This is a genomic window from Thermococcus sp., from assembly GCF_015521605.1.
Lineage (GTDB): Archaea > Methanobacteriota_B > Thermococci > Thermococcales > Thermococcaceae > Thermococcus.
In genome coordinates this window covers 1-53024 of the sequence record NZ_WANV01000020.1, presented here as the reverse complement: position 1 = coordinate 53024, position 53024 = coordinate 1, and the positions used below count along the sequence as shown (strand labels likewise).

At 54.8% G+C, this 53024-nt stretch carries 61 protein-coding genes; 28 read left to right on the top strand and 33 right to left on the bottom strand.

Going from position 1 to position 53024, the window contains the following annotated elements:
- The coding region (locus F7C11_RS04270; RefSeq protein ID WP_297091291.1) for a DUF2226 domain-containing protein at positions 1–521 on the bottom strand (521 nt) is incomplete at its 3' end.
- Between the two features lie 108 nt (positions 522–629).
- On the opposite strand from F7C11_RS04270, the gene F7C11_RS04265 reads away from it, so the two are divergent.
- Complete coding sequence (locus tag F7C11_RS04265) at positions 630–2093, top strand: DHH family phosphoesterase (RefSeq protein WP_297091290.1); 1464 nt, start codon at positions 630–632, stop codon at positions 2091–2093.
- Here F7C11_RS04265 and F7C11_RS04260 read toward each other — a convergent pair whose 3' ends face one another.
- The 5 genes from F7C11_RS04260 to F7C11_RS04240 are packed head-to-tail and all read right to left on the bottom strand — an operon-like array spanning position 2094 to position 4719.
- On the bottom strand, positions 2094–2303 hold the full coding sequence (locus F7C11_RS04260; RefSeq protein ID WP_297091302.1) for a PRC-barrel domain-containing protein: 210 nt from the start codon (positions 2301–2303) through the stop codon (positions 2094–2096).
- A gap of 41 nt (positions 2304–2344) precedes the next feature.
- Entirely contained in the window at positions 2345–2863 is a 519-nt protein-coding gene (locus tag F7C11_RS04255) for a hypothetical protein (protein WP_297091288.1), read from the bottom strand.
- Entirely contained in the window at positions 2860–3498 is a 639-nt protein-coding gene (locus F7C11_RS04250; protein WP_297091287.1) for a CTP-dependent riboflavin kinase, read from the bottom strand. Before F7C11_RS04250 ends, F7C11_RS04255 begins: the two co-directional genes overlap by 4 nt.
- Positions 3495–4067, bottom strand: coding sequence for an endonuclease V (locus F7C11_RS04245; RefSeq protein ID WP_297091285.1), 573 nt, complete (start codon positions 4065–4067; stop codon positions 3495–3497). Before F7C11_RS04245 ends, F7C11_RS04250 begins: the two co-directional genes overlap by 4 nt.
- A gap of 28 nt (positions 4068–4095) precedes the next feature.
- The gene (locus tag F7C11_RS04240) at positions 4096–4719 is read right to left on the bottom strand and encodes a haloacid dehalogenase (protein ID WP_297091283.1); all 624 of its coding nucleotides are present in this window, start codon (positions 4717–4719) and stop codon (positions 4096–4098) included.
- 335 nt (positions 4720–5054) lie between these two features.
- Between F7C11_RS04240 and F7C11_RS04235 the strand changes: the two genes are divergently transcribed.
- Positions 5055–6272, top strand: a complete 1218-nt coding sequence (locus F7C11_RS04235) for a methionine adenosyltransferase (protein WP_297091281.1) — start codon at positions 5055–5057, stop codon at positions 6270–6272.
- Between the two features lie 33 nt (positions 6273–6305).
- Here the strand turns inward: F7C11_RS04235 and F7C11_RS04230 are convergent, their stop codons facing one another.
- Positions 6306–6521 carry a hypothetical protein gene (locus tag F7C11_RS04230; RefSeq protein ID WP_088180276.1) on the bottom strand — a complete coding sequence of 72 codons (216 nt, stop codon included), beginning with the start codon at positions 6519–6521 and terminating at the stop codon, positions 6306–6308.
- A 140-nt stretch (positions 6522–6661) separates the two neighbouring features.
- On the opposite strand from F7C11_RS04230, the gene F7C11_RS04225 reads away from it, so the two are divergent.
- Genes F7C11_RS04225 through F7C11_RS04215 form a run of 3 tightly spaced genes read left to right on the top strand, consistent with a single transcriptional unit; the run spans position 6662 to position 8723 of the window.
- Positions 6662–7204, top strand: coding sequence for an adenylate kinase family protein (locus F7C11_RS04225; protein WP_297091273.1), 543 nt, complete (start codon positions 6662–6664; stop codon positions 7202–7204).
- Positions 7205–7206: 2 nt separating this feature from the next.
- Positions 7207–8067: a M48 family metalloprotease gene (locus F7C11_RS04220; protein ID WP_297091272.1), complete on the top strand. Its 861-nt coding sequence runs from the start codon at positions 7207–7209 to the stop codon at positions 8065–8067.
- 11 nt (positions 8068–8078) lie between these two features.
- On the top strand, positions 8079–8723 hold the full coding sequence (locus F7C11_RS04215) for a metallophosphoesterase (protein ID WP_297091270.1): 645 nt from the start codon (positions 8079–8081) through the stop codon (positions 8721–8723).
- On the opposite strand, the gene F7C11_RS04210 is transcribed toward F7C11_RS04215, so the two are convergent.
- Together F7C11_RS04210 and F7C11_RS04205 are read right to left on the bottom strand one after the other, a co-directional pair.
- Positions 8720–9889 (bottom strand): pyridoxal phosphate-dependent aminotransferase, encoded by a 1170-nt coding sequence (locus F7C11_RS04210; protein WP_297091300.1) that lies wholly within the window; start codon positions 9887–9889, stop codon positions 8720–8722. The genes F7C11_RS04215 and F7C11_RS04210 overlap by 4 nt on opposite strands.
- A 79-nt stretch (positions 9890–9968) precedes the next feature.
- Positions 9969–11573 (bottom strand): carbamoyltransferase, encoded by a 1605-nt coding sequence (locus tag F7C11_RS04205; protein ID WP_297091268.1) that lies wholly within the window; start codon positions 11571–11573, stop codon positions 9969–9971.
- Positions 11574–11662: 89 nt separating this feature from the next.
- Between F7C11_RS04205 and F7C11_RS04200 the strand changes: the two genes are divergently transcribed.
- Positions 11663–12049, top strand: a complete 387-nt coding sequence (locus F7C11_RS04200) for a pyrolysin (RefSeq protein ID WP_297091266.1) — start codon at positions 11663–11665, stop codon at positions 12047–12049.
- Positions 12050–12099: 50 nt separating this feature from the next.
- On the opposite strand, the gene proS is transcribed toward F7C11_RS04200, so the two are convergent.
- Positions 12100–13545 carry a proline--tRNA ligase gene (gene proS, locus F7C11_RS04195; protein ID WP_297091264.1) on the bottom strand — a complete coding sequence of 482 codons (1446 nt, stop codon included), beginning with the start codon at positions 13543–13545 and terminating at the stop codon, positions 12100–12102.
- Between the two features lie 125 nt (positions 13546–13670).
- On the opposite strand from proS, the gene F7C11_RS04190 reads away from it, so the two are divergent.
- The 5 genes from F7C11_RS04190 to F7C11_RS04170 are packed head-to-tail and all read left to right on the top strand — an operon-like array spanning position 13671 to position 17147.
- Positions 13671–14672, top strand: coding sequence for a 2-hydroxyacid dehydrogenase (locus tag F7C11_RS04190; protein WP_297091263.1), 1002 nt, complete (start codon positions 13671–13673; stop codon positions 14670–14672).
- 10 nt (positions 14673–14682) lie between these two features.
- Positions 14683–15678 carry a M42 family metallopeptidase gene (locus tag F7C11_RS04185; protein ID WP_297091261.1) on the top strand — a complete coding sequence of 332 codons (996 nt, stop codon included), beginning with the start codon at positions 14683–14685 and terminating at the stop codon, positions 15676–15678.
- Positions 15679–15711: 33 nt separating this feature from the next.
- The gene (locus F7C11_RS04180; RefSeq protein WP_297091259.1) at positions 15712–15975 is read left to right on the top strand and encodes an AbrB/MazE/SpoVT family DNA-binding domain-containing protein; all 264 of its coding nucleotides are present in this window, start codon (positions 15712–15714) and stop codon (positions 15973–15975) included.
- Positions 15950–16378: a PIN domain-containing protein gene (locus tag F7C11_RS04175; protein WP_297091257.1), complete on the top strand. Its 429-nt coding sequence runs from the start codon at positions 15950–15952 to the stop codon at positions 16376–16378. Before F7C11_RS04180 ends, F7C11_RS04175 begins: the two co-directional genes overlap by 26 nt.
- A gap of 4 nt (positions 16379–16382) precedes the next feature.
- Complete coding sequence (locus F7C11_RS04170) at positions 16383–17147, top strand: sulfite exporter TauE/SafE family protein (RefSeq protein ID WP_297091255.1); 765 nt, start codon at positions 16383–16385, stop codon at positions 17145–17147.
- On the opposite strand, the gene F7C11_RS04165 is transcribed toward F7C11_RS04170, so the two are convergent.
- Positions 17089–17649: a hypothetical protein gene (locus tag F7C11_RS04165; RefSeq protein WP_297091254.1), complete on the bottom strand. Its 561-nt coding sequence runs from the start codon at positions 17647–17649 to the stop codon at positions 17089–17091. The two genes, F7C11_RS04170 and F7C11_RS04165, sit on opposite strands and share 59 nt — an antisense overlap.
- A gap of 45 nt (positions 17650–17694) precedes the next feature.
- Here F7C11_RS04165 and F7C11_RS04160 point away from each other — a divergent pair, with 45 nt between their 5' ends.
- The 6 genes from F7C11_RS04160 (at position 17695) to F7C11_RS04135 (ending at position 23182) form a co-directional block, all read left to right on the top strand.
- Positions 17695–18426 carry a sulfite exporter TauE/SafE family protein gene (locus F7C11_RS04160; RefSeq protein ID WP_297091252.1) on the top strand — a complete coding sequence of 244 codons (732 nt, stop codon included), beginning with the start codon at positions 17695–17697 and terminating at the stop codon, positions 18424–18426.
- Between the two features lie 260 nt (positions 18427–18686).
- The gene (locus F7C11_RS04155; RefSeq protein ID WP_297091250.1) at positions 18687–19892 is read left to right on the top strand and encodes a hypothetical protein; all 1206 of its coding nucleotides are present in this window, start codon (positions 18687–18689) and stop codon (positions 19890–19892) included.
- A 32-nt stretch (positions 19893–19924) separates the two neighbouring features.
- A complete protein-coding gene (locus F7C11_RS04150) occupies positions 19925–20764 on the top strand; it encodes a helix-turn-helix domain-containing protein (protein WP_297091248.1) in 840 nt (279 codons plus the stop codon).
- A gap of 5 nt (positions 20765–20769) precedes the next feature.
- Positions 20770–20913 (top strand): hypothetical protein, encoded by a 144-nt coding sequence (locus F7C11_RS04145; RefSeq protein WP_297091246.1) that lies wholly within the window; start codon positions 20770–20772, stop codon positions 20911–20913.
- Positions 20914–20918: 5 nt separating this feature from the next.
- The gene (locus F7C11_RS04140) at positions 20919–22190 is read left to right on the top strand and encodes a hypothetical protein (RefSeq protein ID WP_297091244.1); all 1272 of its coding nucleotides are present in this window, start codon (positions 20919–20921) and stop codon (positions 22188–22190) included.
- 56 nt (positions 22191–22246) lie between these two features.
- Positions 22247–23182: a helix-turn-helix domain-containing protein gene (locus tag F7C11_RS04135; RefSeq protein WP_297091242.1), complete on the top strand. Its 936-nt coding sequence runs from the start codon at positions 22247–22249 to the stop codon at positions 23180–23182.
- Positions 23183–23213: 31 nt separating this feature from the next.
- On the opposite strand, the gene F7C11_RS04130 is transcribed toward F7C11_RS04135, so the two are convergent.
- The 4 genes from F7C11_RS04130 to F7C11_RS04115 form a co-directional block, all read right to left on the bottom strand.
- Entirely contained in the window at positions 23214–24593 is a 1380-nt protein-coding gene (locus tag F7C11_RS04130) for an ATP-binding protein (protein ID WP_297091240.1), read from the bottom strand.
- Positions 24594–24755: 162 nt separating this feature from the next.
- The gene (gene metG / locus F7C11_RS04125) at positions 24756–26990 is read right to left on the bottom strand and encodes a methionine--tRNA ligase (RefSeq protein WP_297091299.1); all 2235 of its coding nucleotides are present in this window, start codon (positions 26988–26990) and stop codon (positions 24756–24758) included.
- 105 nt (positions 26991–27095) lie between these two features.
- Positions 27096–27515 carry a type II toxin-antitoxin system VapC family toxin gene (locus tag F7C11_RS04120; protein ID WP_297091238.1) on the bottom strand — a complete coding sequence of 140 codons (420 nt, stop codon included), beginning with the start codon at positions 27513–27515 and terminating at the stop codon, positions 27096–27098.
- Positions 27496–27741: a hypothetical protein gene (locus F7C11_RS04115; protein ID WP_297091236.1), complete on the bottom strand. Its 246-nt coding sequence runs from the start codon at positions 27739–27741 to the stop codon at positions 27496–27498. Before F7C11_RS04115 ends, F7C11_RS04120 begins: the two co-directional genes overlap by 20 nt.
- Before the next feature lie 150 nt (positions 27742–27891).
- Here F7C11_RS04115 and F7C11_RS04110 point away from each other — a divergent pair, with 150 nt between their 5' ends.
- Both F7C11_RS04110 and F7C11_RS04105 read left to right on the top strand, forming a co-directional pair.
- The gene (locus F7C11_RS04110) at positions 27892–28107 is read left to right on the top strand and encodes a hypothetical protein (RefSeq protein ID WP_297091234.1); all 216 of its coding nucleotides are present in this window, start codon (positions 27892–27894) and stop codon (positions 28105–28107) included.
- Positions 28094–28555 (top strand): PIN domain-containing protein, encoded by a 462-nt coding sequence (locus F7C11_RS04105; RefSeq protein WP_297091233.1) that lies wholly within the window; start codon positions 28094–28096, stop codon positions 28553–28555. Before F7C11_RS04110 ends, F7C11_RS04105 begins: the two co-directional genes overlap by 14 nt.
- A 29-nt stretch (positions 28556–28584) precedes the next feature.
- Here F7C11_RS04105 and F7C11_RS04100 read toward each other — a convergent pair whose 3' ends face one another.
- The 3 genes from F7C11_RS04100 to F7C11_RS04090 all read right to left on the bottom strand — a co-directional run bounded on the left by F7C11_RS04100 (position 28585) and on the right by F7C11_RS04090 (position 32085).
- Positions 28585–29958 (bottom strand): hypothetical protein, encoded by a 1374-nt coding sequence (locus F7C11_RS04100; protein WP_297091232.1) that lies wholly within the window; start codon positions 29956–29958, stop codon positions 28585–28587.
- Positions 29959–30002: 44 nt separating this feature from the next.
- Entirely contained in the window at positions 30003–31754 is a 1752-nt protein-coding gene (locus tag F7C11_RS04095) for a hypothetical protein (protein WP_297091231.1), read from the bottom strand.
- 67 nt (positions 31755–31821) lie between these two features.
- On the bottom strand, positions 31822–32085 hold the full coding sequence (locus F7C11_RS04090; protein WP_297091230.1) for a hypothetical protein: 264 nt from the start codon (positions 32083–32085) through the stop codon (positions 31822–31824).
- A gap of 50 nt (positions 32086–32135) precedes the next feature.
- On the opposite strand from F7C11_RS04090, the gene F7C11_RS04085 reads away from it, so the two are divergent.
- The 3 genes from F7C11_RS04085 (at position 32136) to F7C11_RS04075 (ending at position 33216) form a co-directional block, all read left to right on the top strand.
- On the top strand, positions 32136–32483 hold the full coding sequence (locus F7C11_RS04085; protein WP_297091229.1) for a 6-carboxytetrahydropterin synthase: 348 nt from the start codon (positions 32136–32138) through the stop codon (positions 32481–32483).
- Between the two features lie 110 nt (positions 32484–32593).
- Positions 32594–32893: a type VII toxin-antitoxin system antitoxin protein adenylyltransferase MntA gene (gene mntA / locus F7C11_RS04080; protein WP_297091228.1), complete on the top strand. Its 300-nt coding sequence runs from the start codon at positions 32594–32596 to the stop codon at positions 32891–32893.
- Entirely contained in the window at positions 32890–33216 is a 327-nt protein-coding gene (locus F7C11_RS04075) for a DUF86 domain-containing protein (RefSeq protein WP_297091227.1), read from the top strand. The genes mntA and F7C11_RS04075 overlap by 4 nt, the downstream gene beginning before the upstream one ends.
- Here the strand turns inward: F7C11_RS04075 and F7C11_RS04070 are convergent.
- The 9 genes from F7C11_RS04070 to F7C11_RS04030 form a co-directional block, all read right to left on the bottom strand.
- The gene (locus F7C11_RS04070) at positions 33213–33701 is read right to left on the bottom strand and encodes a DUF192 domain-containing protein (RefSeq protein ID WP_297091226.1); all 489 of its coding nucleotides are present in this window, start codon (positions 33699–33701) and stop codon (positions 33213–33215) included. The two genes, F7C11_RS04075 and F7C11_RS04070, sit on opposite strands and share 4 nt — an antisense overlap.
- 60 nt (positions 33702–33761) lie before the next feature.
- The gene (locus tag F7C11_RS04065; protein WP_297091225.1) at positions 33762–34322 is read right to left on the bottom strand and encodes a 2-oxoacid:ferredoxin oxidoreductase subunit gamma; all 561 of its coding nucleotides are present in this window, start codon (positions 34320–34322) and stop codon (positions 33762–33764) included.
- Positions 34319–35164 (bottom strand): 2-oxoacid:ferredoxin oxidoreductase subunit beta, encoded by an 846-nt coding sequence (locus F7C11_RS04060; RefSeq protein ID WP_297091223.1) that lies wholly within the window; start codon positions 35162–35164, stop codon positions 34319–34321. Before F7C11_RS04060 ends, F7C11_RS04065 begins: the two co-directional genes overlap by 4 nt.
- Positions 35165–36313 carry a 2-oxoacid:acceptor oxidoreductase subunit alpha gene (locus F7C11_RS04055; protein WP_297091297.1) on the bottom strand — a complete coding sequence of 383 codons (1149 nt, stop codon included), beginning with the start codon at positions 36311–36313 and terminating at the stop codon, positions 35165–35167.
- Positions 36310–36822 (bottom strand): 2-oxoacid:ferredoxin oxidoreductase subunit gamma, encoded by a 513-nt coding sequence (locus F7C11_RS04050; protein WP_297091221.1) that lies wholly within the window; start codon positions 36820–36822, stop codon positions 36310–36312. The genes F7C11_RS04055 and F7C11_RS04050 overlap by 4 nt, the downstream gene beginning before the upstream one ends.
- A 5-nt stretch (positions 36823–36827) precedes the next feature.
- Entirely contained in the window at positions 36828–37682 is an 855-nt protein-coding gene (locus F7C11_RS04045; RefSeq protein ID WP_297091219.1) for a 2-oxoacid:ferredoxin oxidoreductase subunit beta, read from the bottom strand.
- The gene (locus F7C11_RS04040; protein ID WP_297091217.1) at positions 37682–38872 is read right to left on the bottom strand and encodes a 2-oxoacid:acceptor oxidoreductase subunit alpha; all 1191 of its coding nucleotides are present in this window, start codon (positions 38870–38872) and stop codon (positions 37682–37684) included. The genes F7C11_RS04045 and F7C11_RS04040 overlap by 1 nt, the downstream gene beginning before the upstream one ends.
- Before the next feature lie 3 nt (positions 38873–38875).
- On the bottom strand, positions 38876–39148 hold the full coding sequence (locus F7C11_RS04035) for a 2-oxoglutarate ferredoxin oxidoreductase subunit delta (RefSeq protein WP_167891252.1): 273 nt from the start codon (positions 39146–39148) through the stop codon (positions 38876–38878).
- Between the two features lie 150 nt (positions 39149–39298).
- The gene (locus F7C11_RS04030; protein ID WP_297091216.1) at positions 39299–40273 is read right to left on the bottom strand and encodes an archaeosine biosynthesis radical SAM protein RaSEA; all 975 of its coding nucleotides are present in this window, start codon (positions 40271–40273) and stop codon (positions 39299–39301) included.
- 60 nt (positions 40274–40333) lie between these two features.
- On the opposite strand from F7C11_RS04030, the gene surE reads away from it, so the two are divergent.
- Positions 40334–41104 carry a 5'/3'-nucleotidase SurE gene (gene surE, locus F7C11_RS04025; RefSeq protein ID WP_297091214.1) on the top strand — a complete coding sequence of 257 codons (771 nt, stop codon included), beginning with the start codon at positions 40334–40336 and terminating at the stop codon, positions 41102–41104.
- Here the strand turns inward: surE and ftsY are convergent.
- The gene (gene ftsY / locus F7C11_RS04020; RefSeq protein ID WP_297091211.1) at positions 41101–42006 is read right to left on the bottom strand and encodes a signal recognition particle-docking protein FtsY; all 906 of its coding nucleotides are present in this window, start codon (positions 42004–42006) and stop codon (positions 41101–41103) included. The genes surE and ftsY overlap by 4 nt on opposite strands.
- A gap of 139 nt (positions 42007–42145) precedes the next feature.
- Positions 42146–42595: a hypothetical protein gene (locus F7C11_RS04015; protein WP_297091293.1), complete on the bottom strand. Its 450-nt coding sequence runs from the start codon at positions 42593–42595 to the stop codon at positions 42146–42148.
- A gap of 124 nt (positions 42596–42719) precedes the next feature.
- On the opposite strand from F7C11_RS04015, the gene F7C11_RS04010 reads away from it, so the two are divergent.
- From F7C11_RS04010 to F7C11_RS03995, 4 genes are all read left to right on the top strand, one after another.
- A complete protein-coding gene (locus F7C11_RS04010) occupies positions 42720–43961 on the top strand; it encodes a BMP family protein (protein ID WP_297091209.1) in 1242 nt (413 codons plus the stop codon).
- A 72-nt stretch (positions 43962–44033) separates the two neighbouring features.
- Positions 44034–45572, top strand: a complete 1539-nt coding sequence (locus F7C11_RS04005) for an ABC transporter ATP-binding protein (protein ID WP_297091207.1) — start codon at positions 44034–44036, stop codon at positions 45570–45572.
- Entirely contained in the window at positions 45553–46605 is a 1053-nt protein-coding gene (locus tag F7C11_RS04000) for an ABC transporter permease (protein WP_297091205.1), read from the top strand. The genes F7C11_RS04005 and F7C11_RS04000 overlap by 20 nt, the downstream gene beginning before the upstream one ends.
- The gene (locus F7C11_RS03995; RefSeq protein WP_297091203.1) at positions 46605–47492 is read left to right on the top strand and encodes an ABC transporter permease; all 888 of its coding nucleotides are present in this window, start codon (positions 46605–46607) and stop codon (positions 47490–47492) included. Before F7C11_RS04000 ends, F7C11_RS03995 begins: the two co-directional genes overlap by 1 nt.
- A gap of 45 nt (positions 47493–47537) precedes the next feature.
- Here the strand turns inward: F7C11_RS03995 and F7C11_RS03990 are convergent, their stop codons facing one another.
- Entirely contained in the window at positions 47538–48530 is a 993-nt protein-coding gene (locus F7C11_RS03990) for a metal ABC transporter solute-binding protein, Zn/Mn family (RefSeq protein ID WP_297091201.1), read from the bottom strand.
- 97 nt (positions 48531–48627) lie between these two features.
- On the opposite strand from F7C11_RS03990, the gene F7C11_RS03985 reads away from it, so the two are divergent.
- Positions 48628–50427: a DUF4932 domain-containing protein gene (locus F7C11_RS03985; protein ID WP_297091200.1), complete on the top strand. Its 1800-nt coding sequence runs from the start codon at positions 48628–48630 to the stop codon at positions 50425–50427.
- Here F7C11_RS03985 and F7C11_RS03980 read toward each other — a convergent pair.
- From F7C11_RS03980 to cysS, 3 genes are all read right to left on the bottom strand, one after another.
- On the bottom strand, positions 50406–50723 hold the full coding sequence (locus tag F7C11_RS03980; RefSeq protein WP_297091197.1) for a hypothetical protein: 318 nt from the start codon (positions 50721–50723) through the stop codon (positions 50406–50408). The genes F7C11_RS03985 and F7C11_RS03980 overlap by 22 nt on opposite strands.
- 18 nt (positions 50724–50741) lie before the next feature.
- Positions 50742–51392 (bottom strand): phosphoribosyltransferase, encoded by a 651-nt coding sequence (locus F7C11_RS03975; protein ID WP_297091195.1) that lies wholly within the window; start codon positions 51390–51392, stop codon positions 50742–50744.
- A gap of 90 nt (positions 51393–51482) precedes the next feature.
- Complete coding sequence (gene cysS / locus F7C11_RS03970) at positions 51483–52913, bottom strand: cysteine--tRNA ligase (protein ID WP_297091193.1); 1431 nt, start codon at positions 52911–52913, stop codon at positions 51483–51485.
- Positions 52914–53024 lie beyond the last annotated feature (111 nt).

Here is a 53024-nt window from a genome sequence, read left to right as displayed (position 1 = left end):
GTGGGGACCTCGGCCTTTTCCTCTGCCTTCGCTTCTTCCACAACCGGAACCGCCTTGGGGACCTCCTGCGTAACGGTCACGTGGGTCGTTGATTCTTTCTGTTCCTCCCCCCTTTTCGGTGGGCCTTCCTCGGCCTTTTTGAACAGCTCGTTCAGGGGTATTTTCGGTGTCTGGACGTACACATCAACGTTATCCGCTATTGAAAGCTTGATTTCCAGCTCATCAAGGGCATAAACGTCAACGACCATGGGTTTACCGATGAATGACTTCAACACGCTGATTGCCTCTTCTCCGTTGAGGCTCTGCTTCTTGTCCACGAGAAGGCATTCGGCAGCGAGTACCTTAGAGCGGTCGAGGAGTATTGTCATGTAGTACTTTCCGGCGGAGTCCTTGGCGAATATCTTTAGAAAAGCACCGCTACCCTTTGAGAGGCCCTCTTGAATAAGCTCCCCTAGTTCCCCCGCCGAGGTTACTACCACGTTTTCAATGAGTGGCTGCTTGTCCGGCAACTGCATACTCATCACCATTAGCTATATATATCCCTCCATCAAAGAAATCCCGAAAGGAATTCACCGTCTTAGTATATCGGCGCTTGTATTTAAACATTATTGTGCAAAAAGGTGAGAAACATGCGGGTGCTGATACTTGGAGGCGGGGCAATCGGCCGCTCAATAGCAGACTCTCTCAAAGGGGAGTTTGAGATTATAATCATTGAGAAGGATCAGCTCCGGGCAAAGGCTCTTGAAGAGAGCGGATTCCAGGTCATTCAGGGGGACTTTTCATACACAGCAACGCTGCTAAAGGCCGGCATAGATAGGGCTGAGCTGGTTATAATCACCGTGATGGACGTGGACACAATAAAGAAAACGGTCTATGTGATAAGAACAAATAACAAGGACGTCCCTATCCTTACGGTTATTCCGGACGAGGTGAGTCTCGACGACCTTATTTCTCAGATAAACGAAGAATTCGAGGCGGAAGTCAGAGTGGAGTACGCGATTTCACCCCGGAGCGCCCTTAAGGATGCCGTGGTGAAGACTGTCGAGATGCTCGGCGAAAAGAAGAACGCCAACCTTCTCGTGAAGAAGCTCAAGGAGCTCAAGGCAAAGAGCGACTCCCTCCTGATAGTGATGCACGACAATCCTGATCCCGATGCGATAGCCAGCGCAACAGCGCTCAGCGTTATAGCCCAGACGCTTGGCTTCAAGACTCAGATCGTGTACGGCGGTGAAATAACCCACCACGAAAACAGGGCGTTTGTTAACCTGCTTGGGGTTGACATAAGGAAGATTTCCCGCGGCTCCTATGAGCTCAAGCGCTATCCGGTTATAGCGCTCGTGGACTGCCAGCCCAATGGGAATCTGACGGTACTGGAGGGCAACGACTACGAGAAGATAAAGATATTAATCGACCACCATCAGATACTGCAGCATCTTCAGGAACTCCTTCCAGACGATGCATTTCTTGACATAAGGCCGGAAGTAAACTCATCGTCCGCGATACTGGCGGAGTATCTCCGCACTCTCAACATCTCTGTCACGCCCGTCCTTGGAACGGCTCTCTTCTACGGCATCTACATCGACACCAAGAAGTTCTCCAAGCTGAGCCATGTTGACCTGAAGGCGATAGAGTTCCTTGCCGGAAAGGTTGACTACGAGCTCCTTGACAAGATAGAGCACCCGGACATAAGCACCGAGACTGCTGAGATACTGGCCAAGGCAATAATGAACCGTCGCATTTACAAAAACGTCGTTGTCAGCAACGTTGGATTCATAACGAACCGCGATGCAATAGCTGAATCGGCCGACTTCCTCCTCCGCCTTGAGGGGATAACCACCGTTCTGGTCTTCGGCATCGTTGATGACAGGATAGAAATTTCCGCCAGAACCCGCGATGTCAGGGTCAACATAGGCACGGTTCTCAGGGAGGCCTTTGGGGACATCGGCAGCGGCGGTGGCCACGCGCAGTCCGGTGGTGCAAGGATTCCGCTGGGAATCTTCAAACTGGCCAGGGACAAGAGCTCACTGCTCAGGCTGGCAGAAGAGGCAATAACCGAAAAGTTCCTTGAGGCGCTAAAAGTTAAAGAAGGCTGATCATTCTTCCCTTGCTTTTACCAGTATTATGTCTCCTATCGCGGTGACCCTGTCGTAGGGGACGCCGACCTTCTCCCCTGGAAGGCCCAAGGCAAGTATCTTTGCCTGCCCTCTGTCTATCTCGATTAGTATCTCGTCGACGTAGCCGACGTAATAACCCTTGGTGTTGTATATCTGCTTTCCGTAGAGCCTTGAGAGACGCATCACCATTTTAATCACCGGATTAGGTTGTTGGTGGACGTATTTAAACGTTACCTCCTCGGGATGTTCTTGGCCATGGCGAACGCCCATCTTCCAAAGACCGCAAAAAAGGCCAGTATCGCCCCCATGACTCCTATCGTGAAGAGGCCGACGACCGCACCCTCCGAGCCCTGAAGTGGCTGATAGCCCTTGAACGTCAGCATCGCGACTGTGAAGCCTCCAAAGTACGTTAGCGGCACCAGGAACATATCCAGAAATCCGTTGGCACCCACAAGCATCATAACCACCACGACAACGGCAAGGAACGCGTAGACGTCGCTGGAACCCACGGACTTGACCATCCATACACCCGCGAGAAGGGTCGTTGCAGCGAATCCCAGGGGGAAGGCGTAGGCGGACGCCCGCGTGTCCATTGGATACCTTGCTCCAAAAAGCGATCCAGCCAGCATTCCTACGTATATCAAATACACAAAGTTCTCGTTCTTCATTGGAGAGTACATCCCGACGGCTATGGCGAATCCGATGAAAGCCCCAATGCCCGCCCAGGTGAGTATCGAACGCCAGTTCATCCTCTCACGACCTTCACGGTTATCCTGCTTCCGTCTTTTAACCCCAGCTTCTCCCTGAGGCACACGGGGGCGACTATCTCGGCGATCCTTGGCGGGTGGACTGTTCTGGATGGTATGACTATTGCCCCTTCAACTTCGCCTATCTGGACGCGGTAGGCTTTGACATCTCCAAAGGTTCTTCCGCCTTTTGAGAATCCGGGCAGGATGACAGGTCTAACCCCGCAGAACGCATCAAAGACTGTCTTTGGAAACAGCACGCGTATGTTTAGAGTGCCGGGATACGGGTCAAAGCCCAGGTACTCACGTATCAGGTGGGAGTACTGTCTGACGTAGTACGCCCCCTCCCCGATTCCGGATATGACCTCGCCGATTATTATACCGTTGTAGAGGGCCTCGGAGATGGCATCGCAGAGGCTTTCCAGAAAAGCCAGCCCCTCCTGGCTTATCTCAACGTAGGTCTTTCTCCCTATCACGTCTTTTTCCACCAGCCCCTCTTCCTCCATTTCCTCAAGCAGCCGGAGAACCGACTGGGGGGAGATTCCCAGCTCGTTGGCGAGTTCTCTCAGGGTTATCTTTATCTTCCTGCCAAGCGCGCCCTTCCGAGCGAGCAGTATGAGCATTTGAATTCTTCTCATAGCCTTCCCCTCTTTGACAGCCTGTCCGCGAGCTTCAACGGCGTGGGGTAGCCGCCCTCAAGCAAAGACGCGACGATTCTCACCGCAGACTCTAAATCGATTAAGTGCCCGACGCTTACATAAGCTTTTCCCACCTTTATGAACTGCCCCTCAGCGACTCCCTTCAGGGGCTTCTTGGCAACACCGATGGTTGGTCTTCCAAGCAACAGTCCGATGTGGGAGGCGAGCCCGTAGCCCCGGGGATGTGCCCTCCCGTGTCCCTCCACGAGCAGCACATCAAACTCCTCCCCCCTCACCGCCAGGAGAACCGGCCGCGTCTCTCTGAGGAAAAAGAAAGTGGGGACGTAGGGAAAGGCAACTTCCGTCTCGATTACCCTGGTTTTCAGTACCCTGCAGTCGGGATAGGAGCACAGGACAAAGGCCGCCCTGGCGGTGTCACCGTAGGAAACATCGACCGCCCCAACGGTTTTCACACTCTCCGCCCTGACCGGTTTCTCTATGATCTTCAAGGCAAGCTTCCGCTGGGCCTCTTCAATTTTCCCGAGCTTTTTGTTGATTTCATTAATCACATAATCACCTAATTATGCAATTAACTAACTATCCGTTATCCCCTGCCACCGCCTCAAGCTTCTCCTCAAGCTTTCTGCCAAGCTTTGCCCTCGTCAGATCCTCAAGGGTTCTCTCGAGTATGTGTCTTGCCTGATCCTGCTTTCCCCTGATGTTCACCAGTCCCTTGGGGTACTCCAGTGTCATCAGCTCTTCATAGGTTGCTTCCATGAAACGGTAGACCTCTTCCGCTCCGGTTATGTTGCCCTCCAGAAGTAGTATCAGGAAGCGCCTTCTCAGCTCTCCTATGAAGTCGCCTATCCCGAGCGCGTAGTCAGCATGGGGGACTCCGAGCTCCGAGGGCGAGGGGAACTCTCCACCCGTTATGTACGCAAAGAACAGGCTGGCTTCCACGAACTCCTGGTGAGCATTCTGGACGTAGCCCGTGAAATATATATCGGGGTGGTCTCTTAGCTTTTCTCGGAGGGTTGTCACTTTGTCCCTGGCCAGGTCAAGCCTTTCGGCGGCCTTTTCCTTTTCTCCACGGTGAAGGGCTTTTATAGCATCTCCACTCAGGCGGACTATTTCCCTGGTGAGCCTCAGTGCCTCTTCCCTAAGCGCGTCCTTCTCGTCAAGAACCTCGCGTATCTCACGTATAATTTCCTTCAATCCCATGTTCCCACCGAGAAAGGTTGTCGTGGAAGCTTAAAAAGTGTGGGCTTGGCTGATCCCCCGCCCTCATGGAGCGCCAAACGGCGGTCTCTGGCGGTCCGGAGGCCAAGCCCTGTCCGCCCGGCATCGTCGCACCCGCTCATCGCTGGCAGGAAGCTGACTCCCGGGCCCGGGCCACCGGGCGTCGTCGGATGCCTCCGTTATGGAAGATTTTCGGGGAGAAATTTAAGGGTTTCGGGGTCAATAACCGACAGGAATATTAGGCTTTTGAATTCATGCCGAAAAGTATATAAAGTGATGAACAGACCTGCTCATACACACTTCGAGAGGTGACGATCATGGCTGAGAAGGTTAGGAACATAGTGGTTGAGGAGCTCATGAGAACCCCTGTCGAGATGCAGAAGGTCGAGCTCGTCGAAAGGAAGGGAATAGGCCACCCCGACAGCATAGCTGACGGTATAGCCGAGGCCGTCAGCAGGGCCCTCAGCAGGGAGTATATCAAGAGGTACGGGATAATCCTCCACCACAACACCGACCAGGTTGAGGTCGTTGGAGGTAAGGCCTACCCGCGCTTCGGCGGCGGCGAGGTCATCAAGCCGATTTACATACTTCTCTCGGGTAGGGCGGTTGAGATAGTTGACCGCGAGCTCTTCCCGGTTCACGAGGTCGCCATAAAGGCCGCCCGCGAGTACCTCAGGAGGGCCGTCAGACACCTCGACCTTGAGCACCACGTCGTCATTGACTCCCGCATCGGGCAGGGAAGCGTGGACCTCGTCGGTGTTTTCAACAAGGCCAAGGAGAACCCGATCCCGCTTGCCAACGATACCAGCTTCGGCGTCGGCTACGCTCCGCTCAGCGAGACCGAGAGGATAGTTCTTGAGACCGAAAGGCTCCTCAACAGCGATGAGTTCAAGAGGAAGTATCCCGCCGTTGGTGAGGACATCAAGGTCATGGGCCTCAGGAAGGGCGACGAGATAGACCTTACCATCGCTGCAGCCATAGTCGACAGCGAGGTCGACACCCCGGACGACTACATGGCCGTCAAGGAGGCCATCTATGAGGCAGCGAGGGGAGTTGCAGAGGCCAACACCGAGAGGAAGGTCAACATCTACGTCAACACCGCCGACGACCCGGAGAGGGGCATCTACTACATAACCGTCACCGGAACCAGCGCCGAGGCTGGAGACGACGGTTCCGTTGGAAGGGGCAACCGCGTTAACGGTCTCATCACCCCGAACAGGCATATGAGCATGGAGGCAGCGGCCGGTAAGAACCCGGTCAGCCACGTCGGAAAGATATACAACCTCCTCTCAATGCTCATCGCCAACGACATCGCCGAGCAGGTCGAAGGTGTCGAGGAGGTCTACGTCAGGATACTCAGCCAGATAGGCAAGCCGATCGACGAGCCGCTCGTTGCCAGCGTCCAGGTCATCCCGAAGAAGGGCTACAGCCTTGAGACCATACAGAAGCCGGCCTACGAGATAGCAGATGCATGGCTCGCCGACATAACCAAGATACAGAAGATGATACTGGAGGACAAGCTCAGCGTCTTCTGAGCTTTCTCCTTTTCTTAAAAGTTTTGAAAAACCTCAAACGGCTGGATAGCCGTTCTGCTTGAGAACCCTAACAAGCCTCGCCTCTTCCAGGGCAAGGGCGACCTTTTCCTTCTTAACCTTGGCGAGCTTCTTGGCGGCCACCTTTTTCTGACGGGCCACCCTTATGAGCTTGGCCTCCTCAAGCATGAGGAGCTCCTTCTGCTTTTTCACAACGTGCAGCTTCCTTTGGAGTAATTTTAGCCTCTCCATTTCGCGCCACCTGCATCTATATAGAAACTATAGTCCTTAAAAGGTTTTCGCTGAATGCTACATGTACATTCGACGATTAACGAGGAACAAGCATATAAACCTCAGACAACAAAATAAGGTGAGTTCTCGGGGGTAAATCGATGATAATCGCCGTGAGTGGTACTCCCGGAGTCGGTAAAACCACCGTTTCAAAGCTCCTAAGTGAGAGGCTTGGCTACGAATACGTGAGTGTGAAGGATTTTGCCCTCATGAAGGGTATCGGTGAGCCTGTTGGGGACGAGATTGAGATAGACGTCGATGCGCTGGCCCGTGAAGTTAAGGCCGAGTTCTCCGCCAGGAACGTTGTCATCGATGGCCACCTCAGTCACCTGGTTCCAGCCGATGTTGTCGTGGTCCTCCGTCTCCACCCGAGAGCAGTGGCCGAGAGGCTCAAATCCCGGGGATACTCCCGTAAAAAGCTGGCCGAAAACGTTGAAGCCGAACTCGTAGACGTCATTCTCGTTGAGGCACTGGAGAAGAACAAGAGGGTTCTGGAGGTTGACACCACAGATAAGACCCCCGACGAGGTCGTCGATGAGATCCTGACACTTCTTGAGGAGGGGGTGAAGAGGAGGGTAGGGGTTGTCGACTGGACCGAGGCGTACGATGACGTCCTCGAGTATCTGATGCTAGGGGGTGATTAAATATGGGGGCCATCAAATGGCTCAGACTGGTGCTTGTAATACTTCTCACAGCTCTCGTTCCGGCGATACTGGGATACCTCCTTGTGGGTATCCAGGGTATGATCGTCATGCTTTTTCTCGTTCTAATCGCCGACTGGCTGATTTACTGGTACGGAGACAGGCTCCTGATGAGGTGGTACAGGGTCAGGCTCGTTACCGAAAGCGATTATCCCTACCTGTATGCAGTTCTGAGGAAGCTTTCGTCCAGCGCAGGGATTCCTCTCCCCAAACTGGCCCTGGCCCCCGTTGGCACTCCGAACCTGTTCTCGACCGGCAAAGGCTCGGGAAGCGCCACCATAGTCCTCACCTACGGGCTGCTGAGGGTGCTCGACCCCGACGAGATAGAGGGTGTCCTGGCCCATGAGGTGGCCCACATACTGAACGGAGACACCTTAATTCAAACCGTCGTTTCTGTGATTACGGGTTTTGTACTCAGCGTCGCCTATGCCCTCGGCAGGCTGTTCAGCTTCGTGTCTCGGAAGGAGAAGGGCGATGATCCCAACAGCGGGTTCCTGGTTAGAATACTCGCCCCCATAGCCGGGGGCCTTCTGTACATCGGCCTGAGTCCCTCCCGGGAGTACTTGGCCGACGAGCACGGAGCAAGGATAAGCGGCAAACCCCTCGCGCTCGCCAGCGCCCTGCTAAAACTCGACAAGGCGATATCTTTCCGCCCGATGAAGGGGGGCAACCTGGCCACGTCAGGACTCTTCATCGTGAACCCCTTCAGGGGGAGTCTGGCTGAGATGGTCTCAACTCATCCACCCACCGATGAAAGGGCGGAGAGGCTTTTGAAGATAGCCGAGGAGATGGGCGTCTACACATGAGGGGTGATCCCGTGAGATTCATCGCGGTAACGGACATCCACGGAAACTCCAAGAGGAGCAGGCAGCTTGCCGAAGTTCTGAGGGGCGAAGAATTTGACGCACTCCTCGTTGCGGGAGATTTAACCCATTTCAGCGGTTCTGGTAAAGCAAGGGAAGTTCTTGAACCTCTTCTGGAGCTTGATATGCCTGTGCTTGCCGTTCACGGAAACTGCGACGGCAGGGACGTCCCGGAACTCTTGAGCGAACTCGGAATAAACGTCCACAACAGGCGGGTCCAGGTCGGTGGGGTCGGCATCGTTGGAATCGGCGGTTCAAACATCACGCCCTTCCACACGATATGGGAGCTGACGGAGGACGAGATAGCCACGATTCTGGAGGAGAACTACCGGGACGGCGACATAATCCTCTCCCACGTTCCGCCCCATGGAACTGTGGCTGACAAGGTCCACTTTGGCCACCACGTTGGCAGCAGGGCGCTGAGGGAGTTCATAGAGGAGGAATCCCCTCCGGTCGTCGTCTGCGGCCACATACACGAGGGGAGGGGGATCGACCGGATCGGAGAAACCCTCGTGGTAAACCCCGGCCCGCTCTTCAGAAAGTATTACGCCGTGATAGAGCTCGGAGAAGAGATAAAGGTGGAACTGAAGAAGCTTTAAACGAGCTTCTTCTCCCTCAGCACTTTCTCCATTCTGTCCATGGCCTCTTCGAGCTTTTCGTACGCTGTGGCATAGCTTATCCTGATGTAGCCCTCCCCGGCACTTCCGAAGGCCGAACCGGGAACGACTGCGACCTTGGCCTCCAGGAGCATGAGCTCGCTGAACTCCTTGCTGGTCAGGCCAGTGTCTTTCACGCGCGGGAAGATGTAGAATGCGCCCTTGGGTTTAACAGTGGGAAGCCCCATCTCGTTAAGACGCTTCCACACGAGGTCTCTCCTGCGTTCGTATTCTCTCCTCATCTCCTCGACGGCCTTCCAGCTGCGCTCGTCCTTCAGGGCCTTTGCCGCCGCGTACTGGGCGAACGTAACCGGGCAGGTCGAGTTGTACATCTGGAAGCGGGTCATCCTCTCGATTATCCATTCCGGAGCTGCGACAAAGCCGAGACGCCAGCCGGTCATGGCAAAGGTCTTTGAGAAGCCGTTGATTGTGAGGGTGCGCTCGAACATGCCGTCGAGGGAGGCTATGCTGTAGTTCTTGGCGCCGTCATAGACGAAGTGCTCGTAGACCTCATCGCTGAAGACCATGAGGTCGTGCTCCACTGCGAAGTCGGCTATCTCTTCGAGGTCCTTCCTGGTGAGGACCGCACCGGTCGGGTTGTTGGGAGAGTTTATGATGAGGGCCCTCGTCTTCTCGGTTACGTGCTTCTTGAGGTCGTCGACGCTCAGCCTGAATTCGTTTTCTTCGTGGGTTGGGACTTCGATGGGCTTTCCCCCCGCGAGCAGAACCGTCGGGGCGTAGCTGACGAACATCGGGCTGGGGATGAGAACTTCCTCACCGTCCTTCAGAAAGGCCGCGAACCCCATCAGAAACGCCTGGTTGGCGCCGACGGTCACCATGATTTGAGTCTTGGGGTCGGCATCGATGCCGTTCTGCTCCCTTAGCTTCCATGCCAGGGCTTCCCTGAGCATCATCAGTCCTGCATTCGGCCCATAATGCGTCATTCCCTTGTCAAGGGCTTCTTTTGCATATTCCTTGATGTGCTCGGGAGTATCAAAGTCAGGCTCACCGATTCCAAGTGAAATGAGCCCCTCAACACCCTGAGCCAGGTCAAAAAGCTTCCTAATTTCAGAAGGGTTAACGAGTTCCAGCCTGTCGCTCAGTGCCATGAGCATCACCGCTTTTCCTTCGGGACAATGTTTATAACTTTACCTCAACGAAAAGATGTTCATCGAAGTGCTGAATGGTTCACTGATGAACAGCATATCCCTCAACAATGAGCAGGTCAAGCCCTGCCCTCCGGAACGTCCTCAACGCGTCCCCGGGCGAGCAGACGATGGGCTCCCCGTGCATGTTGAAGCTCGTGTTCAGCACCGCGCCCAGGCCGGTCTTCCGCTCAAAAGCCTTGATCGTCCCGTAGTAAACCGGGTTGATTTCTTCTCTCACCGCCTGCGGTCTCGTCGTACCGTCCACGTGGACGACGGCCGGGGCAAGTTCCCTAAAGCTTTTGCTCGCGGTGTAGCTCATCGTCATGAACTCGTTGGGTCTGCCGTTGAGGTCTTCAAGGTACTCCCCTGCCTTCTCCCACAGAAGGGAAGGCGCGAATGGCTGGAAGACGTCGCGCTTCAGGGCAACGTTGAGCCTCTCCTTGACGGTCCCGTCCATGGGGTTTGCCAGAATCGAGCGGTTGCCCAGTGCCCTCGGCCCGAACTCCATAGCTCCCCGGAAAAAGCCAACGAGCTTCCTCTCAACGAGGGCATCGGCGATGAAAGAAACATCGGCCTCTTCGAACTCCACCCCTTCCTTCTTCAACAGCTCCTCGACTTCTTCAGGCCCGTATGAGGGGCCGAGGTAAACGTGCTCCAGCCTGGAGGGTCTCCACCTCCCGTCGAGCCTCTCGAACTGAGCCTTCACAAAAACCGCCGCCCCGAAGGCCAGTCCCCCGTCGTCCATCGCCGGAAAGACCCAGAGACTGTCGTCTCCAAAGATTTTCCTCAGCACCGCGTTGGCTTTTACGTTCTGGGCAACTCCGCCTGCGTAGGCAAGGGGGAGGCTTCTTGACCTGAGCTTCAACCCGAGCTCCTCCATCAGCTTCTCCAGATGTGCCTGGGCGCTTGCTGCTATCTCTATGGCCTTTTTTTGGAGTTTGCCCTCAAGATTTCCGCGCTTCATCTGGAGGGCAATCTCTTTGGAGTGGCGGAGGGGATAGCCGAAGAGCTCGGCGAGCTTCCTCGTGGCCTCAATTCCAATGGTTCCAAGATGGTTGTCGAAGCTCAGCCCGTTGAGCTCTATGATTGAGCTTAAGTCATAGGTTGGCCTGCCGTAGGCGGCCAGGCTCATTACCTTCCCCTCGTGGCGCATCGGCTTGAAACCCAAAAGCTCGGTAACTGAGGCGTAGAAATCCCCGGGGGAGTCGAGGTAGGTGCTCTGGGCAATCCGTATCATCTCGCCGTCTCTTGCGATGTAAATCGAGGCGCTCAGCCCGTCACCGGCGGCGTCTATGCTTACCGCCAGGGCGTCCCTCCAGCCCGAGGTGTAGTAGGCCGAAGCTGAGTGGGCGAGATGGTGCTCAACGAAGATAACCTTCTCCTTAAACCCGGGGCCGAAGAGGGCGCGGAGGTTGGTCTCAAGCTCAAGAAGTCGTTTCTGCTTTCGGAATATGCCAGCCACGGCGATGATCTCAACGTCTTCTGGCCTCGCGCCCGCCATCTCCATGACTTTCCTTACGCTGAGGATGGGGAAGCCCCGGTATTTTTTGACCCTGTTGAGCCTTTCCTCGTTGACGGCGAATACCCTGTCTCCATTTATGAGTACCGCACCGGCGTCGTGACCGTCGTGGATTCCCAGAATCATGGTGGTGCATTCCACCTTCCTTTTTTAAAGGTTGGGGAGGGGAAGAATTTAAAAATCCCGCCAGATTAGTACACATCGGAGGTGAAACCATGAAGAAGGCTGCTGCAATCATTGCCCTGCTTTTCCTGGCGCTCGTTCCCATTGCGGGTGCCACCACGTGGAATTACGAAAACTTCGTCAAGCAGTCAATCGCCTGGTACTACCTGTACCAGAGCGATGAGCAGAAGTTCAGCGAGCTCTACAACCTCAGCGTCCAGATGAACGTCAGCAACGAGACCCTTGCCCTTGCGATGGAGCTTTACAACAACGCAAGCGCCGAGTACAGCCAAGCGATAACCTACGGAATTCCTCAGGAGACCCAGACGTTCCGCTGGGTCGTCTTCAGCGTCCACATAAGGAAGGCCTACCTCTACATAAGCCAGGCCGTTGAGGTTCTTGAAGAGGCGCTCGCTCTCCCTGAGAATCAGACCTCATGATTTCTCTTCTTTTATTCCCCTGAACTAAGGATAAATGTTGAAAGAAGAGGTCAGTAAGTTCTTGCAAACCTTGCCACGAACTTGGCTTCCCTCCCGCAGACCGGACACTTCTTACCCTCTATCCTGGCTTTCTCCTCCGGGTAGGGCGTTCCAAGCATCTTGGCGTCAAGTATCTCCTCCATCTCAAGACCGCAGCTCTCTTCACCGCACCAGGCTATCTCCACTATTCCGCGCCTGTCCTCGAAAACGGCCTTGGCTTCCTCAATGGTCTCAACGCGCTTTATGTGGCTCTCAAGGAACTCCTTTGCCCTGCTGTGGAGGTTCTCGTGAATGTCATCCAGAATCATTCTGACTTCGTCAACGATGGCCTCGCGTTCGACCGTGACCTTCTCAAGGGTATCCCGCCTCGCAAGGACGGCCTTCTTGCCCTCGACGTCCCTCGGGCCAACTTCCACGCGGAGGGGAACCCCCTTGAGCTCCCAGTCATAGAACTTTCTTCCCGGTCTTATGTCGCGCTCGTCAACGTGCACCCTGAGACCTGCTGTTCTTAGCTCCTCCGCTATCTCGCGAGCGTAGGCGAAGACGTCAGCCTCGGCGTCCTTCTTGGGAATTGGCACGATCACAACCTGTATCGGGGCTATAGTGGGGGGCAGAACCATTCCCCTGTCGTCGCCGTGTATGGCTATGACGGCCGCGAGAAGGCGCTCGCTCATTCCGAAGGTGGTCTGGTGGACGTACTCGTGGTCTCCACTCTCAGTCTCGTACTGGATGTTGTAGGCCCTTGCGAAGTTCTGGCGGTAATTGTGCATGGTGCCTATCTGGAGCGTCCTGCCGTCGGGCATCATGACCTCGGCTCCGAGGGAGTAGTAGGCACCGGGGAACTTGTCCCAGTCGGGGCGCTTGGAGACTATGTATGGCAGGGCCAAGAACTTTGCAAGCCTGTCAAATATCTCAAGATCCTCCTTTATCTGCCTCTCCGCGTCCTCGTAGCTGTCGTGAGCGGTGTGCGACTCAAAAAAGCGGCTTATTTCTCTGACCCTGATCAGAGGCCTCGTGTGCTTGGTCTCGTAGCGGTAAACGTTCACTATCTGGTAGATTTTGAAGGGCAAATCCGCGTGGGAGCGGATCCACAGGGAGAACATCGAGTACATAGCCGTCTCGCTCGTTGGCCTCAGGATGAGCCTGACGTCGAGGGGGTCGTGGCCTGCGTGGGTTACCCAAAACACCTCTCCCTCGAAGCCTGCTATGTGCTCGGCCTCCTTCTGGAACTCGGTCTCAGGGATGAGCGCCGGGAACAGAACCTCGTTGTGCCCGGTCCTCTCCATCTCGGAGTGTATGAACCTCTCGATGTTTCTCATGATTTTCAGCCCATACGGGAGCCAGATGTTCATCCCCTTGACCGGATAGCGCTTGTCCTGGATTCCAGCCGTCTCAATCAGCTCGTTGTACCACTCACTGAACTCCTCGCTCCACTTCTTCCTCTCCACCTTACCCATCTACACCACCTAAAGGGAGAAACCGGAAAAGTTTTTAAGTTTTCCCGGTGGCGGCTCGGCTTTTTGACGAATCCCATGCAAAAACCTTATTAGGGTCGTTTCGATAAGCATCTTAAGGTGATACCATGAGGCCGAAGGTGGCCGTTCTCTTTAAGATGAAGAGCAAGCCCGTTGAGGAGCTCAGGAAATATGCGGACGTCGAGTTTGTCCTGTATCCAAGCGTGGAGGAGCTCAGGGAGAGGATAGGAGAGTTTGATGGCGTAATAATCTCCCCGTTGAACAGGTTTCCACGCGAGGTCATCGAGAGAGCCGGGAGGCTTAAGGTCATCAGCTGTCATTCCGCCGGCTACGACCACGTTGACGTTAAGGCCGCAACCGAGAGGGGGATATACGTCACCAAGGTATCCGGCGTCCTGAGCGAGGCCGTTGCGGAGTTTGCCATCGGCCTGGCCATAGCACTCCTCAGGAAGATAGCCTACACCGACAAACTCATCCGCTCCGGGAAGTGGGAGAGCCATGCCGTGATATGGAGCAGCTTCAAGGACATAGAGACCGTCTACGGCAAGAAGGTCGGAATCCTCGGCATGGGCGCCATCGGGAAGGCCATAGCAAGGAGAATGAAGGCCATGGGGACGGAGATACTCTACTGGTCCCGCTCCCGGAAGCCCGATATCGAACAGGAAGTTGGGGCCAGGTACATGCCGCTCGAAGACGTCCTGAGGAAGAGCGACATCGTTATACTCGCCCTCCCGGCAACGCCCGAGACCTACCACATAATCAACAAGGAAAGGATCGAACTCCTTGAAGGCAAGTACCTGGTGAACATAGGGCGCGGCACGCTGGTGGACGAGAAAGCTATTGTCAAGGCCATCGAAGAGGGCAAACTCAAGGGCTACGCAACGGACGTCTTTGAGAATGAGCCAGTACAGAAGCACGAGCTGTTTAAGTACGAGTGGGAGACAGTTCTGACCCCCCATCACGCCGGCCTTTCGAGGGAGGCCATGGAGGACATGGGCTTCCAGGCCGTTAGGAATCTCCTCGCGGTTCTCCGCGGGGAAGTCCCGGAAACGCTCGTGAACCGCGAGGTGGTTGAGATACGCTCCCCAGAGGAGGTTAAGATGCTTTGAGGTGGTTGTGATGCTTGTCGAGGAGCTGAGGGAAATAACCGGGATCCCCGGTATTTCGGGCTATGAGGAGAGGATACGGGAAAAGATAGCCGAGTGGGTTGAACCCTACGCCGACTACACGGTCGACACGATTGGAAACCTCGTCGTCGAGCTCGGCGAGGGCGAGCTTAAGGGGGTCTTCATGGCCCACATGGACGAGATAGGCCTTCTGATAACAGGTGTAAGGCCGGACGGAAGGCTCACCTTCAGGAAAATCGGTGGAATAGACGACAGGCTCCTCTACGGAAGACATCTCGACGTCATAACCGAGAACGGAAAGCTCGACGGCGTCATTGGAGCGCTTCCGGTGCACCTCAACCTCGAAAGGAAGTTCGACACGGTTCCATGGAGCAGGCTGGTCATAGACATAGGTGCCGAGAGCAGGGAGGAGGCGGAAGCGCTTGGGGTCAAGGTGCTGGACTACGCGGTCTTTAAGAAGCACTTCGCGGTTCTCAACAACCGCTACATCTCGACCCGTTCTCTGGATGACCGCTTTGGGGTTGTCGCCCTCGTGGAGGCGATCAAGGACCTCGTTGACCACGACCTGGAGGGGAAGTGGATCTTCGCCTTCACCGTGCAGGAGGAGATAGGCCTCAAGGGAGCAAAGTTCCTGGCCGAGCATTACACTCCAAAGTACGCCTTTGCCATCGACTCCTTTGCCTGCTGCGGGGACATAACCGGCGATGTGAGGCTCGGCGGTGGCGCTGTGATAAGGGCCGTTGACAACTCCGCGATCTACACGAGGAAGCTGGCCAGAAAGGTTGCCGAGATAGCGTCCAGGAACGAGATTCCCCTCCAGATAGGCGTCACAGGCGGCGGGACGGACGCCTCGGTGTTCCAGCATAAGAGTGAGGTCATGGCCCTGAGCGTCCCGATAAGGTACCTCCACAGCGAGGTCGAGACCCTCCACCTGGCTGACCTTGAGGCGCTGATAAAGCTTATAGAAGCGATAGCGTTTGAACTGTAAAGCTTAAATATTCCTGATGCATATGTGGGATTGGTGGGAAAAGTGGGACTGACTAAGGTCGACACCAAAGGCAGGGTGGTCATTCCGAAGGATATCAGAAAAAGGATGGGCATAAAGCCCGGAGAAGAGTTCCTGATAACTGAGATAGATGGGGATACGATAGTCATGAAACGCTTCGACGTCAGGAAGATGCTTGAAGAAATGATAAAGAACGCCAAAGGCATCAATCTCGACGAACTAAAGGAAGAAACCGAGAAAGAGGGGAATAGGGTTGCGAAAGAGCTCTATGGCCTCTAAATTTCTCCTGGACACCAACGTCTTTATAGTTGCAGTGAAAAAGGGCTGGACGGACACCACAGAGCTCCTGCTCCATATTTTATCCGATGATAAATACGGGGTTATTGGAAACGATGTCCTGCTGGCCGAGTATCGGAAATATGCGGAGAGGCTCAATTCCTGGAATTTCTACGAGTTCCTGAGGCTCAGAATGGAAATAGTTAATCCCAGCCGAGAAGAGGTGCTTCGTCTCCTTCCCTACTTTCCTCCCACTCAGATCGCTGATGCGGTGCACGTGGCCACCTGTCTGAAAACGGGGGCGGTATTGATAACCAATGATAGGCATTTTGAGAAGGTGGCCGAAGAAGGTCTGATTGAAGTGTGGAGCATAAGCGAAGCAATACGAAGGATTCTGAGGAGGTGATTGAGTGCTGAAATATCTAGGCTACTTCGCGGTCGGAGTATTCATCGGCATCCTTGCGGCCCTCTTTGGTCTCGGGGGTGGATTCCTGATAGTCCCCACGCTCAACTTCCTCGGCGTCGAGATACACCACGCCGTCGGAACGTCGAGCGCCGCTGTGGTTTTTACCTCCCTCAGCTCGGCCATAGCTTACTCAAGGCAGAGGAGGATACACTACAAGGTCGGCCTTCTGCTGGCCTCAACTGCCGTAGTCGGTGCCTACATCGGCGCGTGGCTGACTTCCTTTATAAGCGCCGCCCAGCTGAAGGTCATCTTCGGTCTCGCCCTTGTGGTAGTCGCCGTCAGGATATACCGCAAGAAAACCGCAGAGCCGAGCGAGGTTAAGCTTGAAGAAGTGCAGGTCAACTACAAGCTGGTGCCGGTCGGCGGCTTCTTCGCCGGAATCGCCAGCGGTCTGCTCGGCGTCGGCGGCGGAATAATCAACGTGCCCTTCCTGACCTACCTCGGTCTGCCCATACACTACGCGGTGGCAACCTCCAGCTTTGCGATAGTCTTCACCGCGACCGCTGGAGCGCTCAAGCACTACGCCATGGGCAACGTTGAGACCCAGTGGCTGGTACTCCTCGTGCCGGGCCTCATAATCGGCGCCCAGCTCGGTGCGAGAATAGCCAAGAGAACCAAGGCAGCGTCGCTTAAGAAGGCCTTCGCAGTGGTCATGGCCCTCTTGGCTCTGAGGATGATACTGAAGGGTCTCGGCCTTCCGATTCCGTGAGCCCTTCTCTCCTTCTTTCTTTTAGATAAGCCGCCCCAAGTAGGAGAGTCAGGGCTATCATGACCACCCACGCGATCACCAGGGGCCTGTCGTAGGGATAGTACAGTTCGCCCGTGAGCGCGTAGGGCAGGGAAACGGGCAGCAGCAGGAGGCTGAGAACCAGTCCGATGAATCCTCCCACCAGGAACATCAGGACGTTCCCGGTACCGTAGCCCATTTCGCCCCCGAGGGCAAGCTCGGCACGGTAGCCGATTAAGGCTGTTAGGATGAGGACGCCTCCAGCCAGAATAGGGTTCAAAAGACTCAGCTCTCCATTTCTCCACCCATACAGGCCGTAAGCGAGCACCAGCACCAATCCCGCCCCGGCACAGCCCATCCAGGCAGAGAGGTCTTTGTAGAATCCATACGGGGCGTCCCAGTTGGCAAAGGCTATTGCACCTGGCTGGGTGAGGACAAAAACAAGGAGCACCAGGAACCAGAACCTCAGCTCCAATGCCTTCACGCAACCACCGGAGAATTTTTAACGCTCCACCTGAAAAGAGTTTCCATGCTGGAGTACCTCGCGGACTTCCTCCTGGGTCTTGGCATCGGTCTAATAGCCGGCCTCTTCGGGGTCGGTGGGGGGTTTCTCATCGTTCCGGCCCTCACCATACTGGGCCTTCCCATACACGTGGCCATCGGAACTAGTCTAGCGTGCATAGTTCTCAGTTCTCTCTCAGCCGCGGTTACCCATATAAGGCGGGGAACAGTTCTCTACCGTGTTGTTGCCATTAAGGAAGTGTTCTCGGTCCCTGCCGCCTTAATGGGTGCGTACGCTTCCTCACTGCTCCCGGAGGATGCTCTCAAGGCCATATTTATACTGCTCCTCCTGTACCTCTCGTTTAAAATGTGGAGGGACGAAACCGCCGCCGACCTTGGGGGAGGGGAACTCAAAACCCTCCGGATTTCGGCAGTGGGGATTCTCTCCGGGTTGATCTCCGGACTGCTGGGAATCAGCGGGGGCATTTTAAACGTCCCTCTCTTCCATGCCTACGTCAGGATTCCCATGAAATACGCCGTTGGGACCTCAAGTCTCGCCCTTTTCTTCACCGCCCTCGCAGCCTCTTTCGGTCACTACCGCCTCGGGCAGGTCGATATACACACGGCTCTTCTTCTTGCACCTGGCCTTCTTGTGGGGGCCAGAATCGGTGCCCTTCTGGTCCACAGAGCCCACCCCAGGCACCTTCGGAAGGCATTTTCCGTTATATTGGTGGCCGTAGCACTCAGAATGCTCCTTTAGGGCACATATTTATTAACACCTCACCGAATACGGCACTTGAGGAACTTGACTGTGGATTTCGGGGGGACGTGCCGAGCATTGCCGTGGGTGGATGCAGAAATCGGGACACGGAGTTTAATCCTTCATTCAAACCTGCGAACAGGAGATATGCCTTACAGACAGCCTATTTGGGCTGGTTGAAAAGAATGGAACGCTCTGAAACGTTCGTTCCGTCGGAGTCCTCAAATACGTTAAGTGCCTAGCCTTCATAGGTGATGCCCATGAAGGGTATGAAGGGTTTTGCACTGGCCCTGGCAGCCTTGCTACTTGGTAGCATAATACCGCTGGGCCTGGCTGAGAGCAACAGCACCACCGGGTCGTACACCGGAGTTCTCGACAACAGCACCAGAGAGATGGTGATAGCGGGTCAGCTGATCGACCAGCTTCAGAGGCTTAGCAAGTTCGCCGAGGACAAGATAGAGCCCATAAAGGACAAGCTGCCCGAGAACTCCACGATACTCACCCACTACGAGCTCGCAGAGGACTACAAGGAAAAAGCGGTGAGTGAGTACGAGGCGGGCGACTACTACAACTCGATACTGGACAGCCTTACGGCCATGCACCACTACAAGGTTGCCCTCTCAGCGCTTAAGGAGGCCAAAGAGAAGGTACAGGACGTCAGAGAGCGCATCAAAATGGAAATCGAGCGCATGACGGAGTACTTCAGGTTCGTTGAAAAGACAATCAGGCTGGCGGAGAACCAGGGAATAGACGTGGGCAACCTGACCGCGCTCTACAACGAGACCAGAGATGCCTACAAAGTTGTGCTCGATGACCTTAAGGCCGGGGACTACGAAAAGGCGAAGGCAGACTATGAAGTCGCCAAGGAGAAGAAAGCCCTCCTCGACGAGGAGCTGAGGAAGGTCCGCGAGGAGCTGGCCTACGCAAACGCCGAGGAGATCGTCAAAGACTTCCTGATCAAGGGCGAGAAGAGTATGGAAATAGCCCAGAAGGCGATTGAAGTCGGGGAACAGAACGGTTACAACGTGACGGAGCTCCAGGAGAGGCTCAATGCTTTCTCGGAGGTTTACAGTCAGGTCAAGGCCCTCGCTGACGAGGGTAAATGGGAGGACGCCCTGACAGTCATGAAGGATAACAGGGAAACCATAGTTGAGTTCCACAACGCCGTTGAGTTCGTGCTCAGGAAGGTTCGTGAGAGGGAGCTCGATGAAAAGCTGAAGGACGTTCGCGCTTTCCTCAGGGAGATGAACGACAGGATTCAGAAGGATGCAAAGGCTCTCAGGGAGCTCAAGAGCAGGGGCGTTGACACCACCAGGGCGGAGGTTCGGCTGAAGGTGGCCGCCCAGGAGCTCAGGATAGGCGTCGAGCTCCTCAAAGCAAAGAAGCCCCTCCAGGCCAAGGCGCACTTCGCCATAGCGCTGGACATGCTCCACAAGGTCGATGAGTTTATACTCGCCCACTCCTGACCTTTCCTTTTTCATTGCGGAGGGATGCTTAAATGAGACTCAGATGTGTCCCAATCATAATGATGATAACGCTCATCCTCCTGCAGGGGGTTAGTGCGTATACCATCTCATCCCTGGTTCTGACGGTCTACAATGACGGTTACGTCAGGGTTGAATATGAGATACTGCCCGCGGAGTATTCCTCTCAGATTGAACTCCCCCTCCTCGGCGACCATTACGAGAACGTTATCGTCGAGGACGGGAACGGAAATCCCCTTAACTTCAGGCTTGAGAACGGAAGCCTCCTCATATATTCCGGAGACGCCGGCATGGTCAGGGTCTCCTACTATACCCCGGACCTGACCGCAAAGGAGGGTGTGGTGTGGACGCTTCACGTCGCGACCAACGATTCCTTCACTGTGGTGCTGCCCGGGAATGCCATAGTGGTCGACCTGAGCGACATACCCCTCGAAATAGCCGGAAACTCGATAACCATGCCCCCCGGAAACCAGAGCGTCTCCTACACATTCAACGGCAGGGGAGCCGGCAGTGAAGGTGGGACGGGGAGTTCTACGTACCTGCCAATCCTGGCCGGTCTTGGAGTGATCGGAGGTCTAGCCTACGTGCTCTGGAGGATAAAAAGCGGGGGAAAATCAATGCCCACCCGCGAGGAGTTCCGGGCCAGGCTTGAGAACCTCGACCTCAACGAGGAGGAGAAGCGCGCATTGCTCTACATCTTCTATAAGGGCGGGAAGGCAAGCCAGGCGGAGGTCCGTGAAGCGGTAGGCCTGCCAAAAACCACCGCATGGAGGATGTTCAAGAGGCTTGAGAGGAAGGGGCTGGTAAGGATACTGAAGGGGAAGAAGGAAAACTGGGTGGAACTTAGATTTTAGGGCTGATGAAGAGGGGGAAGCCCTTCAACGTTCTCCTTCCTCTTTCTGAATGCTTTTTTTATGAAAGAGAAACCCGGAGAAACGTTTTGAAACGGGAAAAGTCCGGCGGGTTCCTAATATACGTGTGGAGCCTACCCACCATCAGGTGAGAGCCATGAAGATGAGTATGAAAACACTGCTGGTGCTCTTCATAGGAGCACTGATACCGCTCAGCACCGCTGCGTGGGCGGCCAGCGTAAACGCCACGGCAACCAACACGACCGCGGTGAGCAACCAGACCCTACCGGTCAACGCCACGAACGTAACCAACACCACCCCGGTCAACATGACCAACGCCACCAATACGACGAACATGAGCGGCGTTCAGGCGTACAACCTTCTTGTGATACTTGATAAGGTCGCCAACTACACCGCCGGCCTGATAGCCGAGCTCAACGCGAGCAACGTCACGATTTCCAACTACACCCTCGACCTCTACTACCGGGCCGAGGCAACCCGCGCTCAGGCGTGGGAGCTTTACAACGCGGGCAACTACAGCGAGAGCATAAACGCCTCTATGAACGCCCTCTACCTCTACAAGGAGGTCATCGAGGAGCTTACCGACTACTACGAGGAACACAAGGAGAAGAAAATGGAGGAAGAGCACGATTACTATGAGACAATAATGGACGCCAAGGAGGAGCTGCACCGGGCCGCGGAGTACTTCCCGTACGTTGAGAAGGTCATAGAAGAAGCCAAAGCGGAGGGCCTCAACGTTACCTACGTCATGGAGCTCTACAACGAGACCAAGGCCGCCTATATGGTCGTTGCCCAGGACCTCGCCAGCGGCAACATCACCGCCCTCAAGGCAGACCTTGAGTACGCGGAGGAGCTCATGGACAAGCTTGAAGATGCCGTTGAGGAACTCCAGGAGCAGATCGTTACAGCCAAGGCCGATGAGATCAGCCAGGCCTTCATGGAGAAGCTCCAGGAGCAGATGAAGCTCATGCAGGAGCTAATGGCCATGCTCGGGAACTCAACTATCAACGCCACATACCTCCAGGAGAACCTGATGGAGCTCCAGACCATGTACGAGGGGTTCAACGCCCTCGTTGAGAGCGGCCAGTATGAGGAAGCCCTCGACATGCTCCACGACATCAACGAGGAGCTGAAGGAAATAATGGAGGACACCAAGGAGATAGAGAAGGAGTACAAGGAGGAGAAAGAGCACAAGGAGAAGGAGCATGAGGACGAATACGAGGAGGACCACAAGGAAAAAGACGATCACAAGGACGAATACACCAGCGATGAGAGCGAAGATGACCAGAATGGGGACTATGAGGAGCAGGATTCCCACGATGAGGACAACGGCCAGCATGAGGACTCCGAGGACGACAGCTGGAGCGAGGAACACAGCGGCGAGGACGACTCGGAGGACGAAGGGTGAACCTCCCCTTCTAATATCTTTTTAAGGAGGATTTCTTAATTTCTGGAGGTGCTGGGATGAGGAGCAAAGCAGCGATGGTGCTCGTAATTGCGCTCATGATCCTGCCCCTCGTAAGCGGGCAGTATTCGGTCGAGTCTCTGGGTCTCACGGTCTATTCCGACGGGTACGTTAAGGTAGTTGAGGTTATCGTCCCCGAGAACTACACCGTTAGCTTTTCAGTCCCCCTTCTCGCAACCAACGTTGAGGGGCTGACCGTTATCGATGAAAATGGAAAACCCCTGCCGTACGAGATAAACGGCTCCGTCCTTACCGTGTACTTTGAAAACGCCACGGGCGTTAAAATAACCTATTACACCCCCGACCTGACCGCGAAAAATGGTGCCATATGGAGCCTCAGTTTCAGCTCAGCCGTCCCCGTTAAAATCACGTTTCCGGATAACGCTGTCATAGTTGACCTTACAGACATACCCCTTGAGATAAACGGGAACTCCATACTAATGCCCTCCGGAAACCAGACGGTCTCCTACGTCATCCAGTACCGGCCACCAGAAACAGAGGTCCCAACCTCCGGAACGACCACTGAACTTTCCAATTCGACGGCGCCCTCCAACCCGGTCTCCCCATCCCAAACCCCGACCACTCCGGCTGGAGGCTCCACAAACTGGACGACAATTGGCATACTGGCCCTCCTCGCACTGGCCGCCGGTGGGGGCTTCCTCTACATGAAGCGCGGGGAGGAAGAGGGAGGAGCCCTTGGCATCAGCAGGGAGGACTTCGAGAGACGCCTCAAGGAGTACGAACTGACAAAGGACGAGGAGAAGGCCCTGCTCTACCTGTTCGACAGGGGCGGGAGGGCCAAGCAGGCCGAGGTAAGGGAGATGCTGGGCATTCCAAAGACGACCGCCTGGAGGATGTTCCAGCGCCTTGAGAAGCAGGGGCTGGTGAGGGTCTACAAGAAGAAGAGAGAGAACTGGGTGGAGTTGAGGCTTTAGATGGGTCTTTGTTCGAGACTTCCATTTAATTTCAATCTTTCTGAGGGGGGATAACTCCTCTGAAATCCTCCAAGTCCCAAGCAAAGTAGCCCTTATCCCTAAGACTGTCTTTCCTCTCGATGCCCTTTGCCACTATCCCATAGTTCTCTTCCCATCCATCCAAACCAACAAGCCCGGCCTTCTTTTCCAAGTTCTTCAGAATTCCTCCGGCTTCCCTTTCTTTAAGGTTCTTCCACTTGACCTCAACGAACAGCGCTTTCTTATTCCTTTCGTCGAGTGCAAGGAGGTCAATTTCCTCGTTTTTTCTCCACCAGCGGCCGATTTTGGTGGGATGTAGCGGAAGCTTTCTCCCCCTGTAAAGTTCGATGAGGAATTCCCTCGCCACGTCCTCAAAAACGTCCCCCAGGTAATGGTTGTACCCCTCAATGAACTCGTCCCAGAAGTTGAAGTTCTCAAACTCTACCTCATTCCGGTAACGCTCAACAAAGCGGAAGTAGAAGGCCAGATAGTTGTCATCAATCTTGTACAGAGTGTTTTTTGTCTTCGGCTTTGCCGTTACAGGGATTTCTCGTCTAAGGAAGCCGAGTCTCTCAAGAACTTCGACGTATTTGAAGAGGTTCGAGCGTGGTATTCCAGTGTGGGTGCTTATCTCGTTGAATCTCCGCTTTCCCTCGGCGACCGCCTTGAGGATGAGCTTGTAAACCCTCGGCTCCCTCAGCTCGCTCGACATAAGGAAGTCCGCCTCAGCGTAGAGAAAGCCCCTCTTGTCAAAGGCCAGTCTCTTCACGTCCTCAAACCTCTTAAAGAGCTCCAGATAAGCTGGAATTCCACCGGTTATCCCGTATATCCTGACCGCCTCTTCAATATCCACCCCCAGGAATTTCCATGAGTCGAAGAATCCTAACGGAGAGAGTTTTATCTGGCCGTCTCTCCTGCCGTAGAGGGGGCTCTTCTGGCTCAGGACGTGCTCCTCCATCATGCCAACGGAGGAACCGACGAGGATTAGGTGGAGGCTGGATGCCCTCACTATCTCATCCACTATGTACTGGAACTCGCTGAGAACCCTTTTGTCGGACTGGATGAGGTATGGGAACTCGTCTATAACGACTACTATCTTTTCCTTCTCCGATAGATACTTGAAAACGTCGGAAAAGCTTGAAAACGATGTCTCGCTTAGAAAAGTGGAGGGAAACCTCTCAAGCACCGTCCTTGAAAACTCCCTCAGATTGTCAGAGTAGGTGCTGTTCCGGGCGAGGTAGTAAACGGAGGGTTTATTGGCTATAAACTCCTTGAGCAGTCTTGTTTTGCCGACTCTCCTCCTCCCGTAAACGGGGAGGAACGAATTTTCCTTCCCCCAGAGCCTTTGGAGGAACTCAAGTTCCCGCTCCCTGTCAATGAAAGTTATTGACATGGTATAATACTTGGTCTATAACTTTTTAAGAATTTCGCTGAGTCTAGCTTTTACGACTCTAGGGCCCTAAGTTTATCAATGAGCCCTGCAACTTTTCAAGAGCTTTTTCACAACCCTACAGAACCACTGGGGAATGCAAAAACGAGAATGGAAAGAAAAGCCTCACCTTATCCTTGCACCCAGCTTTATTTCTTTGTCCGGCATGAGCAAAGCGACGTTCTCGCCGTCGTCGGCCGCCAAAAGCATCCCCTGGCTCTCAACGCCGCGGAGCTTCTTGGGTTCAAGGTTCGCTATGATGACGACGTAGTGGTTCAGCAGCTCTTCCGGCTTGTAGTACTTCTTCAGCCCGGCGACGAGCTGTCTGACCTCGTCCCCGAGGTCGACCTTCACCACGTAGAGCCTGTCGGCGTTGGGGTGGTCACTGACCTCGATTATCTTCCCAACCCTAAGATCAAGCTTCAGGAAGTCATCAAAGCTTATGTACTCCATGCCCTCACCACCTTTCTCCTTTTTCTTTGCCTTTTCCTTCTTCGAGGCCTTTCCGGGCTTTTCGGATTTGGCCCCGATTTCCTCCCCGTAGATGCTCTTAAGGATTGCCATCGCCTCTTCCTGTTTGGCATCTCCAAAGCGCTCGAGTGCAACCTTCACTACATCATCCCGCCTGTAGTACTTGTCAAGGAGCAGCCTGGCGCTCTTGGGATTGCCCCGGGCTATGTAGTTCACGATGAAGTAGATGATGTCCCCGTCGGTCACCTTCTTGAACATTGGGCTGGCCTTTCTAACGCGGTGGCCAGCAGGAAGCTCGGTGAACTCCCACCGCTTGAGCTCTTCAAGGTTGAGTAGGTGCCATATCTTCTCGCTCGCATCGGGGAGGAACGGCTCAAGGAGTACTCCAAGGGCCTTGACTATCTGGAGGGAGATGTTCACGGTGGTCGCGGTCCTTACGCGGTCGGTCTTGGCGGTCTTCCACGGCTTCTGGTAGTCAAAGTAGCGGTTGCCGAAGATGGCGAGCTCCATAACGCGCTTGAGGGCGTCCTTGAACTTGTACTGGGCTATCAGCTTTCCTGTGTCCTCAAAGGCCCTCTCAATTTCCTCAAAGGCCTGCCTGTCGAGGTCGTCGAGTTCGCCCCTCTCCGGAACTATGCCGTCGAAGTAGCGGTTGGCGAAGGTGAGTGCGCGGTGCACGAAGTTGCCGAGGTTGTTTACAAGCTCCTCGTTTATCTTGCTCTTGAAGTCCGCGAAGCTGAAGTCGCTGTCGCGAGTCTCGGGCATTATCGCGGTGAGGTAGTAGCGGAGGTAGTCGGCCGGGAAGGCGTTGAGGAACTCGTGAACCCATATGGCCCAGTTCCTGCTGGTGGAGAACTTCTTGCCCTCAAGGTTCAGGTACTCATTGGCGGGGATGTCGTAGGGGAGAAGCCACTCCGCCTCGACTTCCTCATCTTTGTACCTGCCGTAGGCCATCAGGAAGGCCGGCCAGAATATGGCGTGGAAGGGCACGTTGTCCTTGCCTATGAAGTGGATGACCCTGGTTTGCCCGTCGAGGTTGAGCCAGAACTTCTTCCACTCGTTCTCCCTTCCCTCTTTCTTCAGGTGCTCGATGGTGATGCTGATGTAGCCTATGGGTGCCTCGAACCATACGTAGAGCACCTTTCCTTTGATGTCCTCGTCGTCGAGCGGGACTGGGATTCCCCAGTCGAGGTCGCGCGTTATGGCCCTCTCTTCGAGGCCCTCCCGTATCCAGCCGAGAACGGTGTTTCTGACGTTCGGCTTCCAGTGTTTCTGGCCTTCCACCCACTCCTTCAGCCGCTCTTCGAAGTCCTGCATCCGGATGTAGTAGTGGGCAGAGTCCTTTGTGGTGATTGGATTACCGCACAGGTTGCAGCGCGGGTTTATGAGTATCTCGGGAGTCAGCGGGTGGCCGCAGACCTCACACTGGTCGCCGCGCTGGTTTTCGGCGCCGCAGTAGGGACAGGTTCCTATCACAAACCTGTCCGGGAGAAACATCTTGTCGTGCTCGCAGTAGGCCTGCTTGGTGACCTTCTTGACGAGATGCCCGTTTTCGAGTGCCTTGAGGAAGAACTCCTGGCTTATCCGGTAGTGAACCGGCAGTTCAGTCCTCCCGAAGTAGTCGAAGCTTATCTTGGCCCTCTCGAAGGTCGTCTTTATGTGCTCGTGGAACTCGTCGACTATCTCCCTGGCGCTCCTGTTCTCCTTGAGCGCGCGGAAGGTTATCGGCGTCCCGTGCTCGTCGGTTCCGCAGATGAAAAGCACTTCCTCGCCCCTGAGCCTGAGGTAGCGGACGAATATATCCGCCGGCAGGTAAGCTCCGGCGAGGTGTCCCGCGTGAATCGGCCCGTTAGCGTAAGGGAGTGCCGATGTGACCATATACCTGACCATTTTAACCACCGTCCGCCAATGGTTCTGCTCCCTTATAAGGACTTCGCGTTAAAAGAATTACGGTGGGTTATTAAGTAGGGAAGAAAATATGCAGGGTTTGATATATCAGAGCAGAACCACATTGAGGCCGAGCTCTCTGGCGATCTCTCCTTGCTTTTCGTCGCAGGTAACCAGGGGCGCGTTAAGTGCCTTCGCCTGAGCTATGAAGAGGGCATCGTAAACCGTAATCCCTTTTTCGAGGGCGATCCTGAAGGCCTCACCGAGGTACTTCGCGTTATCTTCCACTTTGAGGGCGCCACTTTCCACGAGTTCCATAACTCCCTCAAAGAGCTCCTCCGCCTTTTCTTTCTCAATCGTCTCCATCTTTACCGCGTGCTTCCAGAGGACGTTGGCAGTCTCAATGAGGAGCAACTCGACGGTAATGGGCTCTTCCTCGGGCTGGAGATAGGGGATCACTTCCTCCCAGCCCTCTTCCTTGAGGAGGAACTTTGAGAATGCCGAGGTGTCAATGACTCTCACGGTCATCCCTCACGAGCCGCTTTGAGGTGCCCTTGGGGACACCGGGAAGGGACTCAACGAGATTGAGGAGCCTCTCAAAGGCCTCCCTTTTTCTCTCCTCCTCTATGCGCCCGGCTATGAACTCCCTTATCTCGGCACTCCAGTTTACCTTTCCCCTATACTTCTCCATCTCCCTCTTGAGCTCCTCGGGAATCCGGACGGTCACAACGGCCGAGCCCATGTAGTTCACCATGATGGTCTTTTGTATTACATGATTTAAGGTTTTCGTATGACGTTCTCTGGGTTAAACAAAAGACTCGGAGGGTTTCTCATGGCTGCCCGTCTTCGGGTCAAGTGGTCAGAGAACGGAAAGGGTTAAGAGGTTTGATGAGAAGTTCCCATCATGGGAGAAGTTGAGATCGTGATAAAGGTGCCCGAAGGTGTTGATCCCGAGGCTATCGTCGCAAAGGCGAAGGCATTAGCGGAGTGGGAGCGAATACTCAAGGCGGCGGAGAAGAGAAAGAGGGAACTAGCGCTCCAAATGGCCGAAAAGCTGAAGGGGAAGGCTGAAGAATTCGAAGAACTGGTGGCGGAGGGGTACTTGGTTGATATACGTTGACGCAAACATCATCTATAATGCCCTTGTGGAAACCGAGCTTACTGATTATGCCCTCAAGGCATTGAAATTCGAGGGGAAAGTTACCTCGTGGACTGCAATAAACGAGGTGGTTTACACGCTGTTCAGGAAAATGGCTGAAAAAGAGGGCTTCAGGACGATATACTCCATCAAGGAAATGCCCAGAGACCTACGGAAGGGATTACTTGACAAGGCCTACCTGACGGTGGAGAGATTTCTTCTGGAGAAAGGGATAACCTCCATTCCCGAACCGCATAACGAGTACGTGGCGCACCAGATTTCCGTTGAGTATGGACTGTTGCCAGCTGATGCCATGATACTCGCCACTGCATTGAGTCACGGAATAGACAAGATCGCCACGCTGGACAGGGACTTTAAAGCGGCAAAGGGAATAATCACGCTCCTGCCAAAGGAGTACTGGGGAGTTTAGGGCTTTCCAAAGACATCCGAAAATCAGCGCTACCTCTCCAGTGTCTTCACTCGTGCCGTTTCAAGGTGCGGCTTCAACTCCTCGTGCATCTTCTCCAGCACTTCTTTCTTGATCAGGTACTTGTCCTCCACTCCCCAGGCTCGCTTGTTCTCTATTAAATACTCCGGGTTCCCAAGGGTTCTTTCTATTGCCTCCTGGGTTCTGTCCAGTAAGTCCCTTTCCACTACCAGTATCGTTCTCGCGTCCAGATAGTCAATTTCACCCCTCTTGACCCTCTCCGCCAGCGCTTTAATATCCTCTAACATCCCTGCAGCATGCTCCCTCACCAATGGGACCATCTTCGGATCAATGTGTCTCTCCTCCAATGGTACTATCGTTCCCTTCATCCAGTTCTTCTCCACCAGTTCCGCCGCCTTCTCCGCCACGTGCTTCTTCGCCAGAACCTTCTCCCGGAGGTTCCTCAACTCTGCCGCTGGAACTCCACCGTATATCCGCGCCGGTGTTGACTCCTTCAACGCACGTATCTGGTTCTCCAACCACACCGCCGTCGCCAGCCGTGGAGCAACAACCTTCACCTGCTCCTCCGGCACCCCCTTCGCCCTTAGTTCTTCCTCCACCTGCTTCTGAACCTGCTTGAACTTGGTGGCTTGTATCTCTTCCGGCTTCTTCCCGCTGATCTCCGCCAGGAACTCTCTAAATTCCTCAAGTTCTGGCTCGATGTCCACACCATTTCTTTTGAGAATGTACAACGGATCTTCCGTTTCTTCAGCCAATGCTTGATACAGTGCATCCAGTCGCTCTTCGGAGGCATCTGCTACCAGTTTGTCAGCTATTTTTGCCGCTTTCTGGAACGCGATCACTAGCTTGTCTTTATCCTCCTCCTTTGCGGGGATTCCCCTATCCTTCGCGAATTGAATGATCAACTCTGCGAGCATTTCCGGATTACTCCTTAATTTTTCGAACTCATGCCCCTCAACGACGAGTCCGTCTAGCGCGTCTCCAACTGCGTGCCCAACGTGCTTGGATGTGCTCTTTGCTAGGTGAGACAGCGTCAGTGCCAGGAACGGATGGACAATGTGGATTTTTATTGCGTCTTTATGTTTCGCGCGTACCCCCCTTTTGTGGTGAGCGTGAGCTTCTATGCTCTTTATATATATATATATATACTTTTTGCCTTCTTTGCTTGGCAGGTGCTCTATATCCAAGATCTTGTACATCCTCCGAACGTCCTGTTCGGGGTCTGCGTTTGCGGCGAGTTCTGGCAGATTCTTAGTCATGCTTGCAATAAGCCATCCTATTTTTTTCACCTGTTCAACTGTCAGCCCGTACTTCCGGGCCAGTCGCCTGTATCTTTCCATGAGGTCCTCTTCCTTTTTCCTCCCGAATATAAACATCCCTATCATCTTGCACCCCTCATTGATACTACTTCTTCGTGGTTTATATCCTTTCATCTCATCCACGGGCACTCTGCTCCGTTCACGGAGATGCATGCTTCATTTGGCAGTGCTGGTCTGTCTATTGTGATCGTGGCTATCTGCTCTGGCTTTACTGCGACGTTCAGGTAATCTACATCTTCCGCTTGGCTCAACACGTATAGCGACGTGCTGGCGGCGGCAGCTATCATGCCGACGTGGCTGCAGATCGCACTTGGATTCTTCTTAAGGTTTTCGAGGTTTTCTTTGATGAGCTTCTGCAAATGAGATATTTTAGTGGGGTTTAACACAATGTCGATATTTTTCAAAGCCGCCCTTAGATCTTCGACGTCTTTTACATCATCAATTTCTTTTATTGCGTCATCTACGTTTCTCGCGAGGTCGTCGTCTCCCACAGCTTTTGCGATTTTCTTCAGCTCCTCTAATCCTGATTTTATTTGCTTCTTGTACTCCATTAGCTTTCCCGAGTCATCTCCGATAGACCCTAGGATTTTATCTGCGGTTTTACCTGTCAGTATTTCGACTCCTTCCGTCCCATGTGGTGTTTTAAGAGCGTCCTTGGCTAGCCTGTACACTGCCATGTCTTGCGCAAGGTTTCGGTACTTGTATATTGCAGTGCCGCCGAGTGCAAGGGCCGGGATTGCGGGGTAGTACTGTGGGCTCTCAAAGCCTGGGCTCATATATGTCGCAAGCGTTGTTGCTAATGTGCCCAAGCCGCATTCTATAAGCGGTCTTGTTCCAGCACCGGTTGCTGCCCGTACAGCGGCAGAAATGCCCCCTGTCGCGACAGTTGTTATGCCGTAGCATATGTATGAAGTTCCAAGACAGGACGTGAGAAATATTAATGGTACGTCTGATCCCTTCAACGCTCTGCTCAGCTCTGTCTTTTGGGCAACACCGTAGTCCGGCAGGCAGTCCTCCCCGTCGATGATCAGGTGCAGGTTGTACTGCTGGTATTCTTTCTTATCCTTCACGTAGCTCTCCGCGTCGCTGCAGATGGTCTTGGCATTCTCTGTTCCCTCAACCCACACCCTCGGCTCCTTTCCATTAAACTTTATCTCAAACGCACACTCCGTTGCATCGGAACTGCTCCTGGCGCAGAACGTGCTGTCCGTAACGGTCCAGTAGTATCCACCCACCTCTCCGCTTGCTTCTCCCTTCTCCCCGCCGATGGACTTCCTCTGACTGCACGGATCGCCGTTGTCGAGGGCAGCGGCGAGGACGGATCGTTTTACATCTTCCTTCAGGTCGTCCAAGTGGAAGTCAGGGCAAGTCAGTGCTTGGACGAGGCGGTCGAACTTCACCTTCAGCGGATACAGGCCGACGTCGTAGTAGAGTGGGGACAGTCCTGCGTAGTTTGGAGAAACCTTGATGCTCATGGAGATGCCGGTCATGCACTTATCGCTATTGGCTATCTTTACTTCCAGGTAGGGCTTGCTGAGTATATCCAGTTTCTTGTCACAGGTCTGTTCCAGGCAGTCCTTTGCATCCGCGCCGAAGATCTTCAGATCCTCTATGCACTCGGTCTCTCCGCCCACCACGATGTCCAGACGGTACTCTCCGCCGTCGATGTAGCCAGCTCCGCCCGGTGGGGCCAGTTTAATAACCGTCGTGGCACCCGGCGCCATGTACGCCTTGCCTCCACCGCGCTGTCCGGCGCTGAGGAGGTTCACCACGTGGACATGCTGGTAGGTCTCCCTCGCCTGGACCGTACTCAGGCCTTCCCCAGTCCATCTAATTCCATGAACGATGGCGGCCGAGGACATTGGGAGAGAATACGCGCAACTCTCTAAAATGCTTTCTGTTGGGAAATCGTGCATACTGCCCAATCCCTCACTTCCCCAGCGAGAGCTCCTTTGCCCTCACAATTATCGCGTTTTCGGGCAGCTCCACTTCACCGCGCGTTATTATCACAGCCCCGTCGTGGGTCGTCATCGTAACCTTCACCTTCTTGAAGCCACCGGTCTCGCCGACTATCACGAGGGGTTTCTCCTTCAGCTCAAGGAACTTTTTGAAGACCTCTGGCTCGACAAAGACGAGAACCCCACCGGCTATAACGCGGTTGGCATCGATGGCCATTCCGCAGCCCACAGGCACCACCCCAAAGGTTTAAGATGTTGGGACTGATTTGGTTTTCGGTGTGAAAGATGAAATCCCGCGTCGTCGAGAGGTTCAAGTTCGAGGCCGCCCATGCGGTCATCATAGACGGTAGACCTGAGGAGATCCACGGGCACACCTTTTGGCTTGAGGTTGCCGTTGAGGGCCCGCTGAGGGACGGCTACGTCATCGACTTCCTCCAGCTGAGGGCGATCGTTGAGGAGGTTATCAACAAGCTCGACCACAGGAACCTCAACGCCCTCTTTGAGAACCCAACGACGGAGAACATCGCCCTCTGGATAGCCCGGGAGGTGGAGAAAAGGCTCCCAGAAGGGGTCAAGCTCCACCGCCTGAGGCTCTGGGAGGGCGAGGAGAACGGGGTTGAGTTTGAGTTCTGAAAAATTCTTCTGAGAATTATTCTCGCGGGAATTTTTGTGAGCGCTCTCAGGCTTGACAGGGGTGCATCACAAAAGAAAACTTTTTTGGGAGTGTGGATCAACATTAGATGATGCCTATGCTGACCCTTGAGGAGATCGAAACCATCTTGAAAGCCCACCGGGGGGAGCTTGAGGAGAGGTTTGGGGTTAAAGAGATAGGGGTCTTCGGCTCCTACGTCCGCGGTGAGGCGACCGAGAAGAGTGATGTAGACATCCTAGTGGACTTCCACGAGGTCCCTTCTCTGCTGAAGTTCATCGAGCTTGAGGAATACCTTGAGGATCTCCTAGGTATCAAGGTTGACCTCGTCATGAAATCCGCCCTCAAGCCTAAGATTGGGGAGCACGTCAGGAGGGAGGTCATCTACGTATGAAGCGAACCCATGAGGATTACCTGAAAGATATACTGGACGCCATTGCGTCCATAGAGGAGTTTACTTATGGCATGGACTTTGAGGACTTCTCTAAGGACAGAAAAACCCAGTTTGCAGTCATCAGGGCACTTGAGATAATCGGGGAAGCGGCAAAGGCCATTCCGGAGGACTTTAAGAAAGAGCATCCTGAAGTCCCGTGGAAGGAAATGGCGAGGATGAGGGACAAGCTGATACACGCCTACTTCGGCGTTGATCTCCGTGTCGTGTGGAAAACACTAAAAGAAGACGTCCCGTTCCTGAAGAAAATCCTCTCTAATCTTTAGCCGTCCCCTGCGTGGGGCAGATCCGCCCTCACTCCCCCTACACTTTCCACCATGGCAACGCCGTTTTTAGAGCCGTTCAGGTCGATTTTTCCTGGTAGGAGGGACTTTACGGGGACTGCCTTCTCCATTTCCTTGGTTGGGAGCCAGTTTATCAGGTCGCCGTCTTCGACCTCAAGAACTCCCGTTATCCCAACGGGCCCTTCGATTATGTACTTTGCCGCTTTTTTTGGGGTGTAGAGCCGCCACTTCTTGGCGGTTCTGAAGTCAACGACCCTCCTTGATGAGTCAAGCCAGATGACGTCTATATCGTCCAGCATGAAGAACATGTGGATTGAGGCGTTGGCCTTTGTTTCAGCAGGCAGGACAAAGACCAGGGCGTAGTTGATGTTCCTGACCAGCATTAACCCCCTGAAGCGCTTAAAGAAAGTATCCGCCATCCTGACGGGCCCGTGCCAGACCCTGCCCTTGGTCTCGTTGATGAGCATAATGGAAGATAGAAATGCGGATTGATAAGTTTTTGGGAAATGGGAGAAAAATAGACAAACTCAGAGCTCGCCTTTTTTGGCTTTCTCCCCGAGCTCAAAGCCCTTGCGGAGCGCTCTCAGGTTTATCTCCTCAGTCCCCTTAGGCACAGCGTCCAAAACGGCTTTTTCTATAGCCTCTCTGCTCACAACCTCCGTCCACGCGGTGAGGATTCCCAGGGTGAGGATGTTCATGGTAAGGCTGAGGCCGGTGGTTTCCTCCGCTATCTCCGTGAGAGGAAGCGAGAGCACCTCAAGCTTCTCCTCAAACTCGAAATCCCTGTGGGGGACTAGATCCTCCTCGACTATTATCCTGGCGCCCTCCTTAACCGTGTGAAGGTACTTGTTGTAGGCCTCCTGGGAGAAGAAGACCGCACAGTCAGGCCTGAGGGTCTTGGGGTAGTCTATGGGCTCGTCGCTGATGACGACCTCGGCCTTGCTCGCCCCTCCCCTTGATTCCGGTCCATAGGCCTGCGTCTGCACTGCGTAGAGGTTCTCGTAAACCGCAGCGGCCCTTCCAAGGATAACGCTGGCGAGTATAACTCCCTGGCCGCCGAAGCCGCTGAAGAGTATCTCCCTCCTCATTCTTCCCACCCCATCATCTTCTTGGCGCGCTTCTTGTAGGCCTCGTACTCCCTGACGAGGCCGGGCCTGTCCCTGTCCACGAACTCACCGATGACTATCTTGCCCTCCAGCTCCTCCGGAGGCATCTTCTTGGCCTTTGTCAGAGGAACGGTTATCTTCTGGTACCAGCGGAGCAGCTCCGGGGCGGTCTTCATCCGGTTCCTCCTTCCGAAGCTGATCGGGCACGGGGAGAGGAACTCGACGAGCGTGAAGCCCTCCTTCTGGAGTGCCTTTTTGATGCTGTTGATGCCCTGCAGGTAGTTGAAGACGCTCCATCTGGCGACGTAGTTGGCTCCGGCTGAGACGGCCAGGTCAGCTATGTCAAAGGGGTTCTCAAACTGGCCGTAGGGGGCGGTTGTCCCGCGCAGACCCTTCAAGGCAGTCGGTGCAACCTGTCCTCCGGTCATTCCGTAGGTGAAGTTGTTGATGAGGATGACGGTAACGTCGAGGTTTCTCCTGATGGCGTGAATGAAGTGGTTTCCGCCTATTGCCGCGGCATCGCCGTCGCCCATGAAGGCGATTATCTTTAGGTTAGGGTTGGCGAGTTTTATGCCCGTTGCAAAGGCCAGAGCCCTTCCATGGGTCGTGTGGAGGCCGTCGAAGTTGACGAAGCCTGGCACACGGGAGGAACAGCCTATTCCACTGACCCAGACTATCTCGTCCGGGTTGAGGCCGAGGTCATCTATCGCGCGGAGCGTGTACTGGAGTGCCGACCCTATTCCACAGCCCGGACAGAATATCGTCGGGAGCATGTCCTTTCTCAGGTACTTGTCGCGAATCTCGTAAGCGGACTTCAGGTACATTCAGCCCACCACCCTCTCGACTATCTCCATCGGAGTGTGAACCTCGCCGCCTATCTTCGCTATCAGCTCGACCTCAGCTTTTCCGTTGGCACCTTCCTTGACGAGGTGGTAGAGCTGTCCGAGGTTCATCTCCGGGACGTATATTTTCCTCACGCGCTCTGCGAGCTCTTCGATCATGTCAAAGTCGAAGGGCCATATCGTGTTGAGCTTGAGCATGCCTGCCTTGACTCCCCTGTCCCTGAGTATCTTCACCGCTCTGACGGCGGAGCGCGAGACTATGCCCGTGCTGATTATTGCTATTTCAGCGTCGTCGAGCTCGAAGGTGTTGTAGGTTATTATGTCGGCCTTGTTGCGCTCCAGCTTCTCGATTATCCTCCTCACGAGCTTCTCGTGGACTTCCGCATCGACCGTCCTGGGTCTTCCGCGTTCGTCGTGGGTGAGGCCCGTGACGTAGGTGCGGTAACCCTTTCCGAATATAGGCATGGGCGGAACGCCGTCGCCGTGTATGTCCCCGAAGGGGTACTTGGCCTCCTCCTCGCCGGCCGGCAGCTTGCGGTCTATAATTTCTATCTCCCCGGGCTGGGGAATGTAAACGCGCTCGCGCATGTGGGCTATCTCGGCGTCGGTGAGAAGAACCACAGGAGTCCTGTACTTCTCGGCAAGGTTGAAGGCCCTTATGGTGAAGTCAAAGGCCTCCTGAACGGTTGAGGGACTGAGAACTACAAGCGAATGGTCGCCGTGCGTTCCCCAGATGGCCTGCATTATGTCGCCCTGGGCGGCAAGCGTCGGCTGGCCGGTGCTCGGCCCCCCGCGCTGGACGTCAACAACAACAACCGGGGTTTCCGTCATTATCGCGTAGCCGAGGTTTTCCATCATGAGGCTGAAGCCCGGGCCGCTCGTTGCAGTCATCGCCTTTGCACCCGCCCATGATGCACCTATTATGGCCGCCATGCTCGCCAGCTCGTCCTCCATCTGTATGCTTACGCCATCGACCAGCGGCATGTAGAGCGCCATCGCCTCGAATATCTCGCTCGCGGGTGTGATGGGGTAACCTGCGTAGAACCTGCAGCCGGCCAAAATTGCCGCCCTCGCTATTGCCTCATCGCCCTGAATGAAGTCGCTCTTACCAACCGGAAAGGGGTATCTCATCTGCATCCCTCCTCATAACCAACCCGGAAAGCTTTGATGTTTATCTCCTCCGTCCCCTTGGGAACCCTTCTCCTTATGGCCTCCTCGACGCTTTCCCTCTTTACGACTCCGGTCTTTGCCACGAGGTAGCCGAGGGCGACCATATTGACTGTGAGTGCCAGGCCGGTGCTCTCCTCGGCGAGCCTCGTGAAGGGAGCACCGACGTAGTCCCTATCGGGCTTGACGAGGTCTGTGTCTATAATCAGCAGCCCGTCCTCCCTGAGCTCATCCTTCACGGTGTCGTAGCCGAGCTGGGCGAGTGCGACGAGAACGTCCGCCTCGGTGACTATGACGTCGTAAATCGGCTCCTTCGATATTATGACGTCGGCTATCGAGTGGCCGCCCCTGCTGGCCGAGCTGTAGTCCTGGGTCTGGAGGACGTTCAGCCCCTCTATGGCGGCAGCCTCGCCGAGTATGACACCTGCGAGCACAACCCCCTGACCGCCTATGCCGGCGAACCTAATCTGCATGGCTCTCACTCCCCCTTAAGGCCGAAGTGCTCCTGGACTTCATCAATGAGCTTGTTAAGCTCCGTGGTGAACTCCGGTCTGGTTCTGTTTGCTATCTCCCCTATGACGAACTTTCCTTCCAGTTCCTCCGGGCTCATGTTCTTCGCCTTGCTGACGGGTATCGAGTTCTTCAAGAACCAGCGGAGCATCTCGGCCGGTTCCTTCATCCTGTTCCTCCTTCCGTACTGGACGGGACACTGCGAGATAACCTCGACGAGGGAGAAGCCCCTGACCTGGAGGGCTTTCTTTATGCTCTCTATGAGCTGGTAGACGTGCGCCGTTGTCCACCTGGCAACGTAGCTCGCCCCGGCGGCGGCAACGGTCTCCGAAATCTGGAGCGGGTGCTCTATGTTCCTGTATGGGCTGGTCGTGGTCTTCGCCCCGAAGGGAGTCGTCGGTGCGACCTGACCACCGGTCATTCCGTAGATGAAGTTGTTCACGAGGATGACCGTTATGTCGATGTTCCTCCTCGCGGCGTGGAGCAGGTGGTTTCCGCCTATGCTGGCCAAATCGCCATCGCCGCTTATGACGACGACCTTCTTATCAGGCAGTCCAACCTTGACGCCGGTGGCGAAGGCTATCGCCCTCCCGTGGGTCGTGTGGAGTGTGTCTGCTAAAAAGTACGGCGATGCTATCCAGGCGGAACAGCCTATCCCGCTGACGACAACCAGGTCCTTCGGGTCTATTCTGAGCTGATCAACGGCGTTGGCAAAGGCGTTGAGAACCGTTCCACCACCGCAGCCGGGACAGAGTGCGGTGGGAAGGGCCTCCTTACGGAGGTACTTAACCATCGGATACGTGGAGTATATCTTCTTTGCCATCAGGCAACACCCCTTATCTCGTGGAGGATTTCCTCAACGGTCAGAGGCACGCCGCCGATCTTGTTCACGCCCTTGAGGAGGACGTCGTCGTTAACGTAGCGCTCGACCTCTATTATCATCTGCCCGAGGTTCATCTCGGCGACGAGTACCGCCCGTGCCCTCCTAGCCAGCTCGCGCATCCTCTCGCCCGGGAACGGATGGACGGTCTTCGGCACGAAGAGTCCGACGTTTATTCCCTCTTCCCTGGCCTTAAGAACAGCCCCCAGTGCGGGTCTGGCAGTTACGCCCCAGCTGACGACGAGTATCTCAGCATCCTCGGTGAAGTGCTCTTCATACTTCTCGTAAACCCCGCGGTTCTTCTCTATCTTTCTGTGGATTCTCCTCACGAGCCTGTCGTGGACCTCTGGCGTGTAAACGTCCCTCAGGCCGGTTTCCTTGTGGGTCGAACCGGTGACGTGGGTGAAGTAGCCGTGACCGAAGAGAGGCATCGGCGGGACGCCGTCGCCGTGGGGGTCGCCGAAGGGAAGCTTTGCCTCTTCCTCGTTCTCCGGAAGCTTGCGGTAGGTTATCTCGACCTCGGAAACGTCGGGAATCTTTATCTGCTCCCTCGTGTGGGCGAGGACTCCATCGAAGAGCACCACCACAGGGGTTCTCAGCCTCTCGGAAATGTTGAACGCCCTTATGGTTTCCCAGAAAGCATCCTGCCCGCTTGTGGGAGAAACGGCAACTATCGGATGGTCTCCGTGAGTTCCCCACCTCGCCTGGAAGAAGTCACCCTGCGCCCCCTTAGTGGCCTGTCCTGTTGAGGGGCCGCTCCTCTGGACGTCGACCAGAACGAGCGGGGTCTCGGTCATGACAGCGTATCCGAGGTTTTCCTGCATGAGGCTGAAGCCCGGGCCGGCGGTCGCCGTCATCACCTTGAGGCCGGTCCACGAGGCACCTATCATGGCCGCTATACTTCCAATCTCGTCCTCCATCTGGAGGTAATAACCTCCAAGCTTCGGCAGCTCCCGTGCCATGGTCTCGGCGATCTCGCTCGATGGTGTTATCGGATAGCCCGCGTAGAAGCGGCAGCCCGCGAAGATGGCACCATAGGCAACCGCCTCGTTGCCCTGCATGAAGTAGTTGCCCGGCTTGTAGAGCTTCCTCAGGAGCCTGAGCTGTTCAGGCTCGTCACCACGGATGATCATGAGTCACCACCTTACCGCTATCGCGAAATCCGGGCAGAGCAGCTCACAGAGCTTGCACTTGACACACTTCTCGGCGTGAACCGGGACTGGGTAGTGGACACCCTTCTCGCTCAGCTCCTTGCTCCATTCAAAGACCTTCCTCGGGCACATTTCAAGGCAGATACCACAGCCCTTGCACAGAAAGGTGTCCACATCAATTTCAACGACGCCCTCGGCCTTGCCGGTAACGAGGTAGTCCGACCTTTCAACCACGGTTTTCCCTTCGACATCCGCCATAAGCATCACCCGCGATTTGCTAACCCCGTTTACGTTTGTCAACATTTAAAGGTTTCGTGGGGGCTCATAAATGGGCATCAAAGAATCACGAGAGACGTTATAAGCCCCACGAAAAGAAAACATGAAAGTTCTTTCAAAAACGAAATACCTTCACCACGTCACCAGTTGCCAGTCGAGGAGGCCGCTCTCGACTATGTACTCCCACCTCTCGCGGCACTCGGACTTGAGTCTCTCGATGTGGCTCAAATCCTGCGTTGCCGAGAACTTCTTTATCGCCCTTCCTATAACCCGGTCGTAGTCTGTGAGGCAGTTGTGTGGGCCGCGCTTTGAACCGGCCCCGACGGGGTCGCTGAGTATCCTCTTGTCCGGAAACCTCTTCTTTGCCCAGATGAGCACTTCAACCGCGCTCCAGAGCCACGGGGGCCGGTACTCCTTCCTCTCCCAGAGCCTCTCGTAGAGCGTCCCCTTCTGGATGTCCGTGATGTTTATCGAGAAGGTGTCGGTGTAGGGTTCGGCCTTTATTATGCTCTCCTTGACGTCATTTATGCCGTCGCGCTCGGAGAGAAAGATTGGCTTGAGCAGGAGGTACGCCTTGACCTTTGCTCCGGCTTCGTGGGTTATCTCAGCGGCCTTCACGAAGTCCGCGAAGGTGTTGCCCTTGTTTATTGAAACGTCCGCTATATCATCGTTGGCAGTTTCAAGGCCTATGGCAACCTCGAAGTGCTTGTCAGGGACTATCTCTGCCAGCTCCTTCACTGCATCGTAGCGGACGAGTTCGCTCCTGCTCTCTATGACGATTTCTTTAACGTTTTCTCTCTCAGCGAGGATTTCGAAGATCTGCCGCCTCGTCTCGGGCTTAAGCTCGCCGTTGTCCAGGAACGAGCCCGAGGTGAACATTCTGACGGCGAAGGGCCCCTTCTTACCCTCGATCTTCTTGAGTGCCTCGCGGACGTAGTCAACTATCGCCTCCTGGCTCCACCTGACCTTCGGTGCGGCGGTGGGGTATGCGCACATGTAGCAGGCTTCGTTTATCCTAAAGCGGTAGCACCCGATGGTCGGGAGTATGATAAACAGCGCCGTCCCCGGTCTTCCGGCCACGTTGTCCTCACTCGTCCAGTAGCTCATCCTCTCACCTGAACCCGGCTGGGAGTTAGGGTTTTTAAAGGTGAGGTTGAGGTTCTTATCATGCCACGGATACTCATCACGAACGACGATGGAATTTATTCCAAGGGCATCCGTGCCGCAGTTGAGGCCGTGAAAGACCTCGGAGAGGTTTACGTCGTTGCCCCCCTCTTCCAGAGGAGTGCCAGTGGCAGGGCAATGACCCTTCACCGCCCTCTCAGGGCCAAGCTCATTGACGTCCCCGGCGCAGAGGTTGCCTACGGTCTCGATGGAATGCCCGTGGACTGTGTAATCTTCGCCCTCGCGCGTTTCACAGACTTCGACCTCGCTATAAGCGGGATAAACCTCGGTGAGAACCTCAGCACCGAGATAACAGTTTCCGGGACAGCATCGGCGGCTATTGAAACTGCCACGCACGGTATCCCGAGCATAGCAGTGAGCCTTGAAGTTGACTGGAGAAAGACTCTCAGTGAGGGGGAGGGGATAGACTTCTCCGTTGCATCGCATTTTCTGAGGAGGATAGCCAAGGCAGTTCTTGAGAGGGGCTTTCCAAAGGGCGTTGACATGCTCAACGTGAACGTGCCCAGAGACGCCACGCCGGAGACGGAGATAGTGGTGACAAGGCTCGCCAGGAGGAGGTACCGTCCGACCATAGAGGAGCGCATCGACCCTCGGGGACATCCGTACTACTGGATAGTCGGAAGGAAGTGCGAGAAGTTCGAGCCCGGAACCGACGCCTACGCCCTCAAGGTCGAGAGGAAGGTCAGCGTGACGCCGATAAACATCGACATGACCGCCAGTGTAAATTTGGAAGAGATACAGAGGCTATTCTAAGCCTCCCCAAAAATCCTCTCCACGAACCACCTCTCGTCGAAGGGCTTGAGGTCGTCGTAGCCCTGGCCGACGCCGACGAAGAGTATCGGCGCGCCTATCGCGTGGCTTATGCTGAGCGCCGCCCCTCCTCTCGCATCCGCGTCCAGCTTCGTGAGGATTACCCCGTCGATCTTCACCGCCTCATTGAACTGCTTCGCCTGCTCGACGACGGAGTTCCCGGCCAAACTATCGCCGACGAATATCACCAGGTCGGGTTTGGTTACTCGGGCTATCTTCTTCATCTCATCCATGAGGTTTCTGTTCAGCTCGTTCCTTCCCGCGGTGTCTATGAGAACCACATCGAGACCCCTTGCTTTAGCGTGCTGGATAGCGTCGTAGGCAACGGCCGCTGGGTCGGCACCGTAGGAGTGCTTTATGACCTTGACACCAACGCGCTTTGCGTGCTCTTCGACCTGCTCGATCGCCCCGGCTCTAAAGGTGTCGCTGGCGGCTATGACAACGCTCAAACCGTTCTTCTTGAGCCAGTGGGCGAGCTTGGCTATGGTCGTTGTCTTACCGGAACCGTTGAAGCCCACGAAGGCTATAACGAAGGGCTTCTCCTCCTTTGACCTGATCATCTCAAGAAGGTCTATCCTCCTCTCGGGTGTTAGAACCTCAAGCACGGCTTCACGGACGGCCTCTTCAACCAGTGCCTTTTTGTTAGTTCCAATCTTGACCTTCTGGCCGACGAGCTTCTCTTTTATCCTCTCCTTGAGCTCCTCGACGGTTTCAAGGGCAACATCCGCCTCAAGAAGCTCTATTTCCAGATCCCAGAGCGCATTTTCCACGTCCTTCTCACTTATTTCAGTCTGTGAGACCTTGTCCACGAATGATCCTAACTTCTCCTTGAGTTTTCCCAGCATTTTTTACCACCCTATGAGCGAGGGACTTATGCATATATAATAATTATGAATGCCCTCGGCGATAGCTGGTGTCATCACACTTCAGACCCGAAACCGCTCGTCATCGGGCGGAGTTGGCTCGGAGTCACCATTTATAAATTCAGTACCTCCTCACGTAGGTTTTACTTTCAGCCACCCTTCCATCTTCCAGCCGCATGACGTCCACCCTTTCGAAGCCAACTGTTTCCCTCTTGTAGGCTATTAGATAATCGATGAATCTCCTTATTCCATAGCGGGTTATTGAGTCCTTCACGTACTTGCGCTCGTAGAGCAGGACGAGTCTGTCCCTATGCGAAGCGAGCCACTCTTTTAACTTCTCCCTCTCGGCCTTTGAGCGCGAAAGGGGATTGACGATGAGATAGACTTCAAAGTCGTCGCTCTCAAAGGGTGAGCCGATGTATGTATCGCCATCGACCTGGAATGGCAGGTACTCGGCAAGTATGCGCCTTCCTCCCTTTGTCCATGCGTTCAGGTATATCCTCGCAAGTCTCTTCCCGTCACCGGTGATTAAAATGACCCCCGAATCCAGTTCAGCTATTTTCTTCAGCATGGTCATCACAAAAAACTTTTACTCCGAGGTTAAAATTCTTTCCCGTGTTTTCGGTTTTGTGGGCACCGCAAAGTATATATTTTCGCCGCCTATATACATCTGCAAAACTCGCGGAGGGTCTCAGATGAGGAAGTGGTTAAGCCTGTTTTTAATCGGCCTCTTGGCCATAAGCGTCGTGGCCAGTGGCTGTATCTCTTCCGGAGGAGGAGAAACATCCACACAGACCAAGGGCAAGATTGCCATCGTCTATGATGTCGGTGGAAGGGGTGACCTGAGCTTCAACGACATGGCATACCTTGGTGCCAAGAAGGCATCCGAGGACTTCAACCTTGAGCTCGTTGAGCTTCAGAGCAACACGGAGGACGACTACGTCAAGAACCTTGAAACCCTGGCCCAGCAGGGGGACTATCTCGTTATAATCGCGGTTGGTTTCATGATGACCGACGCTGTCAAGAAGGTCGCCGCGGAGTATCCGAACCAGCACTTTGCAATCATCGACGGTTTTGACCCGGAGATGCCCGACAACGTCATGATGATACTCTTCAAGGAGAACGAGGGCTCCGCACTCATAGGCGCTCTCTCTGCTCTCATTGCCGCCGAGAGCGGTAAGGACAAGGTTGGAATCGTCCTTGGAATGGAGATACCTGTTCTCTACAAGTTCGAGGGCGGCTACCGCTTCGGTGTTGCCTGGGCCGAGGACTACTACAAGCAGAAGACCGGAAAGGACGTTAAGATAGACGTTCTCTACCAGTACACCGGAACCTTCACCGACCCCGCCAAGGGCTACCAGGCCGCCAAGGCCCAGCTTGACCAGGGCGCCTGGGTCATCTACCAGGTCGCCGGCGGAACCGGTGTCGGTGTGTTCCAGGCCGTTGAGGAGTACCTCAAGGCCCACAACCAGAAGATGGGCCCGCCCTTCGCCGTCGGTGTTGACTCAGCCCAGGACTGGATCAAGCCCGGAGCGATCATTGCCAGCATGATGAAGCGCGTTGACGTCGGTGTTTACACCGCCGTCAAGGACGCCGTTGAGGGCAACTTCAAGGGCGGTGTCGTCGAGCTCGGCCTCAAGGAGAACGGTGTCGGCGTCAGCACCGTTGACGACGTCATGGCCATGTTCGACTCCCTCCCGGAGGACACCCAGCAGCAGAAGCTTAAGGAGCTTGGATTCACCAACAAGGATGAGCTCAGGAAGTACCTTGAGGACACCAGGAAGCAGGTTCCGGACTGGATATGGCAGGCAGTCGACGAGCTCAAGCAGAAGATAATCAGCGGTGAGATCAAGGTTCCGAAGGCGTTCAACAAGGACGAGATCGAGGCCATAAGGAATGCCAAGACCTGGCAGGAAATGATGCAGCTTGCCAAGTGATTTTCTTTAAATCTTATTTTTTTACCTGCCAAATTTTGTGCGTAGATTCTTTAAATTTCCGGGGGTGCTTGCATGGGAGAGACTCCAATACTAGAGATGAAGGGAATAGTGAAGGTGTATCCCGACGGCACAAGGGCTCTCAAGGGTGTTGATCTAACTGTATATCAGGGCGAGATACTCGGCCTCCTGGGTGAGAACGGCGCCGGAAAGACGACCCTCATGAAAATTCTCTTTGGAATGCTCCACCCGACCGCGGGTAAAATCTACGTCCGCGGTAAGGAGACCCGCTTTAAGAGTCCGGCCGATGCCCTCGCAAACGGCATCGGTATGGTTCACCAGCACTTCACCCTCGTTGAGGTTTTTGATGCTCTTCACAACATAATCCTTGGAATGGAAGGGCACGGAATGTTTTCGAAGATAGATGTTGATGCCGCCCGCGAAAAGCTCCAGAGGCTTATGGAGGATCTAAACTTTAAAGTGCCCCTCGATGTTCCGGTGGAGGAACTCCCCGTTGGAGTCCAGCAGAGAATTGAGATACTCAAGATGCTCTTCAGAGACGTTGACGTTCTCATACTCGACGAGCCAACGGCAGTGCTGACACCCATTGAGGTCGAGGAGCTCTTTGCCGTCCTCAAGAAGTTAAAGGCCGAGGGCAAGACGATAATCTTCATCAGCCACAAGCTCAACGAGGTCATGGAGCTCACCGACCGCGTTACGGTCATCAGGAAGGGTGAAGTCATTGGAACAGTCAACACGAGCGAGGCAACCCCCCAGCTGCTGGCCAGGATGATGGTTGGAAGGGACGTGGTTCTCAGAATACAGAAGCCGCCGAAAGAACCCGGAGAGCCTATACTTGAGATCAAGAACCTGTGGGTCAAGGGTGACAGGGGAGAGGATGCCGTTAAAGGCCTGTCCTTTGAGGTGAGGGCCGGCGAAATATTCGGAATAGCCGGGGTCGAAGGAAATGGGCAGACGGAACTCATAGAAGCCATCACCGGACTTAGAAAGCCCGAAAAGGGAGAGGTACTATTAAACGGCCAGGACATCACCGGAAGGCCTCCAAAGGAGCTTTACGATGCAGGGATGGCGCACATCCCGGAAGACAGGACTCACATGGGTTTGATCCTTGACATGACCGTTACCGAGAACGCCATACTCGGACTTCAGTGGAGAAAGGAATTCCAGCGCTGGAAGGGTACCATAGACTGGGGCAAGGCAAAGAAGCACACGATGGGGCTCATCGAGCAATTCGAAATATCCGCTCCGGGAGTGGACGCCCCTGTCAAAAGCCTCAGCGGAGGAAACCAGCAGAAGCTCATCGTGGCGAGGGAGGTCAGCAAGCAGCCCGTCTTGATAATAGCCGCCCAGCCCACCAGGGGTGTTGATGTGGCCTCAACAGAGTACATCAGAAACTACCTGATCAAGCTGAGAAACGAGGGCAAGGCGGTCCTTCTCGTCTCAGCCGACCTCGATGAGGTCGTGCAGCTCAGCGACAGGATGGGAATAATCTACGAGGGCGAGTTCATGGGCGTTGTGAAGCCTGAGGAGATCACCACAGAGGAGATAGGAATGATGATGGGGGGAATACGCTATGAAGAGCTCAAAAAGTGATGTCCTTAAGTTCTTCAACTTCAAAGCTCTCATCGAGAGCCTCATAGCCATCTTCGTCGGCTTCCTCCTGGGAGCCATAGTGCTCTTGACCTTCGGTTACAGTCCGGTTGAAACCTACTACTGGCTCTTTAAGGGTGCCCTCGGCTCAACCAACGGTATAGCCAGCACCCTCGCGTACTCCACCCCGATAATGCTCACTGCACTTACATTCGCCATAAGCGCCAGGACTGGAATATTTAACATAGGTGCAGAAGGTTCCTTCTACTTCGGCGCGATAGCGGCAGTCATCTTCACCAACATATGGGGCAACATGTGGTTCGGACTGGCAATGGGCATGCTCCTCGGTGCGCTCTGGAGCCTCCCCGCGGCCTTCCTTAAGGTCTACCGCGGTGTCCACGAGGTTATATCCACCATCATGCTCAACTGGATAGCGTGGTTCTTCGTCCTCTGGCTCGTCGTCGGTCCCTACGCCAACCCCAACGACCCCAACAAGACCATAAGGATACCGGAGAGTGCCAGGCTCCCCCTGATAGGGAACACTGACCTCTCAATAGCTTTCATAATTGCAGTCATCGCCTCAGTCCTGACGTACTACCTCCTCTGGCACACAGTCTTTGGGTTTGGCATGAGGGCAAGTGGAATTAACCCAAAAGCGGCAAGATACGGTGGTGTTAACCCGAACAAAGCGATAATATGGTCCTTTGTTATAGGCGGAATCATGAGCGGTCTTGGTGGTGCCATGAAGATCATGGGCGAGCCGCCGACGTACGCCATAAGCCAGGGAATGGCCAACGTGTATGGCCTTGGTTTCGACGGAATAGGCGTCGCCCTCGTTGGCAGAAACCACCCCCTGGGCATAATCTTTGCGGCAATATTCTTTGGAATGCTCCGCGCAGGAACCCCAATGATGCAGATTGGGGCACAGGTGCCCCTGGAGATTATCAAAGTCATACAGGGCATCATAGTTATCACGGTTGCGATACCGGGACTTTATGACCTCATCAAGAAGGCTTTTAGGAGGGGGGAGGCCTGATGGACCTAGGATCAATACTCTCCATCCTGATTACCTCCCTCATGGCCATGGTGCCCATAGTGCTAACGAGCGTTGGTGCCGTCTGGAGCGAGAGGGCAGGCGTGGTCAGCATCGGCTATGAGGGAGTCCTCCTAATGAGTGCGTTCTTTGGTGCCATAGTGGCAGAAGTCACCGGTAGCGGAGTCATGGGGCTCATAGGAGGCATTGTCACGGGGATGATCTTCGGAATACTGCACGGAGTTCTCACGGTCTACCTCAAGGGTGACCACGTCATTCCAGGTATAGGCATCAACCTTCTCGCCATGGGCGTCGTCCCCTTCGGCATACTCGCCTACTGGGGAACCGCCGGTCAGCACCAGGTCGCTGTTACTCTCTGGAGCTGGAACACCAAGTACGGCAAGATAAGCCCGATGATTTTCGTTACCATAGCAATAGCGGTAATAACCTGGTGGGTGCTCTTCAAGACTCCCCTCGGTCTCCGCGTCCGCTCCGTCGGTGAAAACCCGGAGGCCGCGGATGCACTTGGTATCAACGTCGAAAAGTACAGGTTCTGGTCAACGGTCTATGGACACGCCCTGGCCGGTCTCGGAGGAGCCTATATGAGCGTTGCCTGGCTTGGGGTTGTTCAGAAGACCATGTCCGCTGGCAGGGGATTCATAGCACTCGCCAACATGGTCTTCAGCGGCTGGAACCCCCTCGTTGCCCTCCTCGGCGGCTGGCTGTTTGGTTTCTTCGACGCACTGGCGGCGTGGCTGGCACCGCTCCACATAATACCCGGGCAGTTCATCCTCATGCTGCCCTACATAATGACCCTCGTAATAGTTGCAGGAATCATCGGAAAAGCCAGGCCGCCGAAGTGGGACGGAAGGCCCTACAAGAGGGAGTGACCTTTTCCCTTTTCCACTCTTTTGTTTAAAGAAACGAGAAGGGCATCATTTCTTGATGACGACACCGAGGGCAGTCCCCAGAACGATTCCGACCACAAGGGAGATGGCAACGTACCTCGTCACGTCCGTTTCCGCCACGGGCTCTCTTTCAGGTGCCTTTCCTCCAAGGGCCCTGACAACCGCGGCGCTGTTTTCGATTAGTATCTCCGTGTAAGGCCTCTCGCTCCAGAAAACGGTTATCTCCGCGGAGGGCTTCCCGCTCTTGGCCGAGAGCTCCCTTGCGGCTTCCTTCAGCTGATCCGGGCTATCCGCAGCATAGACTATAACGTCGGATTTGAGTGCCGCCGAAACGAGTTCGTCCACCCCCATCGCGGGAACCTCTTCCTCGGGTTTTATGGACGCTATCGCCTTGATTCCAAGCCACTCTATTGCGTACTGATCCGCGGGCATCTGGATCACGGCACTTTTTTCACCCCCGACGAGGGCCTTATAGGAGCGGACCACAGTCATCACCCGGTTCTCAAAGCTCTCATACTCCGCCCGGTAAACGTTGGCGTTGTCCCCATCGGTTCTTTCAAGCGCCTTTTCCGTGGCCCTTGCTATGGCCAGGGCGTTGGTCGGGTCTAGCCAGATGCCGTGGGGGTTGTCCTTGTTGCCGTACCAGTGCTCGGGGAGATAGCGAAAGCCCTCCCGCTTGTAGTCGTCAATGAACAGAACCTCCCCGCTTATCGTGCCCTCCTTCTTCAGCTCATCTATCCGTTTCTCAACCGGAAGATGGCCGCCCGTTGTTACTATCACGTCCGCCTTCCGAAGGAGTTCTATCTGACTCGCCGTGAGCTGGTACTCATGCGGGTCCGCCCCGGGAGGAATTATATAGACCACATCCACGGAGTTGCCGAAGGCATCCTGGACTATCGCGGCAAGGGGTGCTATGCTGGTCACGATTAACGGTCTCCCGGAAGAGCCCCACGAGAACGGCATAATCATGCCGGCGAACATCATGATGAGCATAACCGTTGCCGGTGTCCTCGCCCTCATTTTCGGTCACCCTAATCCATTTCACGTGCCGGTTTTAAAACCTGCCGCCCTCAAAACACTTAAAAAGTGTGTTCATTAAATACTATCGGGTGTTGTCATGAAGAGACTGGCTGTGTTGATAATTGTCATCGCCGTGGCGGCATCGATAACTGCCTCAACTGCCCTGGTGAGGGCGTATGAGATAAGCCCCCACGTCTCAGTGGAGATCAACCCAAACTCGGAACTGCTGAGCATCGTCTATTATCTAGCGTTCGGCAGGAACGACCCGTTTGTAATCGACAGGGGGAGCTACCTTGATGAGGTGGACGCGTGGTTCAGGCCGTACAGAAACCACCCGGCAGTCGCTATGCTGAGGAAGCACCTCCAGAACGCCACCACGATATCGGACAGGGACCGTATGCTGTACACCATCGAAGCTGACCTGCTTCATTGCACCGAGCCTCCGGAGTTGCGGCAGTGGGCCGGGTTCTACGACCCCTGGACGGCTGAGTACCTTGAGGTTCTCAGGGACTTCGCAGAAAAGAGCAACTTCATGGAGTTCTACATGCAGCATGAGGACTACTACGCAGAAGACCTCAACGTGTATAAAGATGCCCTTAAACTGCTCCCTCCAGATGAGTTCATGGGGCGCTACATCGACGTTTCCAGCGTGCGCTTCGAATTTAAGCACCCGTACCTTGTGGCGATACACGGCCACAACTTTAACCCTGTGAGGAACGGGACTCAGATATACGGTGCTGGGGGGATGGTGCCCCTTGTGAGACGCGACCCGCAGAGAACCCCCTGGAGCTACAAGACCGCGAGGGACACCATGTTTGGACTGCCGCTCAACAGGGACTACGTGAACAACACCGGACTGGACCAGCTCGTCTACCTGGGCTTCGTGTACCACGAGCTCGGTCACGACATAACCCTGCCCGGTCTCTACGGGAACTACAGGGACACTTACTCCCTGCGCTACCTGGAGGACACTATTGAAAAGAACATGCCGTACCTGGCCACCTACGACATACACTTCTGGTGGGATACCATGATGGTATACGAGGGTTTCGCGGACGGCTGGATGGACTTTTCCCTTGCAAGCGTTGATCCTGACTACGCTGCCCTCGCGATGTGGATGCAGCGCGGCTGGGGAGAGTTCTGGATAGGGGATATGGTGGATGTATACCGCAAGTACGCGGCGCTTAGCTTGGAAGAGAACGTCCCGGTGAGTGAATACGTTGATGATATGCTAACCGAGCTTAGGGAGAGGGTGCCCCCAGAAATGTCTGAATCCCTTTACCAAGAGAGGGTTCCGGTGACGCCTCTGGGAGCATTCGACAGGGGTGCTGTGACGAGCAGGGTCGTTGTGGTCTATGGAACCCAAAACCCTGATCCCTCGGGCACTGAAAGCGATAGAAAAACCGCCGAGCTGATCGCAGATAACCTTCGGGTGTTCTACTCGCAGTGGAACGGGAGCGTTGAGATCGTGGTCAAGGCCGACGCGAATGTCACGCCGGAGGACATGGAATCCAACCTCGTCCTGGTCGGTGGCCCCGTGGCCAATTCCCTCGTCATGGACATGGAAAATTACTTCCCGCTCCGTTTTGTAAAGTCGGAGGCCGGTTCATGGGTTCTGGAAAAAGACCCCGGCTGGGAAACAGCCTCTTTTGTGCTCACGGGTAACGAAACCGACCCCGTTGTCAGGGGAGAACTTGGAGACGTTAACGGGGCCGCCGTTATTATTGCCATCAGGAACCCTCACAACCCGGAGAACTACATTGTCTGGATAGCAGGGGAGAACAGAACTCTAACTGCCCTGTTCCTGAACCCAACCTACTACCTCAGCAGCTACGAAATATGGAGTGAAAAGGGAATAGAAATGGGCTTCTACGTTCAGCCGCTGGCGTCCCCATGAGGGGAGTCTTCTTCTTTTCCATTTCCGTTGCTCTTGATGTGGGGTTTGCCGATGGCTATGGTGAACCCCTTGAAGCTGTCGTCCTTCCTGTTGAACTCTATCGCCAGTGGAAGGCCGTTGTCCTCGTTGAAGACTATCCTCACAATTCTGGCGCGTGAGTGGTCGTTCAGGTAGTCCTCTTTGAGGTCATCATAGTCTTCGAGAACCCTGTCTATGCTTTCGCTGTGCATGTCGTAGATTTCCCGGGCGTAAACACTGTGACTCCGGATTTCTTCGACCTTTTTATCCTTATTCAAACTACCACTTCCCGGGCTTCATGGGGCTTTGCGCCACGCTCCCTCCCGGAACTTAAAAACCTTCCTGCGCTCGGCCATACGGAGGGCTTCCTCAAGCTTGCCCTTCGGGACTTCCATTCCATGGAGTTCCTTGAACAGCTCGATGATTTCATCTGTGGTGAGAGCCTCCTTCTCCTCGAAGAGATTGCTGACGAGGTTTATCATGTCCTCAACGAAGTTCCAGGGGAAGACTATCCACGCCCAGTCGATTTCCTCGCCGTAGTAGTCCGGCTTGAAGCGGGAGCCCTTTATGGTAAGCAGTGTTGCGACCCGTATCTCGGCGGGCTTCTGACCCTCGACGTAGTTCTTTGCGAGCGTTAGGCTCTCACCGGTGTCGCTGATGTCGTCAACTATGAGAACCCTCTTTCCACTCAGGTCGTAGCTGCTGCCGTACTTGAGCCTGGCCTTTCCGTCAGGAGTTGCCGTGACGCCCCAGTGCTCGACCTTGAGGCTGACGAGGTCTTTGACTCCCAGGTAGTCGCAGTAGAGCCTCGCCGCAACCCAGCCGCCCCTTGCGAGGCCTAGTATAACGTCCGGCCTCCATCCGTCCTCCAGAACCTTCCAAGCGCCTTCCTTTGCCCACCTTTCTATGTCGTCCCAAGAAGCGAGATAAGCCGGAAACTTCTTCATTGTATTTCCCTTAACGGAGCAAGGGGAAGGTTATATTTAAGCGTTACGCTCGGAGCTTTGACTTAAATATGGCAAAAGAAAGTGGAGAAATCAGACCTTAACCCTCTTCCATATCGTTCCTTGGGGCGTGTCTTCGAGCTGGATGCCCATTTCTCTGAGCTCCGCCCTTATCTTGTCTGCCAGGGCGAAGTTCTTCTCCTTCCTGAGCTGGGCGCGAACTTCTATGAGCAGCTCGATGAGCGCCTCCTCCTCGCCAGCCCTCTGCTCCCTGAAGTAGTCCTCGAAGATGCCGAAGACCTCGCTGACTATCCTGAAGAACTCCATCGCCTTATGGAGGATACTCTCCTTCGGTCTCTCGACCCTGCTGAGGTACCTGTTCACGGCACTGCTGACCTCAAAGACGGCCTTCATGGCTTCAGCTGTGTTGAAGTCGTCGTCCATGGCTTCATAGAACTTCTCTCTCGCGCTCCTAATGGCCTCGTAGGCCTCGAACTCTTCCTGGCCCCACTTGAAGGAAAGCTCCGCCCTCTCCATAGCCACACGGATGTTTTCAAGGGTGTTGTATAGCCTCTCCAGGTTGTTCTTGGCGTGCTCCATGCCCTCTTCCGTGTAGTCGAGCGGCGATCTGTAGTGCCTCTGGAGGACGAAGAGCCTTATGACCTCGGGGTCGTAGCGTTTCAGGGCTTCCCTTATCGTGATGAAGTTTCCGAGGCTCTTGCTCATCTTCTCTCCGTTCACCATCAGGAACCCGGTGTGGAGCCAGTACCTGACCCACTGCTGGCCGGTGCAGGCTTCGGTTTGGGCAATCTCGTTCTCGTGGTGCGGGAAGATGAGGTCGTTCCCGCCGCCGTGGATGTCGAAGCTCTCACCGAGGTACCTCGTGCTCATCGTGGAGCACTCTATGTGCCAGCCGGGCCTTCCCTCGCCCCAGGGGCTTTCCCACTTCGGCTCTCCCGGTTTCGCCTTCTTCCAGAGGGCAAAGTCCTCCGGGTTCTTCTTGCCCTCGCCCGGCTCAACGCGCGCCCCTTTCCTGAGCTCCTCAAGTTTTACCCCGCTGAGCTTTCCATAGTCCTTGAACTTCTGAACCTCGAAGTAGACCCCATCGCTCCCCTCGTAGGCGTACCCCTTCTCCTGGAGCTTCTTCACGAAATCTATGATGTCCTGGATGTGCTCGGTGACGCGGGGATAGATGTCGGCCGGCTTGACCTTCAGTGCCTCCATGTCCTCCAGGAAGTACCTCAGGAACTTCTCGGCGAGCTCCTTAGGGTCTTCGCCGGTCTCGTTGGCCCTCCGGATTATCTTGTCGTCTATGTCAGTGAAGTTCATGACCATGAGGACAGTATAACCGCGGTGCTCCAGGTATCTCCGGATAACGTCAAAGGCTATGTATGTCCTCGCGTGGCCGATGTGGGTGTAATCGTAAACAGTGGGCCCACAGACGTACATCCTGACCTCTCCGTCTCTCAAAGGCCTGAACTCCTCCTTCTGCTTTGTCAGGGTGTTGTACACTCTTATGGCCATCTTCTCACCACCTGGGGAACTTTGCAAGGTTCTTTTATTAGGTTATCGTTTGTGGAGGACACCCGCCTTTTTCATGGCCATCACGACGAGTGCCCCCACCCCGGACAGGAT

What these genes read in the sequence shown, in the direction of transcription:
- F7C11_RS04265 (WP_297091290.1), top strand. Translation starts at nt 630, where the DNA reads ATGCGGGTGCTGATACTTGGAGGCGGGGCAATCGGCCGCTCAATAGCA.
- F7C11_RS04260 (WP_297091302.1), bottom strand. Translation starts at nt 2,303, where the DNA reads ATGGTGATGCGTCTCTCAAGGCTCTACGGAAAGCAGATATACAACACC.
- F7C11_RS04255 (WP_297091288.1), bottom strand. Translation starts at nt 2,863, where the DNA reads ATGAACTGGCGTTCGATACTCACCTGGGCGGGCATTGGGGCTTTCATC.
- F7C11_RS04250 (WP_297091287.1), bottom strand. Translation starts at nt 3,498, where the DNA reads ATGAGAAGAATTCAAATGCTCATACTGCTCGCTCGGAAGGGCGCGCTT.
- F7C11_RS04240 (WP_297091283.1), bottom strand. Translation starts at nt 4,719, where the DNA reads ATGGGATTGAAGGAAATTATACGTGAGATACGCGAGGTTCTTGACGAG.
- F7C11_RS04235 (WP_297091281.1), top strand. Translation starts at nt 5,055, where the DNA reads ATGGCTGAGAAGGTTAGGAACATAGTGGTTGAGGAGCTCATGAGAACC.
- F7C11_RS04230 (WP_088180276.1), bottom strand. Translation starts at nt 6,521, where the DNA reads ATGGAGAGGCTAAAATTACTCCAAAGGAAGCTGCACGTTGTGAAAAAG.
- F7C11_RS04225 (WP_297091273.1), top strand. Translation starts at nt 6,662, where the DNA reads ATGATAATCGCCGTGAGTGGTACTCCCGGAGTCGGTAAAACCACCGTT.
- F7C11_RS04220 (WP_297091272.1), top strand. Translation starts at nt 7,207, where the DNA reads ATGGGGGCCATCAAATGGCTCAGACTGGTGCTTGTAATACTTCTCACA.
- F7C11_RS04210 (WP_297091300.1), bottom strand. Translation starts at nt 9,889, where the DNA reads ATGGCACTGAGCGACAGGCTGGAACTCGTTAACCCTTCTGAAATTAGG.
- F7C11_RS04205 (WP_297091268.1), bottom strand. Translation starts at nt 11,573, where the DNA reads ATGATTCTGGGAATCCACGACGGTCACGACGCCGGTGCGGTACTCATA.
- F7C11_RS04200 (WP_297091266.1), top strand. Translation starts at nt 11,663, where the DNA reads ATGAAGAAGGCTGCTGCAATCATTGCCCTGCTTTTCCTGGCGCTCGTT.
- proS (WP_297091264.1), bottom strand. Translation starts at nt 13,545, where the DNA reads ATGGGTAAGGTGGAGAGGAAGAAGTGGAGCGAGGAGTTCAGTGAGTGG.
- F7C11_RS04190 (WP_297091263.1), top strand. Translation starts at nt 13,671, where the DNA reads ATGAGGCCGAAGGTGGCCGTTCTCTTTAAGATGAAGAGCAAGCCCGTT.
- F7C11_RS04185 (WP_297091261.1), top strand. Translation starts at nt 14,683, where the DNA reads ATGCTTGTCGAGGAGCTGAGGGAAATAACCGGGATCCCCGGTATTTCG.
- F7C11_RS04160 (WP_297091252.1), top strand. Translation starts at nt 17,695, where the DNA reads ATGCTGGAGTACCTCGCGGACTTCCTCCTGGGTCTTGGCATCGGTCTA.
- F7C11_RS04155 (WP_297091250.1), top strand. Translation starts at nt 18,687, where the DNA reads ATGAAGGGTATGAAGGGTTTTGCACTGGCCCTGGCAGCCTTGCTACTT.
- F7C11_RS04150 (WP_297091248.1), top strand. Translation starts at nt 19,925, where the DNA reads ATGAGACTCAGATGTGTCCCAATCATAATGATGATAACGCTCATCCTC.
- F7C11_RS04145 (WP_297091246.1), top strand. Translation starts at nt 20,770, where the DNA reads ATGAAGAGGGGGAAGCCCTTCAACGTTCTCCTTCCTCTTTCTGAATGC.
- F7C11_RS04140 (WP_297091244.1), top strand. Translation starts at nt 20,919, where the DNA reads ATGAAGATGAGTATGAAAACACTGCTGGTGCTCTTCATAGGAGCACTG.
- F7C11_RS04135 (WP_297091242.1), top strand. Translation starts at nt 22,247, where the DNA reads ATGAGGAGCAAAGCAGCGATGGTGCTCGTAATTGCGCTCATGATCCTG.
- F7C11_RS04130 (WP_297091240.1), bottom strand. Translation starts at nt 24,593, where the DNA reads ATGTCAATAACTTTCATTGACAGGGAGCGGGAACTTGAGTTCCTCCAA.
- metG (WP_297091299.1), bottom strand. Translation starts at nt 26,990, where the DNA reads ATGGTCAGGTATATGGTCACATCGGCACTCCCTTACGCTAACGGGCCG.
- F7C11_RS04120 (WP_297091238.1), bottom strand. Translation starts at nt 27,515, where the DNA reads ATGACCGTGAGAGTCATTGACACCTCGGCATTCTCAAAGTTCCTCCTC.
- F7C11_RS04115 (WP_297091236.1), bottom strand. Translation starts at nt 27,741, where the DNA reads ATGGTGAACTACATGGGCTCGGCCGTTGTGACCGTCCGGATTCCCGAG.
- F7C11_RS04110 (WP_297091234.1), top strand. Translation starts at nt 27,892, where the DNA reads ATGGGAGAAGTTGAGATCGTGATAAAGGTGCCCGAAGGTGTTGATCCC.
- F7C11_RS04100 (WP_297091232.1), bottom strand. Translation starts at nt 29,958, where the DNA reads ATGATAGGGATGTTTATATTCGGGAGGAAAAAGGAAGAGGACCTCATG.
- F7C11_RS04095 (WP_297091231.1), bottom strand. Translation starts at nt 31,754, where the DNA reads ATGTCCTCGGCCGCCATCGTTCATGGAATTAGATGGACTGGGGAAGGC.
- F7C11_RS04085 (WP_297091229.1), top strand. Translation starts at nt 32,136, where the DNA reads ATGAAATCCCGCGTCGTCGAGAGGTTCAAGTTCGAGGCCGCCCATGCG.
- mntA (WP_297091228.1), top strand. Translation starts at nt 32,594, where the DNA reads ATGCCTATGCTGACCCTTGAGGAGATCGAAACCATCTTGAAAGCCCAC.
- F7C11_RS04075 (WP_297091227.1), top strand. Translation starts at nt 32,890, where the DNA reads ATGAAGCGAACCCATGAGGATTACCTGAAAGATATACTGGACGCCATT.
- F7C11_RS04070 (WP_297091226.1), bottom strand. Translation starts at nt 33,701, where the DNA reads ATGCTCATCAACGAGACCAAGGGCAGGGTCTGGCACGGGCCCGTCAGG.
- F7C11_RS04065 (WP_297091225.1), bottom strand. Translation starts at nt 34,322, where the DNA reads ATGAGGAGGGAGATACTCTTCAGCGGCTTCGGCGGCCAGGGAGTTATA.
- F7C11_RS04060 (WP_297091223.1), bottom strand. Translation starts at nt 35,164, where the DNA reads ATGTACCTGAAGTCCGCTTACGAGATTCGCGACAAGTACCTGAGAAAG.
- F7C11_RS04055 (WP_297091297.1), bottom strand. Translation starts at nt 36,313, where the DNA reads ATGAGATACCCCTTTCCGGTTGGTAAGAGCGACTTCATTCAGGGCGAT.
- F7C11_RS04050 (WP_297091221.1), bottom strand. Translation starts at nt 36,822, where the DNA reads ATGCAGATTAGGTTCGCCGGCATAGGCGGTCAGGGGGTTGTGCTCGCA.
- F7C11_RS04045 (WP_297091219.1), bottom strand. Translation starts at nt 37,682, where the DNA reads ATGGCAAAGAAGATATACTCCACGTATCCGATGGTTAAGTACCTCCGT.
- F7C11_RS04040 (WP_297091217.1), bottom strand. Translation starts at nt 38,872, where the DNA reads ATGATCATCCGTGGTGACGAGCCTGAACAGCTCAGGCTCCTGAGGAAG.
- F7C11_RS04035 (WP_167891252.1), bottom strand. Translation starts at nt 39,148, where the DNA reads ATGGCGGATGTCGAAGGGAAAACCGTGGTTGAAAGGTCGGACTACCTC.
- F7C11_RS04030 (WP_297091216.1), bottom strand. Translation starts at nt 40,273, where the DNA reads ATGAGCTACTGGACGAGTGAGGACAACGTGGCCGGAAGACCGGGGACG.
- surE (WP_297091214.1), top strand. Translation starts at nt 40,334, where the DNA reads ATGCCACGGATACTCATCACGAACGACGATGGAATTTATTCCAAGGGC.
- ftsY (WP_297091211.1), bottom strand. Translation starts at nt 42,006, where the DNA reads ATGCTGGGAAAACTCAAGGAGAAGTTAGGATCATTCGTGGACAAGGTC.
- F7C11_RS04015 (WP_297091293.1), bottom strand. Translation starts at nt 42,595, where the DNA reads ATGCTGAAGAAAATAGCTGAACTGGATTCGGGGGTCATTTTAATCACC.
- F7C11_RS04010 (WP_297091209.1), top strand. Translation starts at nt 42,720, where the DNA reads ATGAGGAAGTGGTTAAGCCTGTTTTTAATCGGCCTCTTGGCCATAAGC.
- F7C11_RS04005 (WP_297091207.1), top strand. Translation starts at nt 44,034, where the DNA reads ATGGGAGAGACTCCAATACTAGAGATGAAGGGAATAGTGAAGGTGTAT.
- F7C11_RS04000 (WP_297091205.1), top strand. Translation starts at nt 45,553, where the DNA reads ATGAAGAGCTCAAAAAGTGATGTCCTTAAGTTCTTCAACTTCAAAGCT.
- F7C11_RS03995 (WP_297091203.1), top strand. Translation starts at nt 46,605, where the DNA reads ATGGACCTAGGATCAATACTCTCCATCCTGATTACCTCCCTCATGGCC.
- F7C11_RS03990 (WP_297091201.1), bottom strand. Translation starts at nt 48,530, where the DNA reads ATGAGGGCGAGGACACCGGCAACGGTTATGCTCATCATGATGTTCGCC.
- F7C11_RS03985 (WP_297091200.1), top strand. Translation starts at nt 48,628, where the DNA reads ATGAAGAGACTGGCTGTGTTGATAATTGTCATCGCCGTGGCGGCATCG.
- F7C11_RS03975 (WP_297091195.1), bottom strand. Translation starts at nt 51,392, where the DNA reads ATGAAGAAGTTTCCGGCTTATCTCGCTTCTTGGGACGACATAGAAAGG.
- cysS (WP_297091193.1), bottom strand. Translation starts at nt 52,913, where the DNA reads ATGGCCATAAGAGTGTACAACACCCTGACAAAGCAGAAGGAGGAGTTC.